General features: G+C 63.9%; 57 protein-coding genes and 1 tRNA gene (1 of these 58 cut by a window edge). 20 read left to right on the forward strand and 38 right to left on the reverse strand.

The features are described 5' to 3' along the window. The 5 genes from CK219_RS25120 to CK219_RS25140 all read right to left on the reverse strand — a co-directional run. On the reverse strand, positions 1–142 hold a 142-nt coding region (locus CK219_RS25120), incomplete at its 3' end, for an NAD-binding protein (RefSeq protein WP_245340639.1). Between the two features lie 129 nt (positions 143–271). After that, positions 272–1,156 carry a glycoside hydrolase family 16 protein gene (locus CK219_RS25125; protein WP_095769311.1) on the reverse strand — a complete coding sequence of 295 codons (885 nt, stop codon included), beginning with the start codon at positions 1,154–1,156 and terminating at the stop codon, positions 272–274. Between the two features lie 138 nt (positions 1,157–1,294). Next, positions 1,295–1,672, reverse strand: coding sequence for a hypothetical protein (locus tag CK219_RS25130; RefSeq protein WP_095769312.1), 378 nt, complete (start codon positions 1,670–1,672; stop codon positions 1,295–1,297). 123 nt (positions 1,673–1,795) lie between these two features. Then, positions 1,796–2,824, reverse strand: a complete 1,029-nt coding sequence (locus CK219_RS25135) for a glycosyltransferase family 2 protein (RefSeq protein ID WP_095769418.1) — start codon at positions 2,822–2,824, stop codon at positions 1,796–1,798. Between the two features lie 4 nt (positions 2,825–2,828). Beyond that, the gene (locus CK219_RS25140; protein WP_095769313.1) at positions 2,829–4,076 is read right to left on the reverse strand and encodes a nucleotidyltransferase family protein; all 1,248 of its coding nucleotides are present in this window, start codon (positions 4,074–4,076) and stop codon (positions 2,829–2,831) included. Positions 4,077–4,576: 500 nt separating this feature from the next. On the opposite strand from CK219_RS25140, the gene CK219_RS25145 reads away from it, so the two are divergent. The 6 genes from CK219_RS25145 (at position 4,577) to CK219_RS25170 (ending at position 10,375) form a co-directional block, all read left to right on the forward strand. Beyond that, complete coding sequence (locus CK219_RS25145) at positions 4,577–4,729, forward strand: lasso RiPP family leader peptide-containing protein (protein ID WP_095769314.1); 153 nt, start codon at positions 4,577–4,579, stop codon at positions 4,727–4,729. 154 nt (positions 4,730–4,883) lie between these two features. Continuing rightward, positions 4,884–5,183, forward strand: a complete 300-nt coding sequence (locus tag CK219_RS25150; protein ID WP_095769315.1) for a PqqD family protein — start codon at positions 4,884–4,886, stop codon at positions 5,181–5,183. Continuing rightward, complete coding sequence (locus tag CK219_RS25155) at positions 5,167–5,583, forward strand: lasso peptide biosynthesis B2 protein (RefSeq protein WP_095769316.1); 417 nt, start codon at positions 5,167–5,169, stop codon at positions 5,581–5,583. Before CK219_RS25150 ends, CK219_RS25155 begins: the two co-directional genes overlap by 17 nt. 3 nt (positions 5,584–5,586) lie before the next feature. Next, the gene (locus CK219_RS25160) at positions 5,587–7,497 is read left to right on the forward strand and encodes a lasso peptide isopeptide bond-forming cyclase (protein WP_095769317.1); all 1,911 of its coding nucleotides are present in this window, start codon (positions 5,587–5,589) and stop codon (positions 7,495–7,497) included. Continuing rightward, a complete protein-coding gene (locus CK219_RS25165) occupies positions 7,494–8,474 on the forward strand; it encodes a serine kinase (RefSeq protein WP_141245405.1) in 981 nt (326 codons plus the stop codon). Before CK219_RS25160 ends, CK219_RS25165 begins: the two co-directional genes overlap by 4 nt. An 8-nt stretch (positions 8,475–8,482) precedes the next feature. After that, positions 8,483–10,375 (forward strand): ABC transporter ATP-binding protein, encoded by a 1,893-nt coding sequence (locus CK219_RS25170; RefSeq protein ID WP_095769318.1) that lies wholly within the window; start codon positions 8,483–8,485, stop codon positions 10,373–10,375. On the opposite strand, the gene CK219_RS25175 is transcribed toward CK219_RS25170, so the two are convergent. Continuing rightward, positions 10,349–10,621 (reverse strand): exopolysaccharide production repressor exox, encoded by a 273-nt coding sequence (locus CK219_RS25175; protein ID WP_095769419.1) that lies wholly within the window; start codon positions 10,619–10,621, stop codon positions 10,349–10,351. The genes CK219_RS25170 and CK219_RS25175 overlap by 27 nt on opposite strands. Before the next feature lie 607 nt (positions 10,622–11,228). On the opposite strand from CK219_RS25175, the gene CK219_RS25180 reads away from it, so the two are divergent. From CK219_RS25180 to CK219_RS25195, 4 genes are all read left to right on the forward strand, one after another. Further along, entirely contained in the window at positions 11,229–11,906 is a 678-nt protein-coding gene (locus tag CK219_RS25180; protein ID WP_095769319.1) for a sugar transferase, read from the forward strand. A gap of 184 nt (positions 11,907–12,090) precedes the next feature. Beyond that, the gene (locus CK219_RS25185) at positions 12,091–13,269 is read left to right on the forward strand and encodes a polysaccharide biosynthesis/export family protein (RefSeq protein WP_095769320.1); all 1,179 of its coding nucleotides are present in this window, start codon (positions 12,091–12,093) and stop codon (positions 13,267–13,269) included. 116 nt (positions 13,270–13,385) lie between these two features. After that, positions 13,386–14,480: an acyltransferase gene (locus CK219_RS25190; protein ID WP_095769321.1), complete on the forward strand. Its 1,095-nt coding sequence runs from the start codon at positions 13,386–13,388 to the stop codon at positions 14,478–14,480. A gap of 18 nt (positions 14,481–14,498) precedes the next feature. After that, complete coding sequence (locus CK219_RS25195) at positions 14,499–15,782, forward strand: O-antigen ligase (RefSeq protein ID WP_095769322.1); 1,284 nt, start codon at positions 14,499–14,501, stop codon at positions 15,780–15,782. A 250-nt stretch (positions 15,783–16,032) separates the two neighbouring features. Here CK219_RS25195 and CK219_RS25200 read toward each other — a convergent pair whose 3' ends face one another. The 9 genes from CK219_RS25200 to CK219_RS25240 form a co-directional block, all read right to left on the reverse strand. After that, positions 16,033–16,608, reverse strand: a complete 576-nt coding sequence (locus tag CK219_RS25200; RefSeq protein WP_095769323.1) for a DUF1349 domain-containing protein — start codon at positions 16,606–16,608, stop codon at positions 16,033–16,035. 121 nt (positions 16,609–16,729) lie between these two features. Further along, a complete protein-coding gene (locus CK219_RS25205; protein ID WP_095769324.1) occupies positions 16,730–18,169 on the reverse strand; it encodes an aldehyde dehydrogenase family protein in 1,440 nt (479 codons plus the stop codon). 125 nt (positions 18,170–18,294) lie between these two features. After that, the gene (locus tag CK219_RS25210; protein WP_095769325.1) at positions 18,295–18,780 is read right to left on the reverse strand and encodes a hypothetical protein; all 486 of its coding nucleotides are present in this window, start codon (positions 18,778–18,780) and stop codon (positions 18,295–18,297) included. Between the two features lie 88 nt (positions 18,781–18,868). Further along, positions 18,869–19,762, reverse strand: coding sequence for a sugar phosphate isomerase/epimerase (locus CK219_RS25215; protein WP_095769326.1), 894 nt, complete (start codon positions 19,760–19,762; stop codon positions 18,869–18,871). Positions 19,763–19,832: 70 nt separating this feature from the next. Next, positions 19,833–20,771: an ABC transporter substrate-binding protein gene (locus CK219_RS25220; protein WP_095769327.1), complete on the reverse strand. Its 939-nt coding sequence runs from the start codon at positions 20,769–20,771 to the stop codon at positions 19,833–19,835. A gap of 83 nt (positions 20,772–20,854) precedes the next feature. After that, positions 20,855–21,853, reverse strand: a complete 999-nt coding sequence (locus tag CK219_RS25225; RefSeq protein ID WP_095769328.1) for a COG4158 family protein — start codon at positions 21,851–21,853, stop codon at positions 20,855–20,857. Further along, the gene (locus CK219_RS25230; protein ID WP_095769329.1) at positions 21,850–23,406 is read right to left on the reverse strand and encodes a sugar ABC transporter ATP-binding protein; all 1,557 of its coding nucleotides are present in this window, start codon (positions 23,404–23,406) and stop codon (positions 21,850–21,852) included. The genes CK219_RS25225 and CK219_RS25230 overlap by 4 nt, the downstream gene beginning before the upstream one ends. Continuing rightward, entirely contained in the window at positions 23,403–24,782 is a 1,380-nt protein-coding gene (locus tag CK219_RS25235) for an FGGY-family carbohydrate kinase (protein WP_095769330.1), read from the reverse strand. Before CK219_RS25235 ends, CK219_RS25230 begins: the two co-directional genes overlap by 4 nt. After that, entirely contained in the window at positions 24,779–25,561 is a 783-nt protein-coding gene (locus tag CK219_RS25240) for a DeoR/GlpR family DNA-binding transcription regulator (RefSeq protein WP_095769331.1), read from the reverse strand. Before CK219_RS25240 ends, CK219_RS25235 begins: the two co-directional genes overlap by 4 nt. A gap of 192 nt (positions 25,562–25,753) precedes the next feature. On the opposite strand from CK219_RS25240, the gene CK219_RS25245 reads away from it, so the two are divergent. Genes CK219_RS25245 through CK219_RS25255 form a run of 3 tightly spaced genes read left to right on the forward strand, consistent with a single transcriptional unit; the run spans position 25,754 to position 28,924 of the window. Continuing rightward, the gene (locus CK219_RS25245; protein ID WP_095769332.1) at positions 25,754–26,794 is read left to right on the forward strand and encodes a class II aldolase/adducin family protein; all 1,041 of its coding nucleotides are present in this window, start codon (positions 25,754–25,756) and stop codon (positions 26,792–26,794) included. A 4-nt stretch (positions 26,795–26,798) separates the two neighbouring features. Further along, the gene (locus tag CK219_RS25250; protein ID WP_095769333.1) at positions 26,799–28,076 is read left to right on the forward strand and encodes an FGGY-family carbohydrate kinase; all 1,278 of its coding nucleotides are present in this window, start codon (positions 26,799–26,801) and stop codon (positions 28,074–28,076) included. After that, positions 28,073–28,924, forward strand: coding sequence for a TIGR01459 family HAD-type hydrolase (locus tag CK219_RS25255; protein ID WP_095769334.1), 852 nt, complete (start codon positions 28,073–28,075; stop codon positions 28,922–28,924). Before CK219_RS25250 ends, CK219_RS25255 begins: the two co-directional genes overlap by 4 nt. A 9-nt stretch (positions 28,925–28,933) precedes the next feature. Here the strand turns inward: CK219_RS25255 and ugpC (CK219_RS25260) are convergent, their stop codons facing one another. The 17 genes from ugpC (CK219_RS25260) to CK219_RS25340 form a co-directional block, all read right to left on the reverse strand. Next, positions 28,934–30,001: a sn-glycerol-3-phosphate ABC transporter ATP-binding protein UgpC gene (gene ugpC / locus CK219_RS25260; protein ID WP_095769335.1), complete on the reverse strand. Its 1,068-nt coding sequence runs from the start codon at positions 29,999–30,001 to the stop codon at positions 28,934–28,936. A 3-nt stretch (positions 30,002–30,004) separates the two neighbouring features. Continuing rightward, positions 30,005–30,853 carry a carbohydrate ABC transporter permease gene (locus CK219_RS25265; RefSeq protein WP_095769336.1) on the reverse strand — a complete coding sequence of 283 codons (849 nt, stop codon included), beginning with the start codon at positions 30,851–30,853 and terminating at the stop codon, positions 30,005–30,007. Then, positions 30,853–31,776, reverse strand: a complete 924-nt coding sequence (locus CK219_RS25270) for a sugar ABC transporter permease (protein WP_095769337.1) — start codon at positions 31,774–31,776, stop codon at positions 30,853–30,855. Before CK219_RS25270 ends, CK219_RS25265 begins: the two co-directional genes overlap by 1 nt. A gap of 181 nt (positions 31,777–31,957) precedes the next feature. Then, entirely contained in the window at positions 31,958–33,235 is a 1,278-nt protein-coding gene (locus CK219_RS25275) for a sugar ABC transporter substrate-binding protein (protein ID WP_095769420.1), read from the reverse strand. 24 nt (positions 33,236–33,259) lie between these two features. Then, a complete protein-coding gene (locus tag CK219_RS25280; RefSeq protein ID WP_095769338.1) occupies positions 33,260–34,480 on the reverse strand; it encodes a PLP-dependent transferase in 1,221 nt (406 codons plus the stop codon). Further along, positions 34,477–35,208: a FadR/GntR family transcriptional regulator gene (locus CK219_RS25285; RefSeq protein WP_095769339.1), complete on the reverse strand. Its 732-nt coding sequence runs from the start codon at positions 35,206–35,208 to the stop codon at positions 34,477–34,479. Before CK219_RS25285 ends, CK219_RS25280 begins: the two co-directional genes overlap by 4 nt. 134 nt (positions 35,209–35,342) lie before the next feature. After that, the gene (locus CK219_RS25290) at positions 35,343–36,002 is read right to left on the reverse strand and encodes a DUF2161 family putative PD-(D/E)XK-type phosphodiesterase (protein ID WP_095769340.1); all 660 of its coding nucleotides are present in this window, start codon (positions 36,000–36,002) and stop codon (positions 35,343–35,345) included. A 68-nt stretch (positions 36,003–36,070) separates the two neighbouring features. Next, complete coding sequence (locus tag CK219_RS25295) at positions 36,071–37,348, reverse strand: L-fuconate dehydratase (protein ID WP_095769341.1); 1,278 nt, start codon at positions 37,346–37,348, stop codon at positions 36,071–36,073. Positions 37,349–37,400: 52 nt separating this feature from the next. Beyond that, a complete protein-coding gene (locus CK219_RS25300) occupies positions 37,401–38,132 on the reverse strand; it encodes an SDR family oxidoreductase (RefSeq protein WP_095769342.1) in 732 nt (243 codons plus the stop codon). An 18-nt stretch (positions 38,133–38,150) separates the two neighbouring features. After that, positions 38,151–38,597, reverse strand: coding sequence for a MaoC/PaaZ C-terminal domain-containing protein (locus CK219_RS25305; protein WP_095769343.1), 447 nt, complete (start codon positions 38,595–38,597; stop codon positions 38,151–38,153). An 8-nt stretch (positions 38,598–38,605) separates the two neighbouring features. Beyond that, positions 38,606–39,679, reverse strand: a complete 1,074-nt coding sequence (locus CK219_RS25310; RefSeq protein ID WP_095769344.1) for a Gfo/Idh/MocA family oxidoreductase — start codon at positions 39,677–39,679, stop codon at positions 38,606–38,608. Continuing rightward, positions 39,672–40,001 carry an L-rhamnose mutarotase gene (locus CK219_RS25315; protein WP_095769421.1) on the reverse strand — a complete coding sequence of 110 codons (330 nt, stop codon included), beginning with the start codon at positions 39,999–40,001 and terminating at the stop codon, positions 39,672–39,674. Before CK219_RS25315 ends, CK219_RS25310 begins: the two co-directional genes overlap by 8 nt. Before the next feature lie 11 nt (positions 40,002–40,012). Next, positions 40,013–41,125 (reverse strand): mandelate racemase/muconate lactonizing enzyme family protein, encoded by a 1,113-nt coding sequence (locus tag CK219_RS25320; protein ID WP_095769345.1) that lies wholly within the window; start codon positions 41,123–41,125, stop codon positions 40,013–40,015. 1 nt (position 41,126) lies between these two features. Further along, entirely contained in the window at positions 41,127–42,224 is a 1,098-nt protein-coding gene (gene ugpC, locus CK219_RS25325) for a sn-glycerol-3-phosphate ABC transporter ATP-binding protein UgpC (RefSeq protein ID WP_095769346.1), read from the reverse strand. A 5-nt stretch (positions 42,225–42,229) separates the two neighbouring features. Next, a complete protein-coding gene (locus CK219_RS25330; RefSeq protein ID WP_095769347.1) occupies positions 42,230–43,096 on the reverse strand; it encodes a carbohydrate ABC transporter permease in 867 nt (288 codons plus the stop codon). A gap of 2 nt (positions 43,097–43,098) precedes the next feature. Next, the gene (locus tag CK219_RS25335; RefSeq protein WP_095769422.1) at positions 43,099–43,995 is read right to left on the reverse strand and encodes a sugar ABC transporter permease; all 897 of its coding nucleotides are present in this window, start codon (positions 43,993–43,995) and stop codon (positions 43,099–43,101) included. 120 nt (positions 43,996–44,115) lie between these two features. Next, complete coding sequence (locus CK219_RS25340; RefSeq protein WP_095769348.1) at positions 44,116–45,432, reverse strand: sugar ABC transporter substrate-binding protein; 1,317 nt, start codon at positions 45,430–45,432, stop codon at positions 44,116–44,118. A gap of 165 nt (positions 45,433–45,597) precedes the next feature. Between CK219_RS25340 and CK219_RS25345 the strand changes: the two genes are divergently transcribed. After that, positions 45,598–46,386, forward strand: coding sequence for an IclR family transcriptional regulator (locus CK219_RS25345; RefSeq protein WP_095769349.1), 789 nt, complete (start codon positions 45,598–45,600; stop codon positions 46,384–46,386). A 168-nt stretch (positions 46,387–46,554) separates the two neighbouring features. Then, positions 46,555–47,391, forward strand: coding sequence for an amidohydrolase (locus CK219_RS25350; protein ID WP_095769350.1), 837 nt, complete (start codon positions 46,555–46,557; stop codon positions 47,389–47,391). A 40-nt stretch (positions 47,392–47,431) separates the two neighbouring features. Here the strand turns inward: CK219_RS25350 and CK219_RS25355 are convergent, their stop codons facing one another. The 4 genes from CK219_RS25355 to CK219_RS25370 all read right to left on the reverse strand — a co-directional run bounded on the left by CK219_RS25355 (position 47,432) and on the right by CK219_RS25370 (position 51,062). Further along, positions 47,432–48,559 carry an extracellular solute-binding protein gene (locus CK219_RS25355; protein ID WP_095769351.1) on the reverse strand — a complete coding sequence of 376 codons (1,128 nt, stop codon included), beginning with the start codon at positions 48,557–48,559 and terminating at the stop codon, positions 47,432–47,434. Positions 48,560–48,573: 14 nt separating this feature from the next. Next, positions 48,574–49,734: a CaiB/BaiF CoA-transferase family protein gene (locus CK219_RS25360; RefSeq protein ID WP_095769352.1), complete on the reverse strand. Its 1,161-nt coding sequence runs from the start codon at positions 49,732–49,734 to the stop codon at positions 48,574–48,576. A gap of 3 nt (positions 49,735–49,737) precedes the next feature. Beyond that, a complete protein-coding gene (locus CK219_RS25365) occupies positions 49,738–50,289 on the reverse strand; it encodes a MaoC family dehydratase (RefSeq protein WP_095769353.1) in 552 nt (183 codons plus the stop codon). A gap of 416 nt (positions 50,290–50,705) precedes the next feature. Next, complete coding sequence (locus CK219_RS25370) at positions 50,706–51,062, reverse strand: hypothetical protein (protein WP_245340614.1); 357 nt, start codon at positions 51,060–51,062, stop codon at positions 50,706–50,708. Positions 51,063–51,554: 492 nt separating this feature from the next. Between CK219_RS25370 and CK219_RS25375 the strand changes: the two genes are divergently transcribed. Then, a complete protein-coding gene (locus CK219_RS25375; protein ID WP_095769354.1) occupies positions 51,555–52,013 on the forward strand; it encodes a YbhB/YbcL family Raf kinase inhibitor-like protein in 459 nt (152 codons plus the stop codon). A 63-nt stretch (positions 52,014–52,076) separates the two neighbouring features. After that, entirely contained in the window at positions 52,077–52,577 is a 501-nt protein-coding gene (locus tag CK219_RS25380) for a DUF6496 domain-containing protein (protein WP_095769355.1), read from the forward strand. Positions 52,578–52,632: 55 nt separating this feature from the next. Here the strand turns inward: CK219_RS25380 and CK219_RS25385 are convergent. Then, positions 52,633–52,708, reverse strand: a tRNA-Ala gene (locus tag CK219_RS25385). Between the two features lie 161 nt (positions 52,709–52,869). After that, the gene (locus CK219_RS25390; RefSeq protein WP_095769356.1) at positions 52,870–53,265 is read right to left on the reverse strand and encodes a TIGR02300 family protein; all 396 of its coding nucleotides are present in this window, start codon (positions 53,263–53,265) and stop codon (positions 52,870–52,872) included. 196 nt (positions 53,266–53,461) lie between these two features. On the opposite strand from CK219_RS25390, the gene aroA reads away from it, so the two are divergent. The 3 genes from aroA to rpsA form a co-directional block, all read left to right on the forward strand. After that, positions 53,462–54,820: a 3-phosphoshikimate 1-carboxyvinyltransferase gene (gene aroA, locus CK219_RS25395; protein ID WP_095769357.1), complete on the forward strand. Its 1,359-nt coding sequence runs from the start codon at positions 53,462–53,464 to the stop codon at positions 54,818–54,820. A 256-nt stretch (positions 54,821–55,076) separates the two neighbouring features. Beyond that, complete coding sequence (cmk, locus tag CK219_RS25405; RefSeq protein WP_095769358.1) at positions 55,077–55,727, forward strand: (d)CMP kinase; 651 nt, start codon at positions 55,077–55,079, stop codon at positions 55,725–55,727. A gap of 194 nt (positions 55,728–55,921) precedes the next feature. Further along, positions 55,922–56,434, forward strand: the 5' portion of a protein-coding gene (gene rpsA, locus CK219_RS25410) for a 30S ribosomal protein S1 (protein WP_095769359.1). 1,185 nt of this gene lie beyond the right edge of the window; 513 of the gene's 1,698 nt are visible here — the first part of the coding sequence; the start codon lies at positions 55,922–55,924; its stop codon lies off the right edge, out of view.

Here is a 56,434-nt window from a genome sequence, read left to right on the forward strand (position 1 = left end):
CGAAAATCGGCACCAAGCCCTGGTTGAGCCGCTCCACCTTCTTCTCGTCGATATCGACGCACACCACCTCATGGCCGACCTCGGCCAGCACAGCGGCCTGCACGAGACCGACATAGCCAATCCCAAACACCGTCAAATTCATTTGGTTCTATTCCTGTCAAAGGCCGGGCCGCAAAAGCGGTCCGGCCGGTTCAGATGTCCCCAGGCCAAACGGCCAAGTTGGTTCGGCATGATCCTATCCCAAAATCAGCTCCACTTTGGGGGATCATGCCTAGTTGGAATTGCTAATGCTGCATGCCAGCGATTCCGGGAATTGGCATGGCTGGCCCAAAGCGGTGAAAGCGACGCGCTTGACCTCCATGGTCACCTTGCTGCCGGGATCGACAAAGGCGCCCATCCAGTTGGCCAGCTTGTCGCTGCCCCAGAGGCTGAAGAAGATTTTCTGCGAATGCTTCGGCAACTCGTCGGGGTTGGTCACCTCATGGACGAGCTTGCCGTTGACGTACCAGCGCAGCCGGTCCTTCTCCCAGACGAAGCCATAATCGTTGAAGCCCTTGTCGGCGCCGCCTTCGACGTCGACAAGTTTGCCGTTCTTCGGCTTGCCCTGAATGTAGCTGTTGACCTGCACCTTGGACGGATCCTTGGTGAGGACCTCGAAGTCGATCTCGTCCCAAGGCTGTTTGTCCTGCGGGCCGATATAGGAGAAGAAGGCGGCGTTGAGGCCGGAGCCGGTGCCGGTCTTCATCCGTGCCTCATAGACGCCGTAGCCGTAGCGCTGCTTGGTCTGGATCTCGGCGCAGGCGAACTCGCGGTCCTTCAGCTTGCGCTTTTCGAAGCCCAGCGAAAGCACGCCGTCGGAAAGCCGCACGAGATCCTTCGACCACGTGCAGTTCTGATGGGCGCCATTGGTCCAGCCGTCCGAGACGAACCAGCGGGACTGGTTGAAATTCGAGAAATTGTCGACGAAGGACGGCGCGCTTTGCAGCTCTTGCTGCGCCGCTTGCGCATGCGCGGGATGCGGGCTCGCCGCAAGGGCCGCAGCGACCGCAAACAGGGCGCCGACCACGCCAAGCCTCAGGCTGGTTAATCCGCTCCCTGGCGCCTGCGATACCTCGCAAGCCGCCTCGGTGGAGGTGTTGTCCGGATTTGCGTTCATAACAAACTCACCTTGTGTTGTCCGCCCAACCCAAAGTCATCCTCGGTTCGCATGAGCGAGCCGCTTCCGATCTTCCGCCCTGTGAACTCCTCTAATGTCCTGTAACGTCTCGTACCGATGACGGCGCCTGACGCGCCGTCAGCCTCTTGCCGTCGCCTGCGCAGCAGACCGCTCGGCACCATCCTCGACGATCGCGTCGAGCGAATGACGCAGTTCCTTCACCAGGCCTTTCTGGCGAACGAGCTCCGCAATGCGCCGCTCGCAGTTCAGGATCGACTTGGTCATCGCGGCGACATCCGATCCCTTGCTGGCCGACGCCGAACCATTCTCCATCGCCTCGACCAGAAAGGCGGCGTTGGCAGCCGTCGACTTATAACGATTCTCCAGTCCGGTTTTCTCCGCCTCGATCTCGGCCGCGATCTGGTCGAACAGCTTCGCCAGCCGGTCGAAACGCTGGAGATCGGTCTGCCGGTCGCGAGCCGGATCCCGGGATCTGAAGCTAAAAATCGAAGCCATCCTATCGGCCTTTCGAAATTGCTGCATTGCAACATAGACTGCCATTCCGGCAGCGACTAGGCAACATCATAGTTTCCGGAATGCGATTTTTTGAGGGACGGCGGCTTCCGGGACAATGCGCGATCACCCGCTTGCGGCGCTGGTTGCCGCCATCAGGAAGCGCGTCGGCGGCATCTGCTGCCGCGCAACAATCCCGGTGCGGCGGAACAGCGCGTCGAGCTTGTCGGTGGCGACGCCGCGCACGATCGGGATCAGATTCGATTGGCTTGCGAAAGCGTAGGCCGCGGCCGATGCCAGCCCACGCTCGGCCTTCACATCAAGGAAGTTGCGCAGCCGGTATTTGTCGCGGACATGGCGCTCATGGCGCCGCAAGGCGGCCTTCGAGCGCTCCGGAAGGCTGTCTATCTGGAGCAGCGCCAGATCGGCATCGGCAAGGCGCTTCAAATCCTGCGTCCTGTGGCGGCCGCTCAGCGAATCGGCGCGCACGATCGCGCCATAACCGCAGGACTTGATGATCTTGAACCGAGCCCCGTAAGCAACAGCGCGCGCGTAGAGTTCGTAGTCCTCGCCAAGCCTGAGGTTCTCGTCGTAGCTCAACCCATGCCGCTCGAGGAAAGCCCGGCTGATCACCGGCTTGAGGAAACCGAGCTCGCCGCGCCGCACACGGCGGCGCGAGATGTTGCCGTCGATGAAGCGCTCGAAATCGAGAAATTCCGGCTCGGCCGCGAAAGGCGGCGCTGCGACCTTGGCGAGGTCGGTCGCGGCATCGTCGCGGATCAGCATGATGTTGTCGGCGGCGAAGTCCCAGTCGGTGCTGGCGAAAAGCCGGCGGAAGCGGCCTTCGAGGAAGAAATCGTCGGCGTCGAGAATGCTGATGAAGGGCGATTTGGAGGCCTGGATGGCGGCGTTGCGCGCGGCGGAAGGACCGCGATTGACGTCGAAACGGATGACCGCAAGCCGGCCGCTGCCATCGTCGGCGGCCAAAGCCACATCCCGGGTGTCGTCGGTGGAGGCGTCGTCGACCACGATGACTTCGGCGACTTCGGCCTCGCGCAGCGCCGAAGCGATGGCGCCGGGAATGGTGCGCGCCGCATTGCGCGCGGCGATGATGACGCAGACCCCCGAGGTCGTTATGGGCGTCGTCACGGGCATGGGCTCACCTTTCGCTTGCATGATTGGCCGCCCCGCCCACGATTCTGATCATTTCGCTCCGCGACGGCCCGGCCGTGGCCGGGCGCTCGAAGATGCGCCGGCTGAGGTCGGCGGACGCCGCCCAGCCGGCTTCAGCCAGGTAGCGGACCGGCTCGCGGCCGCAGAGTTCCCACAGCACATGGCGGCGCTGCGGCCAGCGCAAGGACGCGAGCCACGGCGCCATGACCATGTGGAAGAGGTCGGCGTTGTCGATGCGGGCCAGCATGCGGGTGGCGCGATCCGAAAGCAGCGTGCCGTCGCCGCCGAGCAGCACGTCGGCGGCGCGCAATCCCAAGAGCAGCGTATCCGCCAGGCCCTGTTCGGCGGCGTGGTCGAGCACCCCCCGCTGCTCGGCTTCGCTCAGGCGGCTGACGCTGGCCCTGACGTCGCAGACATAGCCGGCGCAGGGCTCGCGGTTGAAAAAGGCCTTGGCGACGCTGATCGAGGACAAAAGCAAGGTGTCGGCGGCCGAGATGATCGGCATGGCGGCGCCGGCCACCTCGACTGCGCGCTTGCGGCGCAGGAAGCCGTCGGTGTCGCGCGGGCTGGGCGAACCCGGCTGCTGCAGCCGATGGTGGAGGTCGACTGTCGAGGCCCTCGCGCCGTCTTCGCGCACCATATGCTGCTCACCGAGGAAGCGCACCCACCAGACCGAACGCGACTTGCCGGCAACCTCATAGCCCATCGTGCGCAACGCATCGCGGGCCTTGGCGAAACCGGTCGGCGAAACCAGTATATCGACGTCGCCGGATGGCTTCATGAAGTGGTCGCCATAAAGCAGATGCTGCTGGAGCGGCCCCTTGAGGAAGACGAAATCGACCTGCCTGTCGCGCAGCACACGAGCGATGGCCACCGAATCGCCAATGCAGGCGACATTCATGGACATGGTACGCCGGCGGTAGCTGTCGAGCCAGCCAGGCAACTCCGCAGGCGCGGTATTCGCGGGCGCCCGCGCGAGCGCCTTGAGCAGGAACACGGCGACCTTGTTCAGCCTGGCGATGTCGGCGACATTGGTTGCCGAGATTGTGGTCGCCGTGATCGGGGTGGCCGTGATCGGGGTGGCCGACACCGTCGGCGCGGGCACATCGACCCGGCCATCCGTGATGTTGGCTCGTGGCGCGAAAAACAGCCTCAGGCAGGCCTGCACATAAGCGACTTCGTCGGCGCAGCCGGCGGCGCGCAGCCTTTCATAGGAGCCATCCTGCACCGCCATGCCCGATGTCGTTCTCCGCAAAATGCCGCCCAAAGGGTTTATACTGCACCTGCGAAGAAAAGCATCGGAAAAATTGACGCGCTCACGCCAAAAGCGGCTGAGGTCGCCTCCTGACCGCAACCCCAGCGTTTAAAATCGCCTCACGTTCAATCACTTTTGAAGACAATTCCGGGGGCGTCCCGGCTGGCCGGAAAATGACGATTTTTTGTGACAAATTCTTCGCAATTGCGAGATGTCTTTTTCGCCTGAAAAATTATCGCAGACAAATCAACCGCTTATCTAAACGGCACGGACCTACGGTTGAATTCCTGGATGGGTGAGGTTTAGGATGACGCTGCCTAGGCCTTGATTAACAACGGATGCGAGCGCAACCAAGAATTGATTAATGCTTGGTAAATCAAGCTTGACTCATGGATGTTGCCATGCAGCAATTGCGCTGCAGCATAGCGATATGTTGGCGGCATTCTGCAGCCGCTTCCAGTCCTTAATTGGAGAGTACAATGGAACAGAATGTTGAAAAGCATGAGTATGAAACCCCCAGCCTGACGGTTCACGGTTCGATTGAAACTATCACGCAGGGCGGTGCAGGCACGACGGCGCTCGACGCGAGCTTTCCCGCGCACACGCCGGTCGGCGAGCTGACTTTCTCTTAAAACTCACATGTATCCGGGTGTCTGAGTTGGGGCTCCGGATGCTCTCCAACAGGTGAGCCGGGGGGCGTTGTCCCCCGGATTCCTGCCGAGGATCGCAGGCAACCGATCCCGGTGGAAGCCATAGGGCGCGACGGGCCAGCAACGAGGTTTTAGGATGCACTGGAACCCTTCGGACCATGACCGCGTCGTCGCGACGAACGAGGCGGTGGCTTGTGAATTCGGCGCCGGACTGGCGCTACTCCACCTCAAATCCAATGTCTATTACAGCCTGAACGGCGTCGGCGCCTTCATCTGGGAGCAGATCCAGGAGCCGCGATCCATGCTCGATATCCGCAGCGCCGTACTTGCGCGCTACAATGTCGATGCCGAACGCTGCAGGGCCGATGTCGAGGGCTTGCTCAAGGGGCTGAGCGAAGCAGGGCTTGCGAGGCTCCACAATGAGGAACTGGTCTAGGCTCCGCTCGCTGAGCGCCTGGGAAATGCTGTTTCTGGCGCGCTGCCTGATGGTGGTGAGCGTTGTGCGGCTCGCGTTGACGCTGTCCTCCTATAACCGTGTCCGTCGCCTGGTGACGGCAATGCACGCCAGACGCGATGCCAGTGTCGCCGACCTGCGGCGTGTCGCATGGGGCGTTGCCGTCGCGGCGCGGCTCGTGCCGGGCGCCAGCTGCCTGACCCAAGCGCTGGCCGGACAATATCTGCTCGCCCGCCAGGGCAGCGCATCGAAAATCAGCATCGGCATCGAACGAGGGACCGGCAGCGAGCTCAAGGCGCATGCCTGGTTGATGAGCGGCAACCACATCGTGCTTGGCGGCTCGATCAAAGGATTTGCCCATCTGGTCGACCATGGGTCGTGAGCGATGAGCGGCGTCGCTGGAATCGTGCTCAGCGATAACGGCCGGCCCGCCGCGGCTGGCGATATCCAAGAGATGCTTTCGCGCATGCGCCACCGCGCCCGCGACGGTAGCTCATGGTGGACGGACGGCAGCGTGGCGCTCGGCCATGCCTGGCTCGACACGACCGGTGAGAAGGGCCCCGGCCCGCTGACGATGGCCGGCGGCAAGCTCGCCATCACCGCCGACTGCCGGCTGGACAATCGCGACGAGCTTCTGGCGCGGCTCGGCATGCGGGACCGGTCGGTCGCCGACGCGGTGCTCATCATGCGCGCCTACCTTAAGTGGGGCGAGGCCTGCCCGACCTATCTGCAGGGCGATTTCGCCTTCGCGATATGGGATGGCGAGCGCCGGGCGCTGTTTTGCGCGCGCGACCATTTCGGCGTCAAACCTTTCTACTATCATTCGACCGGCAGGCGCTTCGCCTTTGCCTCGGAGATCGGGCCGATCCTTGCGCTGGACGACGTCGGAAGGCGGCTCAGCGAACACCAGATTTCCGGCTTCCTCGCCGGCTTGACGGACGATCCGCAGGCCACGCTCTACGCCGAGATCTTCCGCCTGCCGGCGCAGCACAGCATGACGGTCGCCGACCGCCAGGTGGTGTTGCAGCGCTACTGGCAGATCGAGCCGTCGCAGAGGCCGCCACGTCCGGACGCGGCCGAGGAATTCCGGCATCTCTTCGCGCAATCGGTGGAGAACCGCATGCGCGGCACGCCGGCCGTCGGCGCGATGCTGAGTGGCGGGCTCGATTCCTCCTCGATCGCTTGCGTTGCCGGTCTTCGCGCGGCGGCTAAGCGAAACCCGAAGCTCAAGACTTTCTCGCTGGTCTTCGACAAGGGATCGTCGATGGACGAGAAGCCGTTCATCGATGCGGTGCTCGACGACAATCCGCTCGACGCCACGCTGATTGCGGTGAGCAATTACGCGCCCTTCGCCGAGTTCGAGCGTATCCTGGAGGAACAGGAAGGCACGTTCCTGGCGCCCGGCCTGTCATTGACCCGTGACCTTTACCGCACCGCGGGCGCAAAGGGCGTCAAGGTGCTTCTCGACGGGCATGGCGGCGACGAGGTCGTCTCGCAGGGCCATGGGCACCTTCATGAACTCGCCAATGCCGGCCGTTGGCTCGAGCTGTGGCGCGAATTGCACAGCGCCGCCAACACCTATGGCGAGGGCATGTTCTCCCTCTATTTCAAATTCCTGACCATTTATGGACCGGGTTGGCGGATCGCCCGGATGAGATCGATGGCCAGACACCTTGTCGGCAAGGTGCGGCAGAGGCCGGCATCGGCGCCGCGCGCCTGGGCGGGCCTGGTAAATCCGGACCTTGCCAGGCGCACGGATCTTGCCGAGCGGTTTCATCGCAGCGGCTACATGCCCGCCGCCGTGAGCGCCAGCGAAGCGCTGACGCATCGCTGGCTGCTGTCCACCGGGCTGGTGCCGCACGCCTTCGAAGTGCTCGACAAGGCCGCCGCCAATTCCGGCGTCGAGCCCCGCTATCCGTTCTGGGACAAGCCGCTCGTCGAGTTCTGCCTGGCGCTGCCCGGGGAGGAAAAACTCAGGGACGGGTTTGGCCGCCACGTGCTGCGCCGGGCCATGCAAGGCGTTCTGCCGCCGGCCGTGCAATGGCGGCGCGACAAGATCGATTTCACCGCTAACCTGGTCAAGGGCATGCTCGGCAACCACCGCGAGCTTCTGGACAGGCTGCTGATAGCGGACGGCGAGCGGATCGCGCCCTATGTCAACCTGCCTGAAGTGAACGCCGTCTATGAGCGCCTGCTCAGCCAGCCCGAGCAGGCAACGCTGCCCGACGTCCAGCATGTCTGGCGTTCGGTTTCGCTGTCGCTGTGGCTGCGGCAAGTCCAAGGAAGCCCCGCATGAAGCTTCCGACCGCTTCCCTTGCGCGACCGGGGCCCGCCACCGGGACAATGGCGCCGGGCGGACGTGTCCGCCATTTCTACAAGGCCTACGGGCTGATCGTCAGTTCAGACCTGGCGTTGCCGGAACTGACGCTGACGGCGCCGGCGACGCCGGACCTGGAGATCGCGGTCGGGCCGATCGACTTTCCCGACGGCGCATCGCATGGCGCCACGGGCTTTCGGTTCGAGGCGACCCGCCAATATCTTTCCTGGCAGGCGGTCGGCACCTTCATGATCAGCGACGGCAGGCGGATCGATGTCGATCCGGCGCCGGGGATCGACGACCCGCTGCTTGCCTTTCCGCTGCTCGGGCCGGTGATGGCTCTTGTCCTGCATCGGCGCGGGCTGCTCGTCCTGCATGCCAGCGCCATTGCCGTCGGCGGCAAGAGCGTGATCTTCATGGGCGACAAGGGCGCCGGCAAATCGACGACGGCGGGCGCGATGATCCGTGCCGGCCATCGGCTGATCACCGACGACGTCGTCGCGCTGGATTTGTCCGACCCTGGACGACCGATGATCCTGCCCGGATTTCCGCAGCTCAAGCTGGCCGCGGATGCGGCCGGCGCCATTCGCCTCGAGCAGGCGGAAGTGCGCCCGCAGGTGCATCCGCAAATCGACAAGGCGCAGCACCGGCTGCACGACGGATTTGCCACTGTGGCGGTGCCGGTATCGCGCATCTATGTGCTCGAGCGCGGCGAACGCGCGGCGATCTCGCAGCTTGCCGGTGTCGCCGCGCTGCCGGCGATCATTAAATTCTCATACATCACGCGCTTCGGCCGGCAGGCGTTGACCGGCGATCTCGCCGCCGCGCATCTCAGCCAATGCGCTAAGATCGCCGGGCTGATCGGCGTCAACCGCCTCGAAGTGCCGGCCGGACTCGCCAGGCTCGATGAAGCGGTCGCCGCGATCGAATCCGACCTGGCGTGCGGAACAAGGTGAGCCAGGGTATGGGCTGGTCCTCGAAGTTTCGCCTGTCGCTTCTGCGCGATGTCGCCGGTTTCGGCGCCATGGTGGCGCATGTCGGCGGACGGCGCGCGGCGACGGCGCTTGCCTTCCTGATCCTGGGGAGCCTCACCGAAGGCATTTCGATCCTGCTGCTCGTTCCGCTGCTGCGCCTGATCGGCAAGCCCGACCAGGACTATGCGGTGCGAGTGCCGGAGGCCTTGCATCGGCTGGTGCCCGGCGGAACGCTGTCGCTCGCGAGCGTGCTCTCACTGCTCGTCGCGCTGGTGGCGCTGCAAGCGATGTTCAACCGCTTCAAGTCGGTCTACATGGCGCGGTTGCTCTATGACTTCGTCAACCGCGTGCGCATGAACCTGTTCGAGAGCATCGGCAAGGCGCGCTGGGGCGTTTTCACCCGCATCCGCAGCTCCGATCTGGACCATGCGCTGAACGGCGACGTCGACCGGGTGCAGGTTGCGGCCTTCTCGCTGCTGATGCTGACCCAAGCCACACTGCTCCTGGCCGGCTATCTCATTGTCTCGCTGTTCATCTCGCCGGTGATGACGTGCTTCGCCATCCTTGTCGGTCTGGTGCTGCTGGTTGCGCTGCAGCCGTTCCGGGCGCGCGCCAGCGCCTATGGCCGCACGCTGACCGGCAATCGCCAGGACCAATACCGCACGGTCTCCGAGTTCCTCGGCGGCATCAAGGTCGCCAAGAGCCTGAACGTCGAGGCAAGCTATTTTGCCGAGCTCGGCGCGACGCTGGACAGGATGAAGGCCGACAACATCGCCTTCGTCCGCAACAGCTCGCTCGGCACCGCTCTGTTCCAGGTTACGAGCGTGATCGGGCTGAGCCTCTTCATCTATATCGCACTAGTTCGCTTTCACCTGTCGCTGGCCGAGATCGTCGTGCTGCTGCTGGTCTTCATGCGGGTCGCGCCGCGCTTCATGGACATGCAGCTTCAGACCCAACAGGTGCTGATCAACCTGCCGGCCTATGCTTCGATGCAAAGCCTCCAGGCTCGCTTCGATGCCGAGCGCGAGCCGGAAGAGAACGTGACCGAAGGCGCAAAGCTGTCGCTTGAGACCGGCCTCAACATCCGCGATGTGGCGTTCGCCTATGGCGAGGGCGACGGCAAACCGGTGGTCAGCGACATCACCTTCGGTCTACCGGCCGGCAAGGTGACGGCGCTGATCGGCCCTTCGGGTTCCGGCAAGAGCACGATCGCCGACATGCTGCTTGGGCTGCTTGAACCCACCCGAGGACGTATTCTGGCCGACGGCGTGGAGATCACAGTGCAGAATCGCAGAGCCTGGCGCGATCAGGTCGCCTATGTGCCGCAGGATGTGTTCCTGCTGCACGACACGATCGCCGCCAATCTGCGCCTTGCGGCGCCCGAGGCCAGCGACGAAGAATTGTGGGCGGCCCTGCGAAACGCCCATGCGGCCGATTTCGTGGAGCGGCTGGACTCGCGGCTCGATACGGTGGTGGGCGACCGCGGCGTCCGCCTTTCCGGCGGAGAGCGGCAGCGCATCGCATTGGCGCGTGCGCTGCTGCGCAAACCCTCACTGCTCATCCTCGACGAGGCGACAAGCGCGCTCGACTGGCAGAATCAGTCGCTGATCGCCCAATCAATCGAGGCGCTGCGCGGCCGGATGACGATTTTGACCATCGCGCACCGGCCGTCGATGATCGCCTTCGCCGACTGGGTCGTGGCCATCGAGAACGGACGCATCGTCGAGGTCGGACAATATCGGCGGTTGAGGGCGAAAGCCGGCAGCCGGCTTGCAAGGATGCTGTCCGGCGAGCAGGCGGAGCGCGAAAGCGCGCCACCGATCGCGGCCGGGCTGACCTCCGCGCCGGTCGAACGTTCAGTGGAGGCTGCGTCTGGCGCTTAGCTTTTCGCCTTCGGCGACCTTGCTCAGGATCGGGCCGCGGTCCGCCTCGCGGATCTTGTCGGCCGATGTCGGCGTGGCTCCCCCGATCATGGCAAAGACCAGAAGGAAATAGCCAGCCTGGATAATGACGGCGCAGACGATGGTGCGAAGCAGGATGGTTCCCGCCGACGCGCCATCGAAATAGGACCAGCCGATGACGATCGCGAGCGCGAAGATCATACCGACGATGAATTTCGGCAAAGACATGACCGCCGCCCTCTCAACCGAGACGAGCATGCAGAAGCTGCGACTTACCCACCCGCGTAACTCCCCGTTGCGCCAAAGAGCTCTTTCTGGCTGCCCAATCCGGCCGGTTGCTTCCGACCTTCCTTACCCGTGCAGACTATGACAGGAACAATTTGCGACTCTATTAAGGCCGGCCTGCCGGAGCAAGGCCGTGCAGGTATGGTTTCCAACGATTTTACGAGATCGACTCTGCCATGCTGCGCCGCACACTCTGGCTCCGAGAGCTATTCAATGAGACGTCTGCCGCTTCAGTTAAACTCATGACTTTGATTAGTATTTTATGTGAATAACTTACCATTGCGAGTGCTTCCAGCGGCCTGCAACCGCGTTTCTTCTGCAGCAAAGAATGCACTGTCCAAAAATGGCCCGAAAAGCGGACTACATTTTCCTGGTTTTCTCTCACCTTGTCATAAACGCGCCACAAAGGTGAAAATTTGGGCAAGGCAGGTTTATTATTTAGTCAATTCATGACGTGAACATTTCAACGCGATGGGAAATTGTGTGTTGCGCTGCAGCATTTTTTTGGTATCTTGCCGTAAACCATCCGTTCAACGTATGGAGCTTCTGCATGAGGGACGTCGCCAAGTCGGCAAATGCGAGTTTTGCGCAGGCCGGCGTTGATTTTCCACCCCCCATCGGCGGTCTGCTCAAACGCAGTTTCGATGTCGTTGGGTCCCTGGCTGGGCTGATCTTGCTGAGCCCGCTCTTCCTGATGGTCGCGCTGCTGGTCAAGCTTTCGGATAATGGTCCGATCTTCTATGGCCACAAGCGTATCGGCCGCGGCGGCAGGATTTTCTCCTGCCTCAAATTCCGCACCATGGTGCCGGATGGCGAGCGCGTGCTCGCTGCGTATCTGGCGGCCAATCCGGAAGCCAACGCCGAATGGATCGCGACGCGCAAGCTGAAGAACGATCCGCGCGTCACCCGCGTCGGCCAGGTGCTTCGCAAGCTCAGCCTCGATGAGCTGCCGCAGATCCTCAACATCCTGCAGGGCGACATGAGTCTTGTCGGCCCGCGCCCGGTCGTGCGCGACGAATTGGAAATCTACGGCAGCGCGGCGGTCTATTACCTGAAGTCGCGCCCTGGTCTCACCGGTCTGTGGCAGGTGAGCGGCCGCAACGACGTATCCTACGACACGCGCGTCGCCTTCGATCGCCATTATGTCGAGAACTGGTCGTTGTCCGAGGATATTCGCATCATCTTCAAGACTGTTCCTGCCGTGTGGATGTCACGCGGCAGCTATTGACCGACGGGCCTGCTCCGCCAGATTCGGGGCAGGCATCCGGCAGTGATCTCATCGGGCGGATGGGGCCAAAGCGAATCGGAAAACGTATTTGACAAAAGACCTCTTCGGACTGCCCTTCGCATGCAGTCTCATATCCAGGACCACAGCCCGCTTCGGCGGCGTCTTGCTTGCTGCGTTGCTGGTCATGCCGCAGGTCGCTGCCGCCAGCGACTATCGGCTTGGACCGCTGGACAAGCTCAACATCCGGGTCGCCGAATGGCAGACGGTCGACGGCACGTTCCGCGATTGGTCGGCCCTAAATGGCGAGTACTCGGTCGGCCCGGGCGGGATGCTCTCGGTGCCGTTCGTCGGCGACATGCAGGCCGCCGGCAAGACGACGGCCGAGATCGCTTCAGCGATCGGGCTCGCCCTGCAACGAAAGCTGGCGCTGCCCGACAAGCCGGAAGCCTCGGTCGAGATGGCGCAGTTCCGGCCGTTCTACATTTCAGGCGAAGTCCAGAACCCCGGGCAGTTTCCCTTCGTGCCCGATCTGACCGTGCTCAAGGCAATCAGCATTGCTGGCGGTATCCGGCGCAATGCCGACTATGGTCCGCAGCTCGAAAAGGATCTGATTACCGCCAAGGGCAGCTATGAGATCTATGACGACCAGCGCTTGCGGCTGATGGTCAAGCGAGCCCGCATCGACGCCGACCTCGCCGGGAAGACGACTTTCGAGGTGCCTCAGGAAATTCAAGGCGATCCGAGATTGCCGACCATCGTCGCCGACGAAACGGCGATCCTGGTCTCCGACCAGAAATCGCTGAAGCTGAAGCTCGACGCACTCGACGACCTGAAGGGTGTTCTGCAGTCGGAAATCGAATCGCTGCAAAAGAAGATCGCCAACCAGCAGAAGCAGGTCGATCTGGCCTCGAAGCAGGCCGACAGCATCGGTCCGCTGGCGCAGAAGGGCCTGGTCGCCAATGCGCGCCTGCTTTCCTCGCAGCAGTCGGTCACCGACCTGCAGGGCAAGATCCTGGATTATGAGACGGCGATCCTCACCGCCAAGCAGTCGATCAGCAAGGCGGAGCAGGACGCTATTGATGCCCGCAACACACTGAGTTCGAGCCTCACCGCCGATCGGCAGCAAACGGAAGCGAACCTTAACGAGGCGGCCTTGAGGGTCGGCATGCAGAAAGGCCTAATCGCACAGGCATCGGATCCGGCAACGGCTGCCGCCTACACCGGCAATGAAGAGCCAGCCCTGCTCTATTCGCTGGTGCGCGTCGTCGACGGCAAGACCAGCGAGGTCGAAGCCAAGGAAGACACGCCTATCCTGCCGGGCGACGTGATCAAGGTGAAGCTGGCGCCGACGGCCAGCCAATAACGCCGCCGGCCCGGGTTTGTCCGAAGCGAACCGGGAACGGAGGCGGGAGGGACAAGCCAGGCTCGTTCGCGCGCAGCGCGGGCGAGCGATCTGTTTGGACCGCTTGAAGGCATAACATGCAGCCCGCAGCCCAGCGTCACGTGTATCTGAACCTCGACGCCATCCGCGGCGTGGCGGCGATCAGCGTCATGCTCTACCATTTCTCGCCATTCCTCGCCGACGGCAAGGTGCTGCCGTCGAGCTATCTCGCGGTCGATCTGTTCTTCCTGCTCAGCGGCTTCGTCATCGCGCATGCCTATGACCGCAAGATCGAAACCGGCATGGGCTTCGGCACTTTCGTGGCCATCCGCCTGATCCGACTCTATCCGCTCTATCTAGCCGGCACGCTGCTCGGCTTCTTCTATCTGCTGGTCAAGAACAGACTGATGCCGGCGGAATACATGCCGCTGTCCGAGATCGGCATGCAGCTGACAACCGGCATGCTGTTCATCCCGCTGGTCAGCGACGCCTATCATACGATCTTTCCTCTCAACCCGGCATCGTGGTCGCTGTTCTTCGAGCTCATCGTCAACATCGCCTATGTCGCTGTCTTCGTGCTCTTGTCGCGGCGGGTGCTGACGGGGATCGTCGGCGCCAGCCTCGTGCTGCTCGTCGTCGCCTCGGTTTTCGCCGGCACGCTCGATTTCGGCATGACCGGCAAGACCATCGTCAGCGGGCTGCCGCGCGTAACCTTCTCGTTCTTCCTTGGCGTGCTGCTCTGCCGATCGATGGCGCGCTGGCAGGGCAGCTTCGGCTTCCTGCGGCGCGGCTTCTGGGTCGAGGGCGCGATCCTGCTCACGCTTGCCGTCTTCGCCATCGCCCCGGCTGCCGGCGGCGCGCGCGTTGCCTACGACCTCTGCGCCATCGTCATCGTCTTCCCGATCATGGTGATGACCGGCGCGGTGGCGCCGACCGCGCCACGACTGTCAGGCTTCTATGGCTGGCTCGGGCGGATTTCCTATCCGATCTACATCATCCACACGCCGCTGCTGATGATCATCGCCGGGGCCGGCAAGGCCTTCTCGATCGATCCGTTCGCATATCATCCCTTATTCGGCATCGTGATGGCGGCGATAGTGGTCGTCATCGCCGACATCGCCACGCGCGTCTATGATGAGCCGGTGCGGCGCTTCCTGCAGCGGCAAATGCAGCGCGCCCGGGCCGTGGCTTAGCGCGGGACAAAAGCCGGTATGAAGATTCCGAAATCCATCCTGATCGATCCCGATCGCAACGAGACCTACGGCATTTTCGCCGTCGCGGTTTCCACGCTCGCCTTCGCCTACTCGCCCAATTTCGGCCAGATCCTGATCCTCGCCTACTACGCCGTCTGGCTGCCGCTGCTGTTCGTCGACTACCGGCGCTTCACCTGGAAACTCTCCAGCGCCTGGCTACCCATTCTGCTTGCGGCCTATGTCTGCCTCTCGGTGTTCTGGTCGCAGGCGGCGGGCATCAGCGCGCGCGCGGGGGTGCAATATTCCTCGCATATCGTCTGCGCCTATGTCGCGGCGCGCACCATCAGCGTGCGCACGCTGGTGGTCGGCTCGCTAATCGGCATCTTCTTCGTGCTGCTCTATTCACTCGGAGTCGGTGGTTACGCGCTCGACACGATCGACGGCACGGTCAATTTCGTCGGCGCCTTCGGTTCCAAGAACCAGGTCGGCTTCTTCTCTTCGCTCGGCATCTTCTTCTGCCTGGCGTTCCTTGTCTTCTACCGGCGCAACTGGCTGGGCTTCGTCTGGACCGCGCCGATCATGCTTTTGTCGGTCTATATGCTGGCAATCGCCCATTCGGCGACGTCGGTGGCCTCGCTGCCGGCGGTGATCGGCATCGTGATGCTGCTCACCATGACCAAGGTGCTGTCGCGACGCTATCGCCGGGTGCTGTTCGTCGTCGGCGCCGGGGCGCTGGTGACGGGCGTGGTGGCAGCGCTCAACCTCGGGCTGCTGGATGTCGTGCTCGGCATCTTCGGCAAGGATTCGACGCTCACCGGCCGCACCTATCTGTGGGAACAGGGCTGGAAAGCAGCGCAGCAGCGTCCGCTGCTCGGCTATGGCTATGCCGCCTATTGGGTGCAGGGTTTTGCCGATCCGGAGCGGCTGTGGGCGGAATTCTATATCTCGACGCGTTCCGGCTTCCACTTCCACAACACCTATGTCGAGACGCTGGTCGAAATCGGCTTCATCGGCGTCACCTTGCTGGCGCTGGTCATCCTGCGCGCCTTCTACGGCCATGTATCGAAGGTGGTGTTCGGCGGGTGGAGTGCCGATTCGGTGGTGCTTGCCGGCGCGACCGGGCTGATGCTGATCCGCTCCTTCTTCGAGGTCGAGATGCTCGGCCCCTATTTCATGGCGTCCTTCATCGTTTATTATGGCCTGTTCAAGCTGAACCCATTGCCGGCTTTCCGGCGCCGCCAGATGGCCGTTGCCGCCGAGGACGAGAGGCCGGCCATCGGCCGCATGCCGGCGCCGACCTGAGGGGCTTTGGCCTCACGAAAATTCGGCAAATGGAAAACCACCGCATCGGCCTCGGCAAGCCGTCGCCGGTCGTTGGTCCATTCGACGGGCACTGGACATTGCGGCATGGCCGCAATGTCGGCCGGTTTGTTGAAGCAGCGCGTCCAGAACAGGATCAGCGGAGTATCAGACGACATCGGGCCCTTCCGCTCTGGCAAGGCGCCGTCTCACCCTTATCGCGGCATCGCGAAAGAACCACGCGGTTCCGCACTCACCCATGCAGGTCCCTTGCAATCGCCGGCCCGATCGTGAAGCCGGAGAAGGTCGCCTCAAAACCTTCGCGCTGCGGAGAGCAGCACATCATGCCGACATCGACCGTTTTCGAGATCGGGAAATAGGCCAGGCGCACCGGTTTCCAGTGGCCGTCCGAGGCGTCCAGATACTGGATGCGGATCGCCTCGGCGTGGCGGGTCAGGCGGATCCTGACGCCGTCCTTGCCGGCGGCGATGGCGACCAGCGACCAGTCGGAGGTGTCGTTGGTGACCACGACGGAGAAGTATGCCAGCCCGTCGGTGTATTCGATGCCGGCCTTGATCCAGTGCGTTTCGCTCAGGCGCAGCATCAGCCCCGCCTGATCGTAGAGCACCTTGTAGTCACCCTTGACGGTGACTTCGGCGCTGAAATCACCTTCGACGGAACGGTAGAGGAAATGGCCGTTGTCACGCCAGAAGCCGTAGAAGGTCTCGCGCCAGAAGTCGGTGTCCTTGCCTGTTCGGACGGTGAGCGTGCCGTCGCCGACCGTGTGCTGCGGCGGCGGGTTGAGCCATGTCATGTCGGCCATGCTCATCGATCTCCTCCCGGATTGGACTAGTGCGTTTCACCGTTTCATGGAAACGGCGAAACGCCCTATCTCCTTGTTTTTGCGCAATTCCGGACGGAAAACCGCCAACACTTTTCCTGGAATTGCTCTAGCCGGCGAATGTATAGGCGGTCTTCACCGTGGTGTAGAACTCCATCGCGTAACGGCCTTGTTCGCGCGGGCCGTAGCTCGAGCCCTTGCGGCCGCCGAACGGCACGTGGAAATCGACGCCCGCCGTCGGCAGGTTGACCATCACCATGCCGGCCTCGGAATTGCGCTTGAAATGCGTCGCGTGCTTCAGGCTGGTGGTGCAGATACCGGAGGTGAGGCCGAACGGCGTGTCGTTGGCGACAGCCAGCGCTTCGTCATAGTCCTTGACGCGGATGACATTGGCGACGGGGCCGAAAATTTCCTCGCGCGAGATGCGCATCGCATTGGTCGAGCCGACAAACAGCGCAGGCTGCAGGTAAAAGCCAGGCGCGCCGCGTTCCAGCCGGTCACCGCCGAAAGCGAGCTCGGCGCCTTCCTGGCGGCCGATGGCGATGTAATCCTCGTCCTGCTTGAGCTGGTTCTGGTCGACGACCGGACCGATCTGGGTCTTGGCATCGAGCGCATCGCCGATGACGAGCTTGTCCAGGCGCTCCTTAATCGCGTCGACAAAACGGTCGTGGATGCCGTCGGTGACGATCAGGCGCGAGGACGCCGTGCAGCGCTGTCCCGTCGAGAAATAAGCGCCGTTGACCGCGCAGTCGACGGCCACCGCGAGATCGGCGTCGTCGAGCACGACGAGCGGATTCTTGCCGCCCATTTCGAGCTGGAATTTGCGCATGTGCTCCACACTCGCCGCGGCGACGCGCTTGCCGGTCCCGACCGAGCCTGTGAACGAGATGGCGTTGACATCGGGATTGTCGAGCATCGCCTGGCCGACCACCGATCCCTTACCCATGACGAGGTTGAGCACGCCCTTGGGCAGGCCGGCGCGGTGCAGGATATCGACGATGGTCCAGGCGCTTTCAGGAACCAGCTCGGCCGGCTTGAAGACGATCGTGTTGCCGTAGGCCAGCGCCGGCGCGATCTTCCAGGCGGGGATGGCGATGGGGAAATTCCACGGCGTGATGATGCCGACGACGCCGACGCCTTCGCGCGTCATCTCGACGCCGACGCCAGGCCGAACGCTCGGCACCATCTCGCCCGACAGACGCAGCGTCTCACCGGCGAAGAAGTCGAATATCTGCGCGGCGCGGATCGTCTCGCCGACGCCCTCTGCCAGCGTCTTGCCTTCCTCGCGCGCGAGCGACCGGCCGATCTCGTCCTTGCGTGCCATGATCTCGTCGGAGGTTTTCTTCAGCACGGCATGGCGGGCCAGCGGGCCTGAGCGCGACCAGGCCGGAAAGGCCGCCTTGGCGGCCGCGATGGCCTGCTTTGCCTGCTCAGGCCCGGCCGAAGCATATTCGCCGACGATGTCGTTGGTGTTCGACGGGTTGATGTTGCGCGAGCCGGCCTCGCCAAGCCACTCGCCGTCGATCAGGTTCTTACGCAGCACGGTCATTGTCTTGTTCCTTGAAGCTGGGGTAGCGGCAGTCCGTCGGCCGGTCAATTGTCGGACAAATGATATAATGATTGTCCCGTGGAAGGTCTACCGGCCTTCTGCGACAAACCTAGGGCCTTGCCGCATCAGGTCGAGAACGACCAGAACAGGCAGGCGAGCGTGACCGCGCCGAAGGCGACGAAGAACAGGCTTCTGAGCAGGACGTTGCGGCGAAGCTCGTTCATGGTGAGATGCGCCGCAACGATCACTGCCACGAACAGGAAACGCCAGTTGAAAAGCGCCCAGAGCACCTCGTGCTGGCCGAAGGCCCATCTGGCAAGCAGCGAGCCGACGATGGTCGCGAACAATACGATCGTCGCCCAGAAGATCGCGTCGGCCGCGTGAGTCAGGACGACGCCGGCGGCGCGGATGGGCAGGATCATCATCAGCATGGCAGCGAAAAAATAGACGGCGGCGATCGCCAGGAACGAGCCGGCGTCGGCGACGCCGTCGAGACGCTTCACGCCGAACGCGCCATAGGGATAGCCGTGCCTCGCCACGGCCAATGACAGCGCCATCAGCAAAGCGCTCAAAACCGTGACCAGTGCGAATGTGCCGAGGGCCTTGCTCATGCCTTTTCCTGTCGAGACGAATCAACAGGAGTCTAGCAGAGCATGGCCCTCGAAAGCCGCAATTCACTGCTCGACATTCTCGAAGACGTCAGGGCCTTTGCGAAGCCGAGACGAGATCGGCCTTGCGCCGGGCCGTCTCCAGGCCGACCGCGATGAAGCGGCGCGCATGACGAGCAAGCTCCATATTGTCGGTCCACAGATTGCGCCAGATCGCCGTCTTTCGCGACAGATTCTCGTCGACGATCTCGGACGAGAAGGATTCGAAGCTGAGATCGTCGCTGTAGCCGATCGCCGCCAGCGCATCGAAGATCGCCGAGAAATCGATGCTGCCGGTGCCCAGAAAGCCGCGATGGCTCTCGCCGATATGGACATAACCGATCTTCCTCGCGGCATGGCGGATGGCCAGGCCGACATCGGCCTCCTCGATGTTCATGTGGAAGGTGTCGAGGTGCAGGAAGATGTTGTCGGAGCCGGTGTCTTCGATGAAAGCTAGTCCTTGCGCGGCGGTGTTGAGCAGGTTGCTTTCGAAGCGGTTGACGATTTCGAGATTGAGCGTCACGCCGGCGGCCTTGGCCGTTTCCGCAACCCCGGCAAGTGTAGCGGCGCTGCGGTTCCACTGATCGCGCGTCGGCGGTTCGGTTTGCAGGCCGTGGCTTGCCGAGAGAATGCCGCCGATCTTTTGGCCGCCGAGATCGCGCGTGAGGGCGACGGTGCGGTTCAGGATCTCGACGCCGCGCGCGGCGACCGCCTTGTCTGGGCTGGAGATGTCGCCGTCGGCAGGCAGGCCAATGCTGATCGCTACGCCCAGGCCGAGATCGGTGATGCTTTTGGCCAGCCTGCCGATATCGACATCCGCCGGATCGAGATAGGAGAATTCGATCAGGTCGAAGCCGGCTTCCTTCGTGTTGGCCAGCGTGCGTTCGAGATCCGCCTGCGCCGAACTCGCAGACCAGACGAAAGAATGGATACCAATGCGCGACATGATCGTCTCCGTCCGATGAATGAGGCGCGGCCGGACCGATCCGGCCGCGCCAGCCTTGGGAGCAGGCTTTTTAGCGGGCCGCCGTCCAGCCCTTGTAGTCCTTCAGGTTCTCGGCGGTAATCAGCTTCGGATCGAGCAGCACGGTCGGCTCGGCCGGCTTCTTGCCGGCAAGCACATCTGCCGCCATCGTCAGCGACTGGCCGGCCATGACATAGGGATCCTGCGAGGCCGAGGCCTTGATCAGCGAGGTGCCGGACGCGAACTCCTTCTCAATGTCCGGGGCGCCGTCGACCGCGGTGATGATGAATTCCGAGCGATTGAGCTGCTTGGCGGCGAGCTGCGCGCCGATCGCCGTAGGATCGTTGATGGCGAACACCGCGTCGATCTTGTCGAAGCGGGTGAGCAGCGACTGGAACACTTTCAGGCCGCCGTCGCGCGATCCCTCGGCGTTCTGGTCGTCGGACAGGATTTTGATGTCGGCGTGCTGCGAAAGAACGTTCTTGCAGCCCTTGACGCGCTCCAGGATCGAGGACGAGGCCGGGCCGTTGAGGATGACGTAGTTGCCTTTGCCGCCGGTGTGATCGACCAGATACTGGCAGGCCTCCTCTCCGGCCTTGACGTTGTTGGTCATCACGGTGACGTCGGCGCCCGGCGCCGAGACGTCGAAGGCAGCGACGACGATGCCAGCCGCCTGCGCCTTCTTGACCGCGGGCGCGATCGCCTTGGCATCGACGGCATTGAGCATGATGACATCGACGCCGGCGGCGATGAAGGAATCGATCTGCGAGACCTGCTTGTTGAGGTCGTAGTCGGCCGACACCGACGTCACCTCGACCTTCGGATTGATCTTCTTGGCCGCGTCCTCGATGCCCTTGATGGTGGCGACGAAGAACGGGTTGCCGAGCAGGCCGACCGAGATGCCGACCTTGTTGAGGTCTTTGGCCGATGCCGGCGCGATGGCGAGGGCCGCGAGGGCTGCGCCGCAGAGCAGTTTGGCGATAGTCTTCATTTACTTGCTTCCTCCGATTGCCCCGCGCCTCTCACGGTGCGTTACACACAATCCGGCCCGTCTAGGCCGGCGACCGAGGTCAATCACGTTCTTGCTCCGGCCTGCAACCGGTAACGGTCGAGGGCGACCGCCACGATGATGACCAATCCCTTGATGATGTACTGCCAGATGTCCGAGACACCGGCCAAAATGAGCCCGTTGGAGAGCACGGCGATGATCAGCCCGCCGATCAGCGTGCCCCAAATCGAGCCGACGCCGCCGACGAAGCTGGTGCCGCCGAGAATGACGGCGGCGATGGCATCGAGCTCGTAGGACTGGCCTAGCTGCAGGCCATTGGCGGCGTAGAGTCTCGCCGCCGACATGACGCCGCCGAGGCCCGCGAGCAGGCCCGACACGCCATAGACGAAGAGCAGCACCAGCGGCACCTTGATGCCGGTGAGGCGCGCCGCCTCGGCATTGCCGCCCACGGCATAGATCCAGGTGCCGAGCACGGTGCGCTTGAGCACCAGCCAGGACAGCACCACCACGGTCAGCGCGATGATGACAAGCCAGGGAATGCCGAACAGTGAGCCATTGCCGATGAAGTCGAAAGGCAGGTCGGAATTGAAGACTGTCGTATCCTCGCCGAGCAGGCGGGCGACGCCGCGCACGGCGGTCAGCGAGCCCAGCGTAACAATGAAGGGCGGCAGCTTGATGTAGGCGACAAGCAGCCCGTTGATGACGCCGAAGCCGAGGCCGAGCAAAATGGCGGCCGGAATGGCGAGCATGCCCCAGTCCGGCACCAGCGACACCAGCACAGCGACCATCGCCGAGGCCGCGAGGATCGAGCCGACGGATAGGTCGATGCCGCCGGTGAGGATGACGAAGGTCATGCCCGCGGCCAGCACGATATTGATCGACGACTGCTGGCTGACGATGAGCAGGTTGGTGCCGGTAAGGAAGCGCGGGTTGATGAACTGGAAGCCGACGGCAAGCAGCACCAGAACCGGCAGCATGCCGAGCGCGGCGAAGGCCGTGCGCAGCCGCCGGCTCCTGACCGCTGCCTGATCCGCCGCTTTCGCCACTGTGGAGCTGTCGGTCATCTTGTCGGTCCTTCCTTAGCCGCCCCCGTCGCAAGTTCCATGATTTCTTCCTGACGCAGCGGCCTGCCCTCCGACGCCGTCACCTCGCCGGCGATGGCGCCGTCGCGCATCACGAGCACGCGGTCGGCCACCCCGATTACTTCGGGCAGTTCGCTGGAGATCATGAGAATGGCGATGCCCCTGCCGGCAAGACTGTCGATCAACCGATAGATCTCCGACTTGGCGCCGACGTCGACGCCGCGCGTCGGCTCGTCGAGGATGACGACCCTGGGCTCGGTCTCGAGCAGGCGGGCAAGCAGCACCTTCTGCTGGTTGCCGCCCGACAGTGAGCCGGCATTGGCCTGCGCCGAGCGCGTGCGGATCGAGAGATCGGCGATGGCCTTGGCGGCACGCCGCTCGGCGGCGGTGAAATCACGAAAACCGCCGGCGCGCGCGTCTTTCGCAAGCACGCCCATATTGATGTTGTCGGCGATCGACATGTCGAGAAACAGCCCGAGCTCCTTGCGGTCCTCGGTGAGGTAAGCAATGCCGGCCTCCAGCGCCTCGCGTGGCGAAGTGATTGCAATCGGCTTGCCGTCGAGCTCCAGCTCGCCCGCGCTGCGGCGGTCGGCCCCGAAGATCAGCCTCGCGAGTTCGGTGCGGCCGGAACCAACCAGCCCCGCCAACGCCAGCACCTCCCCGTGGTAAAGATCGAACGAGCAGTCCTTCAGCAATCCGCCGTCCGACATGCCGCGCACCGACAGCGCTATCCGGCGCTGACTATCCGGCGGCCGGTGATCCTTCTTGTAGAAGGCCGAGAGATCGCGGCCGACCATCATCGAGACCAGGCGCGATGCATTGAGATCGGCGCGTTCCAGCGTGCCGACATAGCCGCTGTCGCGCAGCACGCTGACGCGATCGGCGAGCTGGTAGACCTCCTCCATGCGGTGGCTGATGTAGATGATGGCAATGCCTTGTGCCTTCAGCGCCCCGATCACCTCGAACAGCCGGTCGGTCTCGCGCGAGGTCAGCGAGGTGGTCGGCTCGTCCATGACGATGATGCGGGCGCTGGTCGACAGCGCGCGGGCGATCTCGACCAGCTGGCGCTCGCCCAGCGACAGGCTAGAGACCAAGGCGCGCGCCGAAAAGGAGACGCCGAGCCGCTCGATGATTTCCTTGGCGCGACGGTTGCACTGGTCGCGGTCGACGATGCCGAACCTACGCGGCTCGTTGCCGAGGAAGATGTTCTGCGCCACAGTCAGGTTCGGCGCCAGCGACAGCTCCTGGTAGATGACCGCGATGCCCTGGGCGCGAGCCTTGATCGGATCGCCGCTGGCGACCGGCGCACCGTCGATCAGGATCTCGCCGCCGGCATCCGGCCGATAGGCGCCGGACAGCACCTTCATCAGCGTCGACTTGCCGGCGCCGTTCTCGCCCATCAGCGCATGCAGTTCGCCGGCATTGACGGTGAGCGATACGTCGTGCAGGGCCCGGACGGGACCGAAGGTCTTGGAGATGTGGCGCATCTCCAGCACCGGCCTTTGCGACGCCTCGACGCGGGCGGCGGCGCTCATTGCGCACCTCCTGCCGCCGCGCCGGCGATGTGGCGTCCGGCAATAAGGCCGCGCCAGTCGTCGCGGTAGCGATCCAGGCCTTTGAAGTCCGCGGCGCGTACCGGCTCCGGCCTATCGGCGGCGAATTCGCGGCCGATGCTCTCGAAGGCGAGAGCCGCGGCGCCCGTGGCGCTGCCTTCCAGCGTGGCCCCCTGCAGGAAGGATTGGCCGGGCCGCAGCGCCGCCAGGAGGCCGGCAAGCATCCCATCCGCATTCAGTCCGCCATCGACGATGACGGTGTCTGCCGAACGGATCAGGTCGAGCGAGAGATCGATCATCAGAGCCACATAAAGCAGCGCTACGGCGGCGCGCTCCCCAGCACCGGAAACGGGCCCGAGGATCTCGCCCGTCCGGCCCGGCAGCGGTCCGCCCGGGGCAAAGCTCGGCACGGCCATCGTGCCGGCGTCGATCGCCCGCTGTATGGCGGCCGAGGCGATCGCGCCTTGCCAGTTGCCGCTGATCACGGCGAATTCGCGCCCGCCCATGAAGCGGATCGTAGGCACCGGGCCGCCGTCGACATCGACATTGGCCAGCATGTCGCGCTCGCGGTCGAGCGCCTCGAACGGACAGTCAGGGTTGAGAACGATCACCCAGGTGCCCGTCGACACCACGGTGAGCGGCCCGAGGTCCTGCCGGCGATACGCATGGAGCGCGGCATTGCTGTCATGGACGCCGTTGTGAATGGCGACCGGTCTGCCCGCCCGGCCAAAGCGCCGCTCGCCGGTCACGGCGCCGGCGTGCGCGAAGGCGGGCATGTGGCCGCGCCAGCCCTCGGCATCGACCAGCGAGGAGAAGTCACGCTTGCTCGGTGCCCACAGATGCGAGTGGCAGCCGAGATAGGAGACTTCCGAAACGGCGTGGCCGCCGAAGCGCCAGCTCCAATATTGCGGATAACCGAGAATCGCCTTCGCCGCCGAGAACGCGCCGGGCTCCACTTCCTTCAGCCACAGCATGTGGCGGCCATAATTGAAGCCGAGCGGCAGGCGCGGCGAGAAGGTCTCGGCGAAGTCGGGAATGCGCCGATCGATCCGCGCGGCGATCTCGGCGGGCGGCTCCTGCTCATAGTCTAGGATCGGATGCGTCAGCGCCGTATCGTCGACCAGCGCGAAGGTGCAGCCGTGGCCCGACACCATCAGACCTTCGATGCCGTGGGCATCAGCGGCCTCGTTGAGGGCGTCCAGCGCCCAGTTATGCAGCGCCGTTTCGTCAAGCACGCTGAGCCCGCTTTTGCGTATCCAGTCGGGTTTCGTGCGCCGTTCGTCGAGGATGCGCCCGTCCTGGTCGAAGACGAACAGCTTCGAATTGGTCTTGCCGAAATCGAGCACCGCCACCTTCACTGGACGGCTCCCGAAGGCGAGGCGATACGCACGGTGACACCGGCATCTTCCAGCATCCGCGCATCGGCGTCGGACAGGCCGTCATCGGTCACCAGCGTGCCGATGCGCGACAGCGGCAGCGCGACATTGCGGGCGTGGATCGACAGCTTCCGGCTGTCCGCCAGCACGACGATCTGGTCGGCGCAAAGGCTGAGATCGATAATCGAGCGCACCAGCAGCGGATGCGATTCCAGCACGCCCTCATGGCCGAGGCCCTGCGCGCCGAGAAAGAACTTCGAGGCATAAAACGGCACGGCCTGGGTGAGCGAATGGATGATGCCGGGCTCGCGGTGCAGATCGCCGCCGGCGATGGTCAGGCTGCAATGGCCATGGTCGCTGAGATAGGCGGCGAGCGGCATGGAATTGGTGAAGAGGCGAATGTTGCGGTCGGCAAGCTTGACGCCGAGATGGAAGCAGGTCGAGCCGCCATGGACGATGACCGCATCGCCGTCGCGCACCATGGTGGCGGCTACAGCGGCGATTTGCCGTTTGGCATCGACCGCCAGGTCACGGTTCTCGTCATAGGGCCTCGCATAGGCGATGCCGGCATGCGAGGCGCCGTCGAGCGCCGAGATGCCGCCATAGACCTTCCTGGCTTCGCCGGCCTCGTCGATCTTGTCGATGTCGCGCCTGACCGTCGCCGCCGACACGCCAAGCCGCTCCTGCAGTTCACGCACCGAAGCGAACGGCCGGTCCCGCAATAGCTCGACGATCTGACGCTGGCGGCCGGAGTCGCTCAACTCTTCCTCCCGACAATGCCATTTTCCATGACAATTGATGCAACTTACTCAACATCAGTCGGATTGCAAGCCCGTTTTGACGATAATAGATCACTGTTGACGTAGATCGCTCGCATCTGCGATATCAGCACCAATCATTCTCCTGTAATGGGAGATCGTGCGAGACCGACGAGCCGTTGGAGGAAGATCGCAATGGCGACCACAGTTGATGCGCAGGAGCTGGCCGCCTTGCGGATACTTTCGGCAGCCATCGGCGACGATCCGCACCTGACACAGGCAGCCGGCGGCAACACATCGCTGAAGGCAGGGGACACGCTGTGGATCAAGGCCTCCGGCACCTGGTTGAGGGACGCGCTGATTGACGACATCATGGTACCGGTCGCGATGGGTCCGCTCGTCGAGGCCCTCGAACGGCGCGATCCGAGCGCCGACAAGCCGCAGGCCTTTGCCATCGATGCCCTCAATCCGCGCGGCTTGCGCCCTTCGATCGAAACCACCGTACACGCGCTGATGCCGCAGCGAGTGGTGCTGCATGTCCACTGCGTCGAGACAATCTCATTCGCCGTTCAGGCCGATTGCGAGATCGAGGCCGGGCGGCGTCTCCAGGGCATCGCGTGGGCTTATGTCCCCTATCGCCGGCCGGGCCTGCCGCTTGCCCAGGGCATTGTCGAGCGTCTCCGGCAGGGGGTCGACGTGCTGATCCTCGGCAATCACGGACTGGTCGTCGCAGCGGAGACCGTGGCCGATGCGGAGCGTCTGCTGCACCGGGTGAGATCGCTTTTGGCCCGCCCGGCGCGGCAGACACCGATCCCGGATATAGCGGCGCTGGCGGCACTTGCCGATGGCAGCGGTTACCGATTGCCGGCAGATATCGAGGCGCATGCGGTGGCGCTCGATGCGGACAGCCGCCGCATCGCCGAAGCCGGCAGCCTCTACCCTGACCACGTCATCTTCCTTGGCCGGGGCTCCGTGGTGGCAAGGCCTGGCGAGAAGGTCGCCGACGTCGTCGCGCGGCTGGGCACGAACCCCGTCGCGGTCCTCTTTCCGGGCGCCGGCGTGCTGATGCGCGGCGACGCCAGCTCCGGCGCGGACGCTATGCAGCGCTGCCTCGCCGACGTGACCGCGCGGATCGACACCACGGCGCGATTGAATTATCTCACCGCCGCCGAAAATGACGAGCTGGTCAACTGGGATGCCGAGCAGTATCGCCAGAGACTCAACGCGGCGGGTTAGGCGAATGGCGCCTCTTGCATTAGGCATCGACATCGGCACCTCCGGAGCGCGCGCCGTCGCGATGCGTCCGGACTTCTCCACCGCCGCGAGCGCCGCCGTGCCGCTCGAGCGCTTCGGCGCGAACGGCCGCGATCCGGCCGTTTGGTGGGCCGCCGTCGAAGCGACACTGCACGAGCTTTTTTCGCGCATCGATCGCATGGCTGTGCGCGCGATCGCCGTGGACGGTACGTCGGGAACCGTGCTGCCGACCGACGACGCCGGACGGCCGCTGGCCGAGCCGCTGATGTACAACGACAAGGTTCCGGATGCGGCCATCCTCGCCGTGATCGCCGGCACGGCGCCGGAGGCAAGTGCTGCGCATGGGGCGACCTCCGGTCTCGCCAAGGCGCTCTGGTTCCAGCGCCTGCCTGGCATCCACGCCGTGCTGCACCAGGCCGACTGGATTGCCGGGCAATTCTCGGCCCGCTTCGACATCAGCGACGAGAACAACAGCCTGAAGACCGGCTACGATGCCGAGGCGCGCCGCTGGCCGGAATGGATCGCGGCGACCGGCATGCGCGTGGAGCTTCTGCCCACCATTGTCAGGCCGGGTAGCGTGACCGGCAGGCTTACGGCCGCCGCCGCCGACCTGTTCGGGTTGCCGCGCGATGTCGCGGTGGTCGCCGGCACCACGGACGGCTGCGCCTCTTTCTTGGCGACGGGCGCGGCGGCCGCGGGCGACGGTGTCACCGCTCTCGGATCGTCGCTGACCATCAAGATCCTGTCCGACCGGCCGATCTCGGCGCCGCGCTACGGCATATACAGCCACCGGCTCGGCGATGCCTGGCTCGCGGGCGGCGCGTCGAACACCGGCGGCAAGGTGCTCGCCCAGCATTTTTCGCTCGCGCGCATCGTCGAACTCAGCGCCGCAATCGATCCCGCGACGGAGACCGGCCTCGACTATTATCCGCTCGGTTCGACCGGCGAACGTTTTCCGGTCACCGATCCAACGCTCCAGCCGCGCCTGCTGCCCCGACCGGAATCGGACGCCGACTATCTCAAGGCGATGCTGGAAGGCATCGCGGCCATCGAGGCGCTCGGCTACCAGAGGCTCGCCGAACTCGGCGCGCCGAAGCTCACCTCGGTTCGAAGCGTCGGCGGCGGCGCCGCCAATGCCGCCTGGACCGCGATCCGACGGCGCAAGCTCGGCGTCGATTTTCTGCCGGCGCTCTCCGATGAGGCTGCGGCTGGCACGGCGCGGCTGGCGCTGATGGGCGCAAAGCAGGCGGGGCTGCTGCTGTGAGCGCGAAGCACGCCGTGCATCTCGACGGGATCGCAGCGCTCGCCGAACGCTACGAAGTGTTCCTGCTCGACCAGTTCGGCGTGCTGCATGGCGGACAACAGCCTTATCCCGGCGCGGTCGAAGCCCTGTCGGCGCTGAAGCGCGCCGGCAAGACCGTGGCGCTGATCTCGAATTCCGGCAAGCGGGCGGAGCCAAACGAAAGGCGGCTGCTGAAGCTTGGTTTCGAAGCGGGAAGCTGGGATCATTTCGTCTCATCCGGCGAGGTGGCTTGGCGCATCTTCCGAAACATGGCGGACTCGGGCGCGCTGCGGGCTGGCACAAGATGCCTGCTGATCAGCCGCGACGAGGACCGTTCGGCGATCGAGGGCCTGCCACTCGTTCTGACCGAGCGCGGCGATGACGCCGATCTGGTGCTGATCGCGGCCAGTGAAGGCGACCGGTACGACCTCGACCACTACCGAAGACTTCTCGGCCCGGCGGCGGCGCGGAAGGTGCCGTGCTTCTGCACCAACCCCGATCGGATCATGCTGACCGCGGTCGGACCGGGCTTCGGCGCCGGCGAGATCGCCGATCTTTACGAACAGCTCGGCGGCAGCGTCACCCGTATCGGCAAGCCCTATCCGGCGATCTATGAGGCGGCGCTGGCGCTTGCGGGACATCCGGCACTCAGCGATGTGATCTGTGTCGGTGACAGTGTCGAGCACGATATAGCCGGCGGCAACGCGGCCGGCGTGTCGACCGCGCTGGTGATGACGGGAATATTGGCCGACAGGAGCGACCTGACGGGGCTGTTCGCAGACTTTGGCGCGTGGCCTGACTACACTCTGGGCGCTTTCCGCTGGCGCTGATCCGCGGACCTATCCAATCCGGTTTCCGCTCTTCGGATCAAACAGATGCAGCGCAGCCGGATCGGCGCCGAGGCGGATGATGTCGCCCGGCCTCACATCGCTGCGGCCCATGACGAAGACGCAGACCTGCTGGTTGGCCAGCCTGACATAGAACTGCGTCGACAGGCCGAGCGGCTCGACCACCTCGACCTCGGCCTTCAGCGCGCCGTCGTCGACCAGCTTGATGTGTTCCGGCCGCAGTCCGATGGTGAGGTCATCGCCGTCGCTGAGCGGCAGGCCATCCGGCAGCCGCAGCTTCTGGCCATCGGCGAGCACGGCATCGACCTTGCCAGCCTTGGCGACCTTAGCCGGCAAGAAATTCATGCCGGGCGAGCCGATGAAGCCGGCGACGAAGGTGTTGACCGGACGGTCGTAAAGCTCGAGCGGACGGCCGACCTGCTGCACATAGCCGTCATGCATGACGACAATGCGATCGGCCATGGTCATCGCCTCGACCTGATCATGGGTGACATAGACCGACGTGGTCTTGAGCTGCTGGTGCAGCGCCTTGATCTCGGCGCGCATATGGACGCGCAATTTGGCGTCGAGGTTGGACAGCGGCTCGTCGAACAGGAACACTTTCGGGTCGCGCACGATGGCGCGGCCCATGGCGACGCGCTGGCGCTGGCCGCCGGAAAGCTGGCGCGGCAGGCGGCCGAGATAGGAGTCGAGGCCGAGCCGCTTGGCGGCGGCGCCCACCCTGCCGTCGATCGTCGTCTTCTCGGCCTTCTTCAGCATCAGACTGAAGCCCATGTTGGAGGAGACATCCATATGCGGGTAGAGCGCGTAGGACTGGAACACCATGGCGATGTCGCGGTCCTTCGGCGCGACGTCGTTGACCAGCCGCTCGCCGATATGGATCTTGCCGCCGGTAACTTCCTCCAGGCCGGCGATCATGCGCAGCAGCGTGGATTTGCCGCAGCCGGACGGGCCGACCAGCACGACGAACTCGCCATCGGCGATCTCGAGATCGACGCCGTGCAGGATGCGCAGCGCGCCGTAATCCTTCTCGACGTTTTGCAGCGTGACGGAAGCCATCTTTTATCCTTTGACCGCGCCGGCGGTGAGGCCGGTGACGAGATAGCGTTGCAGGAAAGCGAAGAAGACGCAGACCGGGATCAGCGCCAGGATGGAGGCCGCCATCATCTGCCCCCAGTCGACGGCGAACTTGCCGATGAAGGTGAGCAGGCCGACGGCAAAGGTCTTCTGCTCGTCGCTGGAGATCAGCATAAGCGCGAACAGCAACTCGCTCCAGGCGGCGGTGAAGACGAAGCCCAGCGTCGCGCCCATGCCGGGCAAGGTCAGCGGCACAATCACCCGGCGCATCGCCTGCGCGCGGGTGCAGCCGTCAATCATCGCCGCTTCCTCCAGGTCTTTCGGGATGCCGTCGAAGAAGGACTGCATCAGGAAGGTTGCGAAGGCGGTGTTGAAGGCGGTGTAGATGATGATCAGGCCGATCAGGCTGTTGGTCAGGCCGAGATCGCCCATGATGCGGTAGATCGGCGGAATGACCATGACCAGCGGGAAGGTCTGGGTGAGCAGCAACAGGATCGCCAAAGTCGCCTTGCCGCGGAAAGTGAAGCGCGACATGGCATAGCCGGCAAGCGTGGCGATGACGGTGACAAAGGCGGCCGTCGACACCGAGACGATGACGCTGTTGAGGAAATAGCGCGGAAAGTCGGAGGCCTCGAGCACGGTGGCGAAGTTCTGAAAAGTCGTCTGTGACGGCCAGAAGGTGATGCCTTCCGAATAGAGCAGACGCTCGGGCGTCACCGAGATCTTGAGCGTCCAGAAGATCGGAAACAGCGCGAAGATCACGTAGGCCGCGATAGCGCCGTAGAGACCGATGCCGCCGAAAATGCGCGAGGAGGTGGAGCGACCGGCGATCATCAGACGTGCCTCACCAGGGTGCGGCGGATGGCGATCAGGCCGATGGCGTAGGCGATCAGCAGCACCAGAAGCAGCACCGCAACCGCCGAGGCGTAGCCTTTGTCCAGCGATTTGAAGGCGCTGACATAGATGTAGACCGGCACCGTGCTGGTCGAGCCGGCCGGCCCGCCCTCGGTCATGACGAAGATCAGATCGGCGAAGGTGGCGATCCAGATGGTGCGCAGCATGACGGTGATGACGATGGTCGGCGCCAGGAAGGGCAGCGTCACCTTGGTGAAGCGCTGCCAGGGCGAAGCGCCGTCGATGGCCGCCGCTTCATGCAACTCGGAGGGGATCGACTTCAGCGCCGCCAGCAGCGTGATGGCGAAGAACGGGATGCCGAACCAGATGTTGGCGACGATTGGCCCCCACATGGCGGTGGCGGGATCGGACAACACGTTGGTCGGCTCGGCCTTCAAGCCAAGCGCGAACAGCCAGTGCGGCAGCGGCCCGATGATCGGGTTGAACAGCCAGGCCCAGGTGAGGCCTGAGAGAAAGGACGGCACCGCCCAGGGCAGGAATACCACCGCTTGGACGACCTTGCGGCCGTAGAAGGGCTTGTCGAGCAGCAGCGCGAGACCCAGGCCAAGGAAGAACTGGAAGAGCAGGCTGGCAACCGTCCACCACAACGTGTTGATCAGCGCCTGGCCGAGCACCTGGTCGGAGAGCATCGCCTGGTATTGGGCAAGGCCGACATATTGCGACTTGAAGGCCGAGAATTTGCGGAAGGAATAGCTGATGCCGATGATCAGCGGCACCAGTAGTACCAGGACCAGCAGGACGATCGCAGGCGATAGATAGAGCCACGGCTCGATCGCGGCCTTGCTCAGCCGTTGCTTTCGCGGCCGGGCGGCGGATCGGATTTCGGAGACGGCGTAGGTCATACGTTTTGGCTCTACGGTGGTGAGTGGGTGCCGGGGACGGCGACAGTCCTTCTCCCCGTTCAACACGAGAAGATGCCGGCAGGCAGATGAGGGGCAGCGCGAACTTATGAAGGTGTGGCGCCGCCCCTCATCTGTCACTTCGTGACACCTTCTCCCCGTAAACGGGGAGAAGGAAAGAAGCTTACTTCTTGTTCTTGGCCATCCAGTCCTGCTGTTCCTTGGTCAGGAACTTGGCCCATTCGTCGGCCACGTCCTTGGCCTGCTTCTGGCCGAGCAGCACTTCCTGAAAATTCTTGATCGCCACCTGGTCGACAAAGTTGCCGAGGTTCTCCAGATGCGTCGGCGGCGTCACCATTTCGTATTTGGAGCTGTCGCTGAGCTCGGTGAACCAGCCCTTGAACTGCTCGGTCTTGAAATGCGCATCCTGGTCGGCGCCATTGTGGATCGGCACGACGCCGACTTCCTTGGCCCATTCCAGATTGTCCTTGGGCGACAGCAGTGTGGCCATCAGCTTCCAGGCCTCGTCCTTGTGCTGGGAATTGGCGAACATCGCCCAGCCGGCATAGCCCAGCGTCGGGTAGGACTTACCGCTCGGACCCACGGGAAGCGGCGCCACAGCGAAGTCGTCGGCGCTCATCTTGTCGGCGATGCCGAGCAGCGCGTCGGGATCCTGGTTCAGCATGGCGCAGGTGCCGGAGTAGAAGCCGGTCACCGTCTCGTTGAAGCCCCAGCTCACCGAATCTTTCGGCGCCAGACCGTTCTTGTACATGTCTGCCAGCATCTGCAGGCCCTTGACCGAGCCTTCGTCATTGATGGTCGAGACACCGTCATCGGTGAAATAGCCGCCCTTGCCGTCGGCGATGTTCATGAACATGTGCATGCCGTTGAAGGCGCCGGGGCCGCCGCGCAGGCAGTAGCCGTATTTGCCGGGGATGGCGGAGATCTTCTTGGAGAAGGAGACGAACTCGTCGAGGTTTTCCGGCGGACGGTCTAGGCCGGCTTCCTTGAACAGCTTCTTGTTCCAGAACAGCGCGTTCACATAATAGCCATAGGGAATCATGAACTGGGTATTGTCGACGGTCGAGCCGAACTGCTTGGCGCGGTCGCCGAGCGTCTTGGCGTCGGGCCATTTGGCCATGAAGGGACCGAGATCCTCGAGCTGGCCGTTGTTGGCATAGAGGCCCATCCAGCGTTCCGGCATCTCGACGACGTCGGGCGTGTCACCGGCCTGTACCATGGTGAGAAACTTCTCGAAGGCCTGGCCCCAGGGCAGCGAGACCACTTCCACCTTGATGCCCGGATTAGCGGTCTCGAATTCGGCGATCTGCTTCTTCAGGAATTCGGTGCGCGGCGGGCTGGTGATGACCTCGACCAGCTTGATGGTGGTATCGGCCAGCGCGCCGCTGGCGGAAATCGCCAGGCCGGCTACGGCGGCTAACATGAAGGTCAGTTTTTTCATCTTCGGGACTCCCATTTTGGACGACTATTTTTTTGATTTGTCGAAGGCTTTACTTTTGTCGAAGGCTTGGGCGATGTCGGCCCAGAGGTCCTCGACATTTTCCAATCCGACGTTGAAGCGGATGGTTCGAGGGCTGACGCCGAAGCGCGCCATCGAATTGATGCCCGGCGTCTGCTCGAGCGAGGCCTTGGCCGGCACGACCAGGCTTTCATGGCCGCCCCAGCTGACGCCGATGCGGAAATATTTCAGCGCGTCGACGAAGGTCGGGATGTCGACATCCTCGGTGACCTCGAAGGAGAACAGCCCGGCATAGCCGGCTAAAGTCTTCTTGCCGGGGTGGTTGGAATAGGCGGGGTGGTTGACCCGCTCGACCTTGCCATGCGCCTTCAGCCGCTCGGCAATGATGAGCCCGCTCTTCATGTGGTGCGGCAGGCGCAGCGGCAGCGTGCGCAAGCCGCGCAGCAACAGCCAGCCTTCGAAGGGCGACAGCTTGCCGCCAAGCTGGGAATAGGTCTGCTCGTTGATGTGCTTGATGTGGGCGGCCGAACCCGCCACCACGCCGGCGACGGTGTCGCTGTGGCCGCCCAGATATTTCGAGGCCGAATGCAGCACCAGGTCGACGCCATGCGAGATCGGCTTCTGGAAGACGGGCGTCGCCCAGGAATTGTCGATGGTGGTGACGATACCCCGCTCCTTCGCCAGCCGGGTCAGATGCTCCAGGTCCTGCAGCTCGAACATCATCGAGGTCGGGCTTTCGAGGTAGAGCAGCTTGGCGCCGGGAAGTGCCGCGGCAACCGCGTCAGGATCGGAGCCGTCGACATAATCGACCTTGATGTGCAAGCGCGGGAACAGCCGCTCGAACAGGCGGTAGGCGTCGCCATAGCAGTTGCGCACGGCAACCATACGCTCGCCGGCGCCGACAAAAGCGAGCACCGTAGCGCTGATCGCCGCCATGCCGCTCGAGAAGCCGCGCGCGGCCTCTGCGCCTTCGAGCGCCGCCACGCGCGCCTCGAACTCCATCACCGTCGGGTTATCGCCGCGGGAATAGATCGGCTGCTTCCTTCTGCCGGCAAAGGTGTCGGCCATGTCGGCGTAATTGGCGAAGGTGAAAAGCGAGGTCTGGTAGATCGGCGGCACCACGGCGCCGCCTGGAAACGGATCGTCATGCGCCAGCAAGGTCGCCGCCTCGCCGAGATAGTCGCCGGCCAGCGGGGCCGGGTCGAAGGTGTTGGGCTGCTCGTTCATCTGCGGTCCGAAAGCTTGAGGTTGGCGGCACCGCGCTTCAGATCGTCCTCAACGGTGGCGATGAGCTTCAGCGCCTCGGCGCGGGCGCCTTCCGGATCATGCGCGGCGATGCGGTCGAAGATGGTGCGGTGGTAGGGAAAGCTGGCATGGCCGAAGTCACGCACGCCGAGTGGATGCTCCCAGAAACGGTGGAAGAGCTCATACATGGCGCTGATGATCTGCTCGAACAGCGGATTGCCGGAGGCGCGGTAGACCGCCTGGTGGAACTCCCAGTCTTCCTCCGAGGACATGCCGGCGCGGGTGCGGAAGGCCTCTTCCATGATGTCGAGCTTGCGCTCGATCTCGGCGATCTCGGCCTTGCCGCCGCGGATGGCGCAAAGGGCCGCCGCCTCGGCCTCAAGGGCCCGGCGGATCTCCAGCGTGCGCATCAGGCCGGCAAAATCATTGCCGCCGGACAGCGTCAGCGGCATGTGCAGCATATCAGGGGAGACGGCGGCCTTGAGATAAGTGCCCGAGCCCTGCCGCCGCTCGACGAGGCCGAGACCCTCCCAGCGGGTCAGGGCCTCGCGAACCGTGTTGCGGCTGACCTTGAGGCGTTCGGCCAGGATGCGCTCGGTCGGCAGCTTCTCGCCGGGACCCAGAGCCTCCTGCCGCACGAACCCCGCCAGGGCCTTCAGCACCGCGTCGTCGCGCGCCGTGGTCTGGATGGGGGGCAGGAAATCGGTCACGCCGGCTGAGCCTAAAGTGGTTCAATGGTCCAACCAATTTCTGCACAGGCGGCGGGACGTGTCAACAGTCGAAACGAGGCTTGGCCGAACGGCGCGGATTTTCCGGTTCGTAGCGCCGAATCGGCAAATCGTTCTTACAACGTCACCGACATAGGTTGGATCGCCGCAAGGCCGGCTTCGGTCAGCGCGTAGACACCGCGCTCGGCCCTGGCGAACCAGCCATAGTAATTGTGCAGAAGGATGCTGGCGGCGCGCGGCGAGAGGGTTTTGAGATCGCGCGGCCGTTTCGGACCGTCGGCCAGGGCGGCGGCGCAGGCCAGCGCTTCCTGCCGGTAGGCGGTCATGATCGGCTTCTTGCGCGTGCTGCCGCCGATGGACGGATCGCCCTTGCGGCGGTGATGCTCCTCGACTAGGCGTGAGCGCCGCCTGGGATCCCGGCGCGGCGGCAAGGCGGCCGGACTGAGCAGCAGCTCCACCTCGCCCTTCTTGCCGACGCCTAGCAGGCCGAAGCCGAGGCGGCGGCAGAGCGCGCGGAAGCGGCGGTCATGCTCGCGGCCCTTGCCGCGCGCCGACATATAGGCGGCAAGCCACACCTCGTCGCAGGCCGCCGCGCGGTCGACGGCTTGCAGGACGAGCTCGAGGTTGAACTGCAGCTTCAACTCGCAGATGACGACAACCGGCGGCTCGCCGGCACGCACGCCGACCACGTCGCAGCCGCCGATCTCGCCCTTGACGGCGAAATCCAGGCTCTCGAGGAACCGCTTCACCGGCTCGTAGAGGGAAGTCTCCTGCATTCGGCAGGCATAGCCGATTCGCAGCGGTCCAGTCGCGCGGGCGTAGTAACAGTTTGCAGCGTCACCTTTCAGGGCCGATGCAGGTAGTCCTCGATTGACTGTGCCTTCATCTCGATCGAGAAGCCGGGCGCACGGGGCGGCATATAGGCGGCATCGCGGATCACGCAGGGTTCGATGAAATGTTCATGCAGGTGATCGACATATTCGATCACCCGTCCGTCCTTGCTGCCCGACACCGCGATATAGTCGATCATCGACAGATGCTGGACATATTCGCATAGACCGACGCCGCCGGCATGCGGCCAGACCGGCAGGCGGTATTTGGCGGCGATCAGAAGCACCGCCAGAACCTCGTTCAGCCCGCCCATGCGGCAGGAATCGATCTGCACGACGTCGATCGCGCCGCCGGCGATGAACTGCTTGAACATGATGCGGTTCTGGCACATCTCGCCGGTCGCGACCTTGATCGGCGCGACAGCCTTGCGGATCCTGGCGTGGCCGGCGATGTCGTCCGGGCTGGTCGGCTCCTCGATGAAGAAGGGTTTCGCGAAGGCGAGGTCCTTGAGCCAGTCGATCGCCTGGTCGACCTCCCAGACCTGGTTGGCGTCGATCATCAGGTAACGGTCCGGCCCGATCACCTCGCGGGCGATTCTGAGGCGGCGGATATCGTCGGCGCGGTCGCGCCCGACCTTCAGCTTGATGTGGTTGAACCCATCGTCGACCGCTTCCTGGCAGAGGCGCCTGAGCTTGTCGTCGGAATAGCCGAGCCAGCCGGCCGAGGTGGTGTAGCAGGCATAGCCTTCGCGCTCGAGCGTGGCGATGCGCTCGGCCTTGCCGGTCTCGGCCTTCTTCAAAATCTCCAGCGCTTCTGCCGGCGTGATGGCGTCGGTGAGATAGCGGAAATCGACGATGCGCAGGATCTCTTCCGGGCTCATCTCGGCGACTAGGCGCCAGACCGGCTTGCCGGCTTCCTTGGCCCATAGATCCCAGACGGCGTTGACCACCGCACCGACCGCAAGATGCATGGCGCCCTTGTCCGGGCCGATCCAGCGCAGCTGGCTGTCGCCGGTCACATGGTGCCAGAAACGGCCGGGATCCTCTTTTACCCAGTCCAGATCCAAGCCGACGACGAGGTGGCGCAGCGCTTCGATCGCCGCGCAGCAGATCTCGTTGCCACGGCCGATGGTGAAGGTGAGCCCGTGGCCCTTCAGCGACGGGACATCGGTGTCGAGGATGACATAGGCCGCCGAATAGTCCGGGTCCGGATTCATCGCGTCCGAGCCGTCGAGACTTTGCGATGTCGGGAAGCGCAGGTCGAAGGTTCTGAGGTCTGTGATTTTGGTCATTGCTGCCTCGTAACTGGCTTGCCTCGTAACTCAACCGGCGGCCGAAACGGCCTCAGATCGACCAGCCGCCGTCGATATTATAGGCCTGCCCGGTCGTGTAGGTGGCGCCGGCCAGGTAGACGGCGAGATCGGCGATCTCCTCCGGCGTGCCGATCCTGCCCATCGGCTGGCGGGCGATGAAGGCGGCGCGCGCGGCCTCATAGTCGCCCTGCGCCTGCATGCGGCCCTGGAGCGAGGGGCTCTCGACGGTGCCCGGGCAGACGGCGTTGCAGCGTATGCCCTTGGCGACATAGTCGGCGGCGATCGACTTGGTCAGGCCGATCACGGCTGCCTTGGTCACGCCGTAGGCGAAGCGGTTCGGGACGCCCTTCGGGGCGCCCGCCACCGACGCCATGTTGATGATCGAGCCATCGCCGCGCTCCAGCATGCCGGGCAGCACGGCGCGGATGGTGCGGATCATGGCGCGCACATTAAGATTGAAGGCAAAGTCGAGATCCTCGTCCTTCATGTCCAGGATCGAGCCGGCATGGACGAAGCCGGCGCAGTTGAACAGCACGTCGACTTGGCCGATCTCGGCGAAGGCGGCCTTCACCGCCTCGTCGTTCAGCACGTCGAGTTTTCGCGTCGTGATGCCAGGCGTCTTGCCAAGCTCGGCCAAGGCCGCCTCGTTGATGTCGGTGGCGTGGACGATGGCGCCCGCCTTGGCGAAAGCCAGCGCGCTTGCCCGTCCTATGCCCTGCGCGGCGGCCGTGACGACCACGACCTTGCCAGTGATATCCGCCATGTTCTTTGTCTCCGTCTTTCAGCCGGGCCGTCGCTCGACGATGTAGATGTGATCCGCCGCCAGCACGATCTCGTCGTGCTGGTTCAAAACCTCGACGTGTTCGATGACGCGTCCCGCGTTTGGCCGTTTGGGGTCGTCTTCCTTGGCGGCGATGGTGGTGCGCGTGCGGATCGTGTCGCCGATGAAGACCGGCTTGATGAAGCGCAGGCGGTCGTAGCCGTAGGAGAAGGCGACGGGATTGATGACGCTCGCCGTCAGCCCGACACCGACCGAGAAGACCAGCGTGCCATGCGCGATGCGCTGGCCGAAAGGCGTGGTCTTCATAAACTCGGCGTCCATGTGATGCGGGAAGAAATCGCCGGTGTGGCCAGCATGGACGACGAAGTCCGTCTCGGTGATGGTGCGGCCGCCGGTGAGGCGCGACGAGCCGATCTCGTAGTCCTCGAAATAGGTGGTCTGTTCCATGTCCGGCCTTACGGCTTTGCGGCCAGCGGCGTCGCCGGCGCGGCACTCGATTTATAGGCGGCCTCGACCAGCGCCATTGTGTGCCAGGCGTCCTCGACGGAGCTGACCAGCTCCGCGTCTTCGCCGGATGCGAAGCGCTGGACATTGGCCATGCGGCCGACAAAGGCATCGGGGAACCATTCGCCGGCGAGCGGCACGGTGACCCACTCCGACCCGCCTTTCGGATAGATTTCCAGAATGTCCGGCTCGCCGCGCGGATAGTCGAGGTTGAGGCCGAGCTTGACATAGGCTGCGCCCTTGGTGCCGCAGATGCGGAACTCGCAAGCCTGATGGCGGCGCCCGAATTTGTGGTCGTGGTTGATCGAGAGCGCGCAGCGCACCGTATCGCCGTAGTTGAGGATGGCGCTGGTGCGCGTCTGCGCGACCTTGTGATTGGGATGACCAAGCGTCTTGGCATGCACGCCCAAAGGATTGCCGAGAAGCTGGCGTATCAGGTCGAGATAGTGGATCGAATGCATGGCGATCTCGACGCGCGGCGCCTTGAGCAGGAACTCCCAGAGCTGCCAAGGCGTGTCGAGCGCCAGAAGCGCGTCGAAATCTACCACCTCGCCCAGCCATCCCTTGGCAATGGCGTCCTTCAGCGCCAGCATCATCGGCGCGAAGCGGAGCTGGAAATTGACCGCCGCCTTGAGCTGCTTGGCGCGGCAGATTTCGAGGATCTCGGTGGCCTCGCCGAGATAATTGCCCATCGGCTTCTGGATCAGCGCCACAGCGCCATCCGGCAGGGCCTTCAGCACCTCGGCATGGCGGCCCGGCGGCGTGGCGAGATCGAAGATCGCGTCCTTTACCACAGCCGCTTCCTCGACCGAACGGAACGCCGTCACGCCCCATGTCTCGGCCAGTTTTTGCGCCTTGGCCTGATCCGGATCGTAGAGGCCGGAAATCGGGAAGCCGGCCTTACGATAGGCGGGAAAATGCGCGTCGCCGACGATCGAGCCGGCGCCGAACGTCACGATCGAGCGCGGTTTTAAAGGCTTCGGCCAGGACTGCGCCAGCGATGCCGGATCGAAGGCATCAGTCATAATGGAAGACCTCGTCCATCGACGCCCACCACTCACCTTCCTTTCGCGTCTCCAGCGGCTCCTGACACGGCATGCAGACCGACCACCATTCATGCGTCTTGGGGTCGGCGGCCATCTTGGCCATGTCGGCGGCGTAGTCGGTGCCGTGATATTCGAAATAGGAGAAGAGCAGGTTCTCCGGCCGCTTCAGGTAGATCGAATAGTTCTTGATGTTGCAGGCCGAGATCATGGTCAGCACGTCCGGCCAGACGGCCGCGTGAAGGCGGACATATTCCTCGACCTTCTCGGGCTTCAAGCCCAGAACCATTCCCATGCGCTGCATCATCCGTCTCCCTATTTCACTATCGCCGTGGTGAACTCGGCGATGCTCTTTGCCTTCACGGCATCCCAGTCCCAGTCGATGCCGATGCCGGGCTCGCTAGGCGCCAGCGCATGGCCATTCTCGATGCGCATCTTGTCGCCCGTCAACTCGTCGAGCTGCGGAATATATTCGACATATTTGCCGTTCTGGACGGCGCAGACCAGGCTGACATGCAACTCCATCAGGAAATGCGGGCAGACCGGCATGTCGAAGGCCTCCGCCGCGTGGGCGACTTTCAGCCAAGGGGTGATGCCGCCGATGCGACCGGCATCGACCTGGATGATGTTGCAGCCGCCTTTCTGCATGTACTCGCGAAAATGCCTTATCGAATAGAGCGACTCGCCGACCGCGATCGGCGTCGTGGTCGAGTTCGACAGCCGCACATGGCCGTCGATGTCGTCGGCCGGCAGCGGCTCCTCGATCCAGGCGAGATCGAGATCGCGCAACCGCTCGGCGCGGCGGATCGCCTCGTCGACGGAAAAACCCTGATTGCAGTCGGTCATGATCTCGTAGCCGTCGCCGACCGCCTTGCGCACCGCCGACAGCCGCGCGACGTCCTCAGAACCGTGCGGCTTGCCTATCTTCACCTTGGAGCCGGCAAAGCCCTTGGTCTTCGCTTCCAGCGCATCGTCGACCAGTGCCTGCGTCTCGATATGCAGCCAGCCGCCCTCCGTGGTGTAGAGCGGGCAGCGGTCCTTGGCGCCTCCGGCGAGCTTCCAGAGCGGCAGGTTCTGTTTTCTCGCCCGCAGGTCCCATAAGGCGATGTCGATGGCGGCGAGCGCGATCGCCGTGATGGCGCCGATGGTGGTGGCGTGGGTGGCGAATTCGAGATCGTGCCAGATCGCCTCGATCCGGTCGGCGTCGCGGCCGATCAGGCGCGGCGCAAGATGGTCGGCCAGAAGCCGCATCACCGACGAGCCGCCGGTGCCGATCGTATAGCTGTAGCCGGTGCCCGATGCGCCGTCGGAATCGGTGATGGTGACGATCGGCGTCTCCTGGCTGACGAAGCTCTGGATCGCGTCGGTGCGCTTCACCTTCGGCACGAGGTCGACCATGCGCAGCTCGATCTTCTCGATTTTCGCCATGTCAGCTCCTCAGCGACTTGCCGGTTTCGGCGGAGAACAGATGCGCGCGGCTTAGGTCGAAGCTCATGCCGATCCTGTCACCTGCTTTCAGCGGCTTCGGATTGAGCATGCGCGAGACCCAGTCGGCGCCGTTGAACTCGGCGAAGACCAGCGTTTCGTTGCCGAGCGGCTCGGTGATGCTGACCGGCAGCTCGACGCGGTGGACTTCGGTCTCGCCGCCGGAGCTCAAGCCGTGGCCGGTCGGATAGAAATCATCGGGGCGGATGCCGAATACGACCTTGTCGCCGGCAGCCGTCTTTGACTTAAACTGGCCGGGCAGCGGCAGGCTGTCGCCGCCGCCGAACATCAGTCGCCCGTCGCTCACCGTCGCCTGGTGCAGGTTCATCGGCGGCGAGCCGATGAAGCCGGCAACGAAGTGGGTCGCAGGCCGGCTGAACACCTCGTCCGGCGTGCCGACCTGCTCGATATGGCCTGAGCGCATGATGACGATGCGGTCGGCCAGCGTCATCGCCTCGACCTGGTCGTGGGTGACATAGATCACCGTCGACTTGACCTTGGCGTGCAGCTTCTTGATCTCGGTGCGCATCTGCGTGCGCAGCTTGGCGTCGAGGTTGGAGAGCGGCTCGTCGAACAGGAAGACATCCGGATCGCGCACGATGGCGCGGCCCATGGCGACGCGCTGGCGCTGGCCGCCGGAGAGCTGCGAAGGGCGGCGCTCCAGCAATTCGTCCAGGCCGAGGATGGCGGAGGCTTCGGCGACGCGCCGGTCCATGTCGTCCTTGGCAGCGCCCGCGATCTTGAGCGAGAAGCCGAGATTCTCGCGCACCGTCATGTGCGGGTAGAGCGCATAGGACTGAAACACCATGGAGATGTTGCGCGAGCGCGGCGGCAGGTCGTTGACCATGCGCCCGCCGATATCGATGTTGCCGCCGGTGATATCCTCGAGGCCGGCGATCATGCGCAAGGTCGTCGATTTGCCGCAGCCGGACGGGCCAACCAGCGCGATGAATTCGCGGTCTGCGATCTCGAGATCGATGCCGTGGACGATCTCCATGTTGCCGTAGCGCTTGGTGAGCTGTTTCAGCGAAACCGTTGCCATGGAAATCAACCTTTCACCGCGCCGGAGGTCAGGCCACCGACGAGGTGTTTCTGGACGATATAGGTGAGGGCCAGCGCCGGGATGATCATTACCACGGCCAGCGCGCACATGCCGCGCCAGTCGATGGTGAACTCGGCCGTATAGTCGAGCAGCCCGACCGGTAGCGTCTTGGAATTAACGGAACGAGTGAGCTGCGAGGCCAAAGCGAACTCGTTCCAGCAGGTTAGGAAGGCGAAGATGGCGGCCGAGGCGATGCCCGGACGCGCCAGCGGAAATTCGACCTGCCAGAACGCCTGCCAGCGCGTGCAGCCGTCGATCTGCGCGGCTTCGGCAAGGTCCTTCGGCACCTGGCGGAAGAAGCCGTCGATCAGCCAGATCGTGAACGGCACGTTGAGCGCGACATAGGCCAGGATCATGCCGATATGAGTGTCGATGATGCCCAGCCGCACATAGAGGAAGAACAAGGGCAGCGAGAGCGCGATGCCAGGTACGGTGCGCGTCAGCATCAGGCCGAGGAACATGCCCGACTTGCCGCGGAAACGGTAGCGCGCGAAGGCGTAGCCGCCGGCCATGCCGATCGCCACCGCGATCGCCGTCGAGGTGACCGAGATGACCAGCGAGTTGCGGAAATAGTCGAGCACCGGGATGCCGCCTTTGCCGATGCCGCTGAACATGGCGACATAAGCGTCGACGGACAGCTGCTGCGGAATCCAGACCGGCGGCTTGGCCATGATCTCGACCGTGGGCCTCAGCGACGACAGCACGATCCAGATGCCCGGCAGGCAGATCACCAGCATGGCAAGGAATAGGCCGACGCGGTGCGCGACGGTGAGCGCGCGGCGCGTGAGGCGGGCGGAGGCGTTCTCGTCCATTCTCACCACTCAGCGCCGATCTGCGCACGCGCCGCGGCGAGCTTGTTGTAGAAATAGACGGTGAAGGCGATCGACAGCAGGATCGAGAAATAGGCCATGGCATTGGCGAGGCCCATGCGGGCATCGCTGTAGGCGGTGCGCCCGACCAGCGTCCACAACAGCTCTGTGCGGCCGGCCGGGCCGCCGTCGGTCATGATCTTGACGATGTCATAGGCGCGCGCCACGTCCAGCGAACGGATCGTCATGGCGATATAGGCGAAGGGCATGACGAAGGGCCATGTGACACAGCGGAAGGTCTGCCAGGGCGTGCAGCCATCGACGCGGGCCGCCTCTATCGGCTCCTTGGGCATGGCGAGCAGGCCAGCCAGGATCAGAATCGCGAAGATCGAGGTCGACGACCAGATCTCGGCGATCGAGATGGCGATGAAGGCGAGATGGCCTTCGATCAGCCACGGGATGGCGTCCTCAGTGATGCCCAGCGACTGCAGCGCATTGTTCACCAGGCCGATATTGTCGTTGAACATGAATTTGAACTGGAAGCCGACGAGGATCGGCGAGAACATCATCGGGAACATCATCAGCGTGCGCAGGATGCGCTGGCCGCGCGTTGCCTTCTCGACCAGCATGGCCAAGCCGAGGCCGAGCAGCATCTCGAGGTTCAGCGCGATGGTGAGCAACAGAACGGTGCGGCCGAAGGCCCACCAGAAATCCGCATTGGTGAGGATCGACAGATAGTTCCTGAAGCCGACGAAGACGAAGAAGGTCTCGGGCCGCGTCAGGCGGAAGGGCGTGAAGCTGGAATAGAGCGACAGGATCAACGGTAGCACCACCACAGCCGCCAGCACGACCATGGCCGGAAGCAGCAGCAGGAACGGCGCGGATGGCTTGAAGCCCTTCATCAGGATCCTGTGGTGTATTGCATTCATTTCGGGCCGCCACGGGCATGGCCAGCGGAAAGTCAGAGAAGACGCTGTCGCCTCCCCCATTCACGATGGGGGAGGCAGCCTTGGGAGCGCTGCTTAGAGCTTGCCGGCGTCCTGAAGGATCTGCGTCGCCTTGGCGGCCGCCTCGTCCAGGGCCTGCTTGGACGTCTTGTCGCCAAGGATCGCCGCCTGCAGCTCCGGGTAGACGGCGTTGGAGATTTCGATCCATTCAGGCGTCTGCGGCACGGCGAAGGCGTGCTTGGCTTCTTCCTGGAAGGCGGCCAGAACCTCCTTCTTGTACGGATCGTTTTCAGCCTGCTTCAGGTCCCAGTCCCAGACCGCGGTGCGGGTCGGCAGCGGGCCGGCGGCGGCTTCCAGCTTCTGGCTGTCCTCATTGGTCAGCCACCACGCCAGAGAGGCGGCGGCTTCCTTGTTCGGGCAGTTCTCGGTCACTGAGAAGCCATGGAAACCCGACCAGCCGGTGCGCTTGCCGGAAGACCCCTTGGGCGCGACCTTCACGCCGACATTGCCGGCGACCTTCGAGGACTTCGGGTCGTTGAAGAAGCCGGCCCAGCCCGGCCAGTCGAGGTTGATCGCCACGGTGCCTGAGGCAAAGCCCTGGCCGAGATCGTCCCAGAGATAGTTGGTGGTGCCGGCCGGCACGGCCTTGGCCTTGTAAAGATTGACGAACCAGTCCAGCGCACGGATACCGGCCTCGGAGTTGAAGACGGGCTTGCCATCCTTGTCGAGATATTCGCCGCCCTCGGCGACCACCATCTCATAGAAGCGGCCGTTGATCGCCTCTTCCTTGCCGGCGAACTGCGTGCCGTAGAAATTGGGTGGGTTGGCAAAGAACTCGGCCTGGTCGGTGACTTCCTTCCAGGTGTCGGGCGGCGCAAGGTCATAGCCGTATTTGGCCTTGAACTTGGTCTTGTTGTCGGCGTTCTCGTAGAGGTTCTTCTGGTAATAGAGCGCCGAGACGTCGAACTGCGCGCGCGGCAGCATCTCGAGTTTGCCGTCGATGGTCGCGGCCTTGATCGTGGAGGGCACGAAAGCGTCGATCTCTTCCTTCGGCAAGAGCTTGCTGAGGTCGGTGTAAAGGCCGGTATATTGCGGCGCGAAGGAAGAATGGTTCCAGCCGACGCACCAGTTGGTGCTGCCCGAGGCGATGTCGGACTTCAGCTCCTTGTCGATATCGAAGCCGTTCTTCTTGGTCAGGATGTTGACCTTGGCGCCGGTCGCCTTCTCCCATTCGGGGATGCGCTCGTAGAGCTTTTCATATTGCTGGCCGCCGATCAGCTTCACGTCGATCGTCGCGCCAGGAAATTTGCCGGGCAGTTCGGCCGAAAACGCAGTGCCGCTCAGCAGCAGGCCAGCCAGGCCGGCGGAAATGCCTAGAACCAGTCTCGTCATGTTCTCCTCCCATGGGCTCGCAGCGACGGCCTGCCGAGTGCGCGACCGGTCGCTTGAGCTTCATTCATATGCAAATAGCATTTTCATTCCCGGGTCAAGCCGATTGTGCTTCCAGCGGAATGAAGTTCATGCATATATGCAGATCGAAATTCACTGGAGGGACGGGTGGCAGAGGAAGAAGACGGGGACCGCTACCGCGCGCCGGCGCTGGACAAGGGGCTGGACATTCTTGAGTTGTTGTCCAGCGTGGACGGAGGGCTGACGCAGGCGGAGATCGCAAAGCGGCTCGACCGCAGCCCGAACGAGTTCTACCGCATGCTCGACCGCCTGGTGCGGCGCGGCTATGTCACCAAGATCGACGGCGACCGTTACTCGCTGACGCTCAAGCTCTTCGGCCTCGCGCAATTGCACGCACCGGTTCGCCGGCTGGTGTCCTATGCGACGCCGATCATGCGGGAGCTGGCCGAAACCTCATCGCAGGCCAACCAGCTGGTGGTGTTCGACCGGGGCGCCGCCGTGGTCATCGCGCAGCAGGAAGCGCCGCGCTATTGGGGCATCTCGATCCGCGTCGGCTCGCATATCAGCCTGTTCGACACCGGTTCCGGCCATGTGCTGCTTGCCTTCCGCTCGCCCGAAGAGCGCAAGATGATGATCGCCGAGCATCTGCAGAGCACTGAGCATCTCAACCTGACGCCGGAATTCTTCGCCCGCCTCGACCAGGTGCGCGACCGCGGTTACGAGATGATGGCGTCGCTGCAGACCGCCGGCGTCTACAATCTTTCGACGCCGGTGCTGGGGCCGGACGGCAGAGCCATCGCGGCGCTGACCATTCCCTACATCACCTTAGTCAACGCGCCCACGGCGCCGGACATCACACTGACGATCCGGCATCTGCAGGATGCAGCGGCAAGGCTCTCGCAGCTCGCCGGGTCGGATGTGCCACAATCGTCGTAATTTCTTATTTGAATAATAGATTTTTCGGCGAGATAGTGTCCTGGAGCGGGATGAACCCAAAGCAGCCGGTCATCCCGTCCTAACACTTTGTTTTTTTGGAGCATGATCTTATCCGAAAAGTCTGCAACTTTTCAGGATCATTCTCCAGGCCACGGAGGATACGCCGCCATGATCATGGACACGCATCTGCACCTCATAGACCAGGGCGCGCTTCGCTATCCGTGGCTGTCCGGCGTGCCGGCGCTGAACCGCGATTTCTCCTATGCCGAATATGCAGCCGATGCGCGGCGCTCAGGCATTGAAGCCGTGTTGCACATGGAGGTCGACGTCGACCCCGCCGACATCGCCGCCGAGACGGCGCACGTCAAGTCGATCGCCGGCCAGGCGGGCAGCCTAGTCAAGGGCGCGATCGCCTCCTGCCGGCCCGAGGAGGCCGGTTTCGAGGCTTATCTGGAAACGGTCAAGGCGGAGCCGTTCGTCAAGGGTTTCCGCCGCGTGCTGCATGTCGTTCCCGACGATGTCTCGGAAGGCGCGCTGTTTCGCCAGAACATCAAGCGGCTGGCCGGCACCGGCCTGACATTCGATCTTGTGGTGCTGCCGCATCAGATCCCAAAGGCAATGGCGCTCGCCGACCTCGCCCCGGACGTCCAGTTCGTCCTCGATCATTGCGGCGTGCCCGACATCAAGGGCAATGCCGAGCATCCGTGGCGCGAGCATATGGAAGCAATTGCCAAGCGGCCCAACGTCACGGCCAAGATCTCCGGCGTCGTCGCCTATGCCGATCCGGCGACGTGGACGGTCGAGACGCTCCGGCCCTATGTCGAGCACACGATCCGGTGCTTCGGCTGGGACCGGGTGATCTGGGGCAGCGACTGGCCGGTCTGCACGTTGGGCGGCGGGCTGACGACCTGGATCGCCGCCACGCATGCGCTGCTGGCCGGTGCAAGCGATTCAGAGCGGACCCGCCTGCTCTCGGGCAATGCACGCCGGCTGTGGCGGATATAGACGTCAAGCTCGCCGAGCGTCGCGGCGGCGATCGGCACATCTAGCCGGCGGCGGCTGGCGCGAAACTCTCCCGGAACAGGCGATTGATGTCGGCGACGACGTGGCCGGCGTCCTGCCGGCCGGCAAGGCCTTCATTGATGCGGTCCGAAGTCAGCTGCTGGAAGGCCATGTAGCCGTCATGGCGCGGGCGGACCCAGGCGCCCTCGAGTGTCGCCCGCGTAGCGCGATAGAAGTCGCCGGTCGCGGCATTGACGGCATCGTCCTCCCAGGCTGCGGCGTGGCCGGGCTGGCCGCCTGCGGCGGCGTAAGGGCCGCGCTGCACGTCGCCGCTGGCGATCCAGTAGGCGAAGTCGATTGCCGCCTGGCGCTGGGCGGAAAAGGCGGAGACGGCAATGCCGGTGCCGCCAAGCGCCGAGCCGACCGGGCCGTTGCCGCTGGCGACCGGCATGTCGGCGAAGGCGAGGCGGTGCGGGCGGAAACCCGCCACTGCATAGGAAACATAGCCATAGATCAGCGGTGCGCAGGCGATGCGCGAGCCGGGCTTGGCCATCTTCTCGAAGACGGCGATCGGATCCATCGTCAGGCATGCGGGATCGACAAGCGCTGCGATCTCGCGCAGCATCTCGAAGGCGGTTTTGCCGGTCTCGCCATCGACAAGGTCGGCCGAACCGTCGACTATGCATGGCCGGCCGAGATCGGCGGCCAGAGTGTAGAAGCACATCAGCGAATGCGGCGGCCGAAGCGGCAGGAGCACGCGGCCCTGCCCGGCAAGCGCCAGCACCTCGGTCCAGATCGCCGGCGCGGCTTCGATCAGATCGGGCCGCCAGGCCTGCACCTGGGTCGCGGCGTCGATCGGGAAAGCCCATTGCCGGCCCTGCCAGGTATAGCTCGGATAGGACTGGCCGACGCTTGCTGCAGCCAGCGCTTCGCGTTCCGCCTCGCGTCCGGGCACATCGAGCGGCGCAAGGCATTTCTCGGCGGTGATCTGGCCGACATGCGGGTGGTCGATGACGATCAAATCATAGGCGCGGGCGAGCTCTTCCACCGGGAAGGATTCGAAATCCTGCAGCGAGCGCTTTTCCCATTCGATCGAGACGCCGGTCTTTTCCTTCCACAGCGCCGAGCAGGCCACCATCGGGTCATAGCCGCGCGGATGGCTCCAGGTCATGCCTTTCAACCGGATCACAGGCCGAACTCCGCGCGGATTTTCTCGCTGTGCTCGCCGATCCGAGGGGCGGCCCGATCCACCTTGGCGCGCGCGCCGTCGACGCGCAGCGGCGAACGCGTGGTGAGGATCGACACGTTGTCCTCGCGTGTCACGGTCTGCAGCATGTCGAGAGTCTTGAAGCCATCGCTCTGCATCAGTTCCGGCCAGGTCAGCACCTTGGCGCACCAGACGTCGGCGGGCTCGAGGACCGCCAGCCACTCGTCGATGGTCTTCTCGGCGATGCGCCTGGCGATGATCGCCTTGATCTCGTCGCGGGCGGTGAACCAGGTCTCCGGCTTGTCGCGGAACGGGTCGAGCTCGGGCGATTCGAGCAGGTCGGCTATCTTCGGGATCGGCGTCATGGCAATCGCCAGGTAGCCGTCCTTGGCCGGATAGACGCCGTAAGGCGCCGAGAGATAGGCATGGGCGCTGCGGAAGGACGAGCGCTTCGGCAGACGGCGGCCGTCGTTGAGATGCGTGGTCAGCACCTCGAACTGGAAATCGACCAGCGCCTCGAGCAGGCTGGTCTCGACATGGCCGCCCTCGCCCGTGATGCCGCGCCGCACCAGCTTGGCCAGGATGCCTTGGGCGCAGGCGGCGCCCGCCAGCATATCGGCGATCGCCAGGCCGAACGGCACCGGTCCCTGCTCCTCGTCGCCGTTCAGCCACATCACGCCGGAACGAGCCTGCGCGAGCAGATCCTGCCCAGGGCGCTTCACCCATGGCCCTTCCTCGCCATAACCGCTGATCGAGGCATAGACGAGCCGGGGATTGATCGTGCTGACACGCTCATAGTCGAGGCCGAGCCGCTCGATGACGCCCGGCCGGAAGTTCTGGATAAGCACGTCGGCCTTGGCGATCACACCGCGCAGCGCGGCGAGGTCGGCTTCGTTCTTCAAATCGATGGCAAGGCTTTCCTTGCCGCGGTTGATGGCGTGGAAAATGGTGGAATCGCCGCCGATCTCGGTGTCGCTGAGATAGAGCCGGCGCGACAGGTCGCCGCCATCGGGCCGCTCGATCTTGATGACGCGCGCGCCGAGGTCGAGCAGGCGCAGCGAGCAGTAGGGTCCCGACAGGAACTGGCTCATGTCGACGACGACGAGGCCGGTCAGCGGAAGTTCTTTGTCAGCGGCCACGGTTCATTTCTCGGTCTTGCCGACAAAATCGGCCGGGTTCTTGTATTTCACCGTCTGCAGATGCTCGCAGTAGAGCACCAGCTCCCCTTCACCCTTGAAGACTTCATAGCTGGCGCGGATCAGGCCCATATCCCGGTAGCGCGGCTTTTTGTCGAGGTTGGTGCGGATCGAATAGATGGTGTCGCCGATGAAGACCGGCTTGATGAAGCGCAGTCTGTCGTAGCCATAGGAAAAGGCGTTGATGCAATTGGTGGCGACCAGGCCGAGTCCGGCCGAGAAGACGAAGGCGCCCGCCACCAGCCGCTTGCCGAAGATACCTTCCTTCTCGGCGAACATCTGGTCCTGCACGTAAGGATGGATATCCAGCACCAACGCATTGAACATATGGCTTTCGCCCTCGGCGATGGTGCGGCGAAGCGAGCGGATTTTGTGGCCGACCTGCCAGTCCTCGTAGAACCAGTTTTCCGAATTCCAGACAGGGATCTCGGCATGCGCCTCAGGCATGTCGGCAGGATGCGTCGAGGCGACACCGACGGTCGGCGCGAATGCGCTCATGATCCTCTCCGGGAGCTTCCGGCGCGGCCTGCAAGGCGGTTCCGGGCGCGGTGCCGGATGGCGAGATGCATGGTCGCTTTCCTCCCACTGTTTTCTTTTGTGAATAATATTTTCATATATGGGATTACCTTGCAAGCGACGATCGGCGAAATTTTCGCCAAGGCCGGCACCAGCGGAGGAGCCGCCGGCGACGCCAGGGAAGATCGATGCGAAGCGCCTGTCTTGCCTTTGTTGGCAGCCCCAATCGCGAGGCGCCCTACTTCCAGGGCGCGGCGTCTACGCTTTCGACAAGTGGACGCTCGCCGTGCAGAAGCTTGCCGAGACCGCGAGGTCAGAACGCCGATGTGCGTGCGGATCATCGAGGACCGGCTTCAATCCTGATCTCAGCGAGTGGAGTTCTTAGCGACTGACTTTGCTCACTGGCCGATCCGCGCGAACGAGCCGGTATAGGTCTGGCCGGCTAGCGCGTAGGTGACGTTGAGCGTTCCCGGCGACGGCATCGTGGCGGTGATGTCGGCGCCGTTCGGCAGGCGCCCGAGCTTCAACGTGCTGCCGGAAATCCTGCCGGAGCCGTCGGCCACACCCGGCTTGTTGTCGGCCAGGTCGCCCCATGCGTAGCTGGCCGTCACCTGCCCGCCTGAAGACACGGTCAGGACCGCCAGCTTGCCGTCATACATGCCGTTGAGCTGCCCCGCCCATATGCCGGAGAATGCGGCGTATCTGGCGGGAACGCCCTTGCCGGGTGGAACGACCGCAGCCGCCTCATCCAGCACCGCCGAATTCGGTGAGGCCGGAGCGGGAGCGGCGGCCGGAGCGGGTTGCGGGTCAGCAACAGGCTGTGTGTCTGGGGTCGATTGACAAGCAGCAAGCGCGGCCGCAATGCAAAGCATCGGCAAGAGATTGTTTTGTCGCGCAAGCAGCCCGGATCGAACACGTCCCTGCGCCGGATTTCCACCCAAAGCCGGAATTCTCATAAGCATCCCTCTGACAGGAAGCCCTTAGCCTAGTTGCGGCCACCAGCATAGGGATTTCCTCCGGCGCTTGTTTCGCCGGATACGAGCTGCGTTCGTTTCCGTTGGAGCAGCTTTCCCGACATCTCGACTTGCTGGCATCCATCGACGCTCCGTCGCGGGCATGATGCCGGAACTCCCGCCAATGCCCCGCGTTCCAAAAGAAACCAGTAGCGAGCGCGCTCCGCCGATCCGAGCAAAGATCGTTCGTGAATTCCTTCGAGAAGAGCGCGATAGGTGCACGGAGCTCCAGCCATGGCTTTCACGCTTGAGAGTCCAGCCTTTGAAAACGGCCATACCATTCCCGAGCCCTACGTCCGCAACGGAGGTAATTTGTCGCCTCCCCTGCGGTGGAAGAACGCACCGGCCGGGACCAAAAGCTTCCTGCTCGTCGTCGAGGATCCCGATGCGCCGCGCGGCATGTTTCGCCATTGGGCTGTCTACGACATTGCCGCCGGGCGAGACCGCTTGCCGGAAGGCACCGCCGGACCGGAAACTTTCCACCAAGCCGTGAACGACTTCGGCAATACCCATTATGACGGTCCCCAGCCGCCAAAAGGGCACGGCGTTCACCATTATCACTTCCGCCTTTCGGCACTCGACGTTGAGGCGCTGGAAACCGGCGGAGAACCGGAAATCGCGAATCTTCTGGCCCAGGCGGAGCCGCATATGATCGCCACTGCCGACCTCGTCGGCACATATGAAAGCCGCTGATGCGCGATCCGACGCATCCTGTCGGCATTCGATCATGCCCCCGTTCGAACGAGGAGAAAGACAATGCCGGACAAGAAAACCATCGAAAAGGCGCGCGAGGACAAGCGCGAAGGCAAGTCGGCTAGCACGCAGGCCGGTGAATTCGTTCACGCGGAAATCGACAAGGTCCGCAAAGGCAAGCACGGCGCCCGCTCCACCAAACAGGCGATCGCCATTGGCCTTTCGGAGGCGCGCCGCGCGGGCGTCGACCTGCCGCCCCCCAAAAAAGGAGATGTGAAGGAGAGCACGCGCAAGAGCGCCAAATATGCTTACGAGGCAGGCCAGGGCGAACGGAAGCCAAAGCGCCAGCCGAAGGTCTCGAAGGCGGTATCGAAGGTGCTTGAGGGCGAGCCGAAGGGCACCGCCTCCCACAAGGCTCTGTCGAAGCAGGCCAAGAGCGCCGCATCCGGCCGCACGGCCGAAGAGCGGTCGGCGGCGGCAAGGAAAGCCGCTGAGACCAAAGGCGCCGCCGGACGATCGGCGGCAGCGCGAAAAGCAGCCAGAACCCGCGCCCAGCACGGTTAGAGCAATTTCAGGTCGAGCGGTTGCCCGTTCGTGCAGCAGTTCAGGAAGGACTGTTTGGTGGAGCCAATCGGAATCGAACCGACGACCTCTTGAATGCCATTCAAGCGCTCTCCCAACTGAGCTATGGCCCCACTCCCGGCAGTCGGCCGGCGCCGTTTCCGGCGAAGAGATCCGGCGCGATTGGGAACCGCGCCGTCGTTTAGTGCTGGCGGCTTCTAGCGCCGCCTTCGGTCAAGATCAAGCCTTGAAAAGCCGCTTTTTCGTCACAGGCCAAAATGGCCGGCAAACGAACTCAGACTTCGTCATCGTCGTCGCCGACGCCGATCATATCGGCGACGTCATCGTCCTCTTCCTCTTCGTCGGCAAGGAAGGTGTCGTCTTCGTCGTCGCCGAGATCGACATCCTCTTCATCGTCGCCAAGATCTGGAAGGTCGTCGCCGCCGCCCTTCACCTCGTCATCGGCCTCCTCGAGCGAGACGACTTCGGCGCCTTCCTCTTCGTCGGCATCCACTTCCTTCTCGGCGACTTCCTCATCTTCCTCGAGGGCGGAAATCTTGCCTTCCTCGAAATAGGAGCGTGGATAGCTCTTGCCGGTATAGGGCGAGACGATCGGGTCTTTGTTGAGATCGTAGAATTTCCGACCCGTTTCGGGGTCGACACGCTTGGTGCCAAGTTCAGCTTTTGCCACAGCAGGCCTCGTCAATAAAAGAGTGGTCCCCATAACGGCAGTTTTGAGCGCTGTCAAAGCCAAAAGCCGGCATTGTAAAATGCTCGTGTTCGAAGGCCTCGCACAAGGGGATGACCATTGCAACGCACCGTGATACGAGACCGCCGCAGCATGACGAACCGAGCCGGTCAGCCGGCATTTCATTTGGAAGACAAGGATGTCTCACTCCGCCGCCGCTAAGCCGGCCACGGCCCGCAAATCCCCTGCCCTTGCCGGCACCGCGCGCGTGCCGGGCGACAAGTCGATCTCACACCGCTCGTTCATGTTCGGCGGCCTTGCCTCCGGCGAAACCCGCATCACCGGCCTGCTCGAAGGCGAGGACGTGATGCGCACGGGCGCCGCCATGAAGGCGATGGGCGCGCATATCGAAAAGAACGGCGGCGAATGGGTCATCCGCGGCACCGGCAACGGCGCGTTGCTGCAGCCTGAAGGCCCGCTCGACTTCGGCAATGCCGGCACCGGCTCGCGCCTCACCATGGGGCTCGTCGGCACCTATGACATGGAGACGACCTTCATCGGCGACGCCTCGCTTTCGGGCCGGCCGATGGGCCGCGTGCTCGACCCGCTGCGCCAGATGGGCGTGCAGGTGCTGAAGGCCGCTCCCGGCGACCGCATGCCGATCACGCTGCGCGGCCCGAAGCATGCAGCACCCATCACCTATCGCGTACCGATGGCATCCGCCCAGGTGAAGTCGGCGGTGCTGCTTGCCGGCTTGAACACTCCCGGCATCACCACGGTGATCGAACCCGTGATGACGCGCGACCATACCGAAAAGATGCTGAAGGGTTTCGGCGCCAACCTGAGCGTCGAGACGGATGAGCGCGGCGTGCGCCACATCTTTATCGAAGGCCAGGGCAAGCTCACCGGACAGACGATCGCCGTGCCAGGCGACCCCTCCTCTGCCGGCTTCCCACTGGTCGCGGCGCTGGTCGTGCCGGGTTCGGACATCGTCATCGAGAACGTGCTGATGAACCCGACCCGCACCGGGTTGCTGCTGACCCTGCAGGAAATGGGCGGCAAGATCGACATCCTCAATCCGCGCAATGCCGGCGGCGAGGACGTGGCGGACCTGCGCGTGCGCTCCTCGGAGCTGAAAGGCGTGGTGGTGCCGCCCGAGCGCGCGCCCTCGATGATCGACGAGTATCCGGTGCTGGCCGTCGCCGCGAGCTTCGCCGAGGGCGAGACGCTGATGCAGGGGCTGGAGGAACTTCGGGTCAAGGAATCCGACCGTCTGGCGGCGGTGGCTAGAGGCCTGGAGCTCAACGGTGTCGACTGCACAGAGGGCGAAGCCTCGCTCGCCGTGCGCGGCAGACCGGGCGGCAAGGGACTCGGCGCTCATCCGAACGGCCCCGATACGGCGGTGAAGACGCATCTCGACCACCGCATCGCCATGAGTTTCCTGGTGATGGGACTGGCGACGGAGAAGCCGGTGACGATCGACGACGCCAACATGATCGCGACGAGCTTTCCGGAGTTCATGGGATTGATGAAGGGATTGGGCGCGGAGATTGGGTGAGGTCGATGGACTGGAGCCGAACTGAGACGCTGGCAGGACAGCGCCCCCCTCTGTCCTGCCGGACATCTCCCCCACAAGGGGGGAGATCAGCTGTCGCGTCGGCTTTCGCCAATCACCAGCGTTTAAAAATCGAGCGGGGCGCCGAAGCTGCCAATCTCCCCCCAAGTGGGGGAGATGTCCGGCAGGACAGAGGGGGGCGCGAAGGATCGCGGCGGTTATTGTATTTGTCGCCCCCTCCAACCGCGACGCTCCATCCATGAGCACCCCCTTCACCATCGCCATCGACGGCCCTGCCGGTGCCGGCAAGGGCACACTCGCGCGCCGGCTTTCCGACCACTACCGGCTGAACCTGCTCGACACCGGCCTCACCTATCGCGCGGTGGCCCACAAGCTGCTCGAACTCGGTCTGCCGCTCGACAATGTCTCGGCTGCAGAAACCGCGGCGCGGCAGGTCGACCTGTCGAACCTCGACCGCACCGTGCTCGCCGCGCATGCGGTGGGCGAGGCGGCCTCCAAGGTCGCGGTCATTCCGACCGTACGGCGCATCCTGGTGGAGAAGCAGCGGGCCTTCGCCAAGGCGCCGCCGGGCGCCGTGCTCGACGGCCGCGACATCGGCACGGTCGTGTGCCCCGATGCCGACATCAAGCTCTATGTCACGGCAAGCGCCGAAGTGCGCGCAAGGCGCCGGCTGGCCGAGATTGAGAGCATGGGCGGCAGCGCCGATCTCGCCACCATCCTTGCCGATATCGAGCGCCGCGACGAGCGCGACATGGGTCGCGCCGACTCGCCGCTGAAGCCAGCGGCAGACGCGCACTTGCTTGATACCAGCGAAATGGCTATAGAGGCCGCGTTTCTGGCGGCGATGGCGATCGTTGACGACGTCCTTGCCAAAAGAAACAAGGCCTGATCAGGTTTTTCGATTGCCGTTGGCGGCGAAAATACCCATATCGGGCACGAACCAGCCTGCCAGCATTCTTCATGCGCCGGACTTGCCGCCTGAACAGCGGCCAAGGGCTTTCAGCCCGGAACGCCGGCAGGTTCACGCAACGCTAACCCACGGCGCCCGCCCCGCTTGAAGACCGGGGTATTCCAGGAGAAACAATGTCAGTAGCTAATCCGTCTCGCGACGATTTCGCGAGCATGCTCGAAGAATCATTCACCGCCGGCCATTCCGGCGAGGGCCAGGTTGTTCGGGGCACGATCACCGCGATCGAAAAGGACATGGCCATCATCGATGTCGGCCTCAAGGTCGAAGGCCGCGTGCCGCTGAAGGAATTCGGCGCCAAGGGCAAGGAATCCTCCCTCAAGGTCGGCGACACCGTCGAGGTCTATGTCGAGCGCATCGAAAACGCGCTTGGCGAAGCTATGCTGTCGCGCGAGAAGGCTCGCCGCGAGGAGAGCTGGGTCCGTCTCGAAGAGAAGTTCACCAAGGGTGAGCGCGTCGAAGGCGTCATCTTCAACCAGGTCAAGGGCGGCTTCACCGTCGATCTCGACGGCGCCGTGGCGTTCCTGCCGCGCAGCCAGGTCGATATCCGCCCGATCCGCGACGTCACCCCGCTGATGCACAATCCGCAGCCCTTCGAGATCCTCAAGATGGATCGCCGCCGCGGCAAC

The organism is Mesorhizobium sp. WSM4313 (genome assembly GCF_002294725.1).
Lineage (GTDB): Bacteria > Pseudomonadota > Alphaproteobacteria > Rhizobiales > Rhizobiaceae > Mesorhizobium.

Coding starts and splice junctions, on each gene's coding strand:
- ugpC (WP_095769335.1), bottom strand. CDS start 30,001: ATGGCTTCCGTCACGCTGCAAAACGTCGAGAAGGATTACGGCGCGCTG.
- CK219_RS25295 (WP_095769341.1), bottom strand. CDS start 37,348: ATGACCAAAATCACAGACCTCAGAACCTTCGACCTGCGCTTCCCGACA.
- CK219_RS25270 (WP_095769337.1), bottom strand. CDS start 31,776: ATGACCTACGCCGTCTCCGAAATCCGATCCGCCGCCCGGCCGCGAAAG.
- CK219_RS25135 (WP_095769418.1), bottom strand. CDS start 2,824: ATGCCCGTGACGACGCCCATAACGACCTCGGGGGTCTGCGTCATCATC.
- CK219_RS25185 (WP_095769320.1), top strand. CDS start 12,091: ATGCCGCAGGTCGCTGCCGCCAGCGACTATCGGCTTGGACCGCTGGAC.
- CK219_RS25380 (WP_095769355.1), top strand. CDS start 52,077: ATGCCGGACAAGAAAACCATCGAAAAGGCGCGCGAGGACAAGCGCGAA.
- CK219_RS25265 (WP_095769336.1), bottom strand. CDS start 30,853: ATGATCGCCGGTCGCTCCACCTCCTCGCGCATTTTCGGCGGCATCGGT.
- CK219_RS25365 (WP_095769353.1), bottom strand. CDS start 50,289: ATGAGCGCATTCGCGCCGACCGTCGGTGTCGCCTCGACGCATCCTGCC.
- CK219_RS25310 (WP_095769344.1), bottom strand. CDS start 39,679: ATGACTGATGCCTTCGATCCGGCATCGCTGGCGCAGTCCTGGCCGAAG.
- CK219_RS25300 (WP_095769342.1), bottom strand. CDS start 38,132: ATGGCGGATATCACTGGCAAGGTCGTGGTCGTCACGGCCGCCGCGCAG.
- cmk (WP_095769358.1), top strand. CDS start 55,077: ATGAGCACCCCCTTCACCATCGCCATCGACGGCCCTGCCGGTGCCGGC.
- CK219_RS25170 (WP_095769318.1), top strand. CDS start 8,483: ATGGGCTGGTCCTCGAAGTTTCGCCTGTCGCTTCTGCGCGATGTCGCC.
- ugpC (WP_095769346.1), bottom strand. CDS start 42,224: ATGGCAACGGTTTCGCTGAAACAGCTCACCAAGCGCTACGGCAACATG.
- CK219_RS25150 (WP_095769315.1), top strand. CDS start 4,884: ATGCACTGGAACCCTTCGGACCATGACCGCGTCGTCGCGACGAACGAG.
- CK219_RS25155 (WP_095769316.1), top strand. CDS start 5,167: ATGAGGAACTGGTCTAGGCTCCGCTCGCTGAGCGCCTGGGAAATGCTG.
- CK219_RS25330 (WP_095769347.1), bottom strand. CDS start 43,096: ATGGACGAGAACGCCTCCGCCCGCCTCACGCGCCGCGCGCTCACCGTC.
- CK219_RS25130 (WP_095769312.1), bottom strand. CDS start 1,672: ATGGCTTCGATTTTTAGCTTCAGATCCCGGGATCCGGCTCGCGACCGG.
- CK219_RS25320 (WP_095769345.1), bottom strand. CDS start 41,125: ATGGCGAAAATCGAGAAGATCGAGCTGCGCATGGTCGACCTCGTGCCG.
- CK219_RS25125 (WP_095769311.1), bottom strand. CDS start 1,156: ATGAACGCAAATCCGGACAACACCTCCACCGAGGCGGCTTGCGAGGTA.
- CK219_RS25355 (WP_095769351.1), bottom strand. CDS start 48,559: ATGACCTGGAGCCATCCGCGCGGCTATGACCCGATGGTGGCCTGCTCG.
- CK219_RS25225 (WP_095769328.1), bottom strand. CDS start 21,853: ATGACCGACAGCTCCACAGTGGCGAAAGCGGCGGATCAGGCAGCGGTC.
- CK219_RS25275 (WP_095769420.1), bottom strand. CDS start 33,235: ATGAAAAAACTGACCTTCATGTTAGCCGCCGTAGCCGGCCTGGCGATT.
- CK219_RS25210 (WP_095769325.1), bottom strand. CDS start 18,780: ATGAGCAAGGCCCTCGGCACATTCGCACTGGTCACGGTTTTGAGCGCT.
- CK219_RS25200 (WP_095769323.1), bottom strand. CDS start 16,608: ATGAGCATGGCCGACATGACATGGCTCAACCCGCCGCCGCAGCACACG.
- CK219_RS25145 (WP_095769314.1), top strand. CDS start 4,577: ATGGAACAGAATGTTGAAAAGCATGAGTATGAAACCCCCAGCCTGACG.
- CK219_RS25160 (WP_095769317.1), top strand. CDS start 5,587: ATGAGCGGCGTCGCTGGAATCGTGCTCAGCGATAACGGCCGGCCCGCC.
- CK219_RS25305 (WP_095769343.1), bottom strand. CDS start 38,597: ATGGAACAGACCACCTATTTCGAGGACTACGAGATCGGCTCGTCGCGC.
- CK219_RS25280 (WP_095769338.1), bottom strand. CDS start 34,480: ATGAACGAGCAGCCCAACACCTTCGACCCGGCCCCGCTGGCCGGCGAC.
- CK219_RS25250 (WP_095769333.1), top strand. CDS start 26,799: ATGGCGCCTCTTGCATTAGGCATCGACATCGGCACCTCCGGAGCGCGC.
- CK219_RS25245 (WP_095769332.1), top strand. CDS start 25,754: ATGGCGACCACAGTTGATGCGCAGGAGCTGGCCGCCTTGCGGATACTT.
- CK219_RS25340 (WP_095769348.1), bottom strand. CDS start 45,432: ATGACGAGACTGGTTCTAGGCATTTCCGCCGGCCTGGCTGGCCTGCTG.
- CK219_RS25375 (WP_095769354.1), top strand. CDS start 51,555: ATGGCTTTCACGCTTGAGAGTCCAGCCTTTGAAAACGGCCATACCATT.
- CK219_RS25140 (WP_095769313.1), bottom strand. CDS start 4,076: ATGGCGGTGCAGGATGGCTCCTATGAAAGGCTGCGCGCCGCCGGCTGC.
- CK219_RS25195 (WP_095769322.1), top strand. CDS start 14,499: ATGAAGATTCCGAAATCCATCCTGATCGATCCCGATCGCAACGAGACC.
- CK219_RS25205 (WP_095769324.1), bottom strand. CDS start 18,169: ATGACCGTGCTGCGTAAGAACCTGATCGACGGCGAGTGGCTTGGCGAG.
- CK219_RS25290 (WP_095769340.1), bottom strand. CDS start 36,002: ATGCAGGAGACTTCCCTCTACGAGCCGGTGAAGCGGTTCCTCGAGAGC.
- CK219_RS25350 (WP_095769350.1), top strand. CDS start 46,555: ATGATCATGGACACGCATCTGCACCTCATAGACCAGGGCGCGCTTCGC.
- CK219_RS25335 (WP_095769422.1), bottom strand. CDS start 43,995: ATGAAGGGCTTCAAGCCATCCGCGCCGTTCCTGCTGCTGCTTCCGGCC.
- CK219_RS25230 (WP_095769329.1), bottom strand. CDS start 23,406: ATGAGCGCCGCCGCCCGCGTCGAGGCGTCGCAAAGGCCGGTGCTGGAG.
- CK219_RS25215 (WP_095769326.1), bottom strand. CDS start 19,762: ATGTCGCGCATTGGTATCCATTCTTTCGTCTGGTCTGCGAGTTCGGCG.
- CK219_RS25315 (WP_095769421.1), bottom strand. CDS start 40,001: ATGCAGCGCATGGGAATGGTTCTGGGCTTGAAGCCCGAGAAGGTCGAG.
- CK219_RS25220 (WP_095769327.1), bottom strand. CDS start 20,771: ATGAAGACTATCGCCAAACTGCTCTGCGGCGCAGCCCTCGCGGCCCTC.
- aroA (WP_095769357.1), top strand. CDS start 53,462: ATGTCTCACTCCGCCGCCGCTAAGCCGGCCACGGCCCGCAAATCCCCT.
- CK219_RS25190 (WP_095769321.1), top strand. CDS start 13,386: ATGCAGCCCGCAGCCCAGCGTCACGTGTATCTGAACCTCGACGCCATC.
- CK219_RS25165 (WP_141245405.1), top strand. CDS start 7,494: ATGAAGCTTCCGACCGCTTCCCTTGCGCGACCGGGGCCCGCCACCGGG.
- CK219_RS25180 (WP_095769319.1), top strand. CDS start 11,229: ATGAGGGACGTCGCCAAGTCGGCAAATGCGAGTTTTGCGCAGGCCGGC.
- CK219_RS25175 (WP_095769419.1), bottom strand. CDS start 10,621: ATGTCTTTGCCGAAATTCATCGTCGGTATGATCTTCGCGCTCGCGATC.